Genomic DNA, 57,671 nt, shown 5'->3' on the forward strand with positions numbered 1-57,671 from the left:
AGACCGGCATCCGAATCGGTCTGACGCCAGGCGTATCGGGGCTCTCGAAGGCTGCGTTCGTGCTTAAAGATTCGGCGGGCGGCATCGTCGCCATCGAGGAGGCTTCGACAAACGATGGCGGCAACAGCTACTTGTTGAAGACGGTCCTTGAAGGCGGGAAGACGTATTCGCTTCAACTGGCCGCCGAAGGCTACGACTTCGGCTCCATGCTCAGCGCAAGCGTGCCGATTCCGATCAGCTTGTCGATAACCGATCCGAACGCCGACGGATTCGTTGTCGCCCTTGATGCGCCGGTTCCAGGCTTGACCGTATCGAATATCATCCTGCAGGACGGCGCGGGCGCGGCAGTTGCCGTAAGCAGCGTCAAGACGACGGATGGCGGCGCAACATACGCGGTAAAGGCTGAACTGACCGAAGGAGCGGCCTATAGCCTGATCGTCGTCCGCAGCGGTTACGACTTCGGTCGCGGTACGCCGGTCGATGTGCCGTTGCCGCCGCCGGAGCCTCCGGTCGCGATGACGGTCACTGAAACATACAGTGACAGATTCACGCTGCATCTAGGCGAGTCCGTTCGCGGCCTCACCGCAGCCAATCTCCAAATTACGGATGAGCTCGGGCAAGCGGTGACGCCGACCGATGTGAATGACCGATACGATACGGGAATCGACTATTGGATCTCGATGCCGATCGTAAGCGGCAAGGTATATACGGTGGAACTGATCGATTCCAATCGGGAATCGGAGGGGCCGGTCGAGGTGTACCTGGAGCTCAACGCGTACCCGGTACTGTTGGCCGCGACCCGCGACGGCATCACGCTGCGGCTCAGCAGTGTCGGGACGATCGACCTGCGTTTGAACGATATCGCGATCTATGCCGAGGACGGTTCGGAAGTTGCGGTTACGGGGCTGAAGCAGGGCCAGGCTGCAGGCACTTATACGATCCAGGCGTACTTGGCCGAAGGCAACGAGTACCGGTTCGAGCTGCAGGACCGCAAGGCGACGGTGTTCGACTGGCAATCGAACCCGAACGAGATTCTCGTTCCGATCAAGTCGACCGTGACGGCTGAGCGCGTGAACCTGAACGGGTTCGATCTCGCCTTCACCACGCCGGTGTCGGGACTGTCTGTTACGATTTACAATGGCAACAGTGTGTTCGGTTCTCAGCCCGATTCGGTCGTGTCGACGGATGGCGGCCGAACCTATCAAGTCCGCTTCTACTTCGCCTACAATTCGACTTACCGGGTTCGGATCGCAAGCGACGGGTACGATCTGGGCGAAGATATCAACGTCACGAATGTCAGCTTGCCGCCGGCGCTGCTCACGGCTGCGACCGATCCGGGCGGCAGGAAAGTCGTACTGGGCTTCGATATGGAGTTAAGCTCCGTCCCTGCGGATGCTCCGTTCTCCGTCAAGATCAACAACAAGTGGCAAAGCGGGGTGCAGGCAGCGCGCGTTGCCGGGGACTCGACGAAGGTGGAACTGACCTGGAGCGCTTCCGGAGCCGTCATCACGTCGGACTCGACCGTTCAAGTCGCCTATACCGGCATCCAGCGGGTTCAAGCGGTCAATACGGCTTATCTTGTATCGTTCGATGCCTTGGATGTGGCCAATGTTGCAACGACGGAAGGGTTCGTACGCAGCTTCCCGGCAGATCAGGATGCCGCCCCGGCCGCTTACGGACTGCATACGACCTATGGCCGGACAGCACTGGAGACGGCGAAGCTGCTTCGCGAAGCGGGCTTCGCCAGATGGAATTACGCAAGGGCGGTAAAGGCCGAATATGATCTCGACACGGCCGGCTTCATCGCCTTGATGTCCCAGATGAATGTCGATGCTTCCATGATGTTCGAAGCCTTGATCGATGTTGGGGGGGACGGCACATTCATGGACGCCCTCAGTCTGATGATCGCCGCAGGCTACACGGCTTCCGATCTCGCGCCGCTGCTGCGCGACAGAGGTTATCAGAGCAAGGAGATCGGCTTGCGAATGAAGCAAGCGGGAGTATCCGCAAGCGATGTCGCGGGCGTGTTGCGCGATACATTCAAGGCTTCCGCCAGCAGTGCGGCGGCGGTCCTTAAGGCTGTCGGCTATTCGCTCGCCGAGATCGGCGACACGGTGCAAGCCGCGTACAAGCTGACGAATGGGGAAGCGGCTCAGGCACTGAAGTCGGCCGGTTATTCCGCTTCGGACACGCTGGCGTTTATTCGCGAACGTTATGCGGCGGGCGGCACGAATTCCGTCTTGTGGCTCATCGGCGCCGGCTATACGGCGAATGAAGCGGGAACGGCGCTCGGCGCGAACAATCCGTTCGCTGATGCGGCGGAAGCTGCCGTCGCATTCGTTGGCGCGGAGCTGGCACCGAGCGACATCTATGTCCTCGTCAGACAGCTCTTCGGCGGCAATACCGCTGCAAGCGCCATGCTGGCCGCCGGCATCGAGGCTTCCGAGGTCGCCAGGGCGGTTCAGGCCGGGGGAGAGACCCCTGCCGTTGCCGTGTCCGCGCTTCTGACTGCCGGCGTCGGAGTCAAGCCAGCCGCAACGTATATCGCGGATGCCTGGGGGAACACGTCGGCCGCGCTCGCTTCCGCCATGAACGGTTTTGCGGCGAGCGGCATCGGCATCGTCGAGCGTGCGAGCCTTCTGCTGGGCGTATACGGCGCGGACATCGGCCCGGCGATCGCCGCTCTGAATCCGGCAGCGACAGCGGCGGAACGGGGCGCGATGATGTCAACGCTGGTCAGCGCCGGCTATGATCGGGTCGCCGTCACCGCGTATTACCTGAACAGCGTCTACAACGGACGCCGCGCCGATGCGCTCGGCTTGCTGGTGAGATCAGGCGTGTCGATCGACGAGAGTCTGAGCTTGATCCGCTCCGCTGTCGTCGCCTCGGGAGCCGCGTTCACTCTGCAGGATGCCGTGACCGTCTTCCGCGACAGCTATGACGGCTATACTGCGGACGAGGTGGTGAAGGCGCTCATGACAACCTTCGCCCAGGCTCAGGAAGATGGGATCAGCGCTCAAGCGATCGCGAAGGAGATGACGGATGCGAACCGCTGGGGCAAGCTCGATATTACCCGGTCGCTCATCGCGCGGATGGGCGTAACGCTCGCGGGTTGGGTCGAGCTTGAGCGGAGCGATGCCTTCTCCCGTTATGGCTGCCCTTGCAGCATCTCGACCATCGTGAACGAATCGAGATACTTGTTCAGCGGAGCGACGATCGAGCAAATCGCCGCCGCGATGAGTCAATCGGAGCTGTTCACGCTTGACGAACTGATCGATGGCTTGATCGGGTCTTACCAGATGTCCAGCTCGTATGCGGATGCACTGCCGCGTCTGACGGCAACCCTTAAAGATTCGGGTTATCCGTTCGTGGACATTGCCGCTGCCTTCGATGAGAGAGGCTGGAGCGACTGGATTATGGAATTCAGCCGGTACGGTATTGCCGCAAGCGAAGTCGTCGCTTATCTGAAGAGCATCTCCGTCTCCGACGCGGACATCGTGCAGCGTCTTGAGCCCTACGCGCTCGGGCACATCGTGCTTGCGCTACGCACCGAGCTGGGCAAGGACGAAGCGGAGGCAACTGCCCTGCTGACGTCCCGATACGACACGGAAGATGTCGCATACGCAGTAACGTTCGCCTACGGCGGAGATCCGGTCACGCTGTGGATCAAGACGCTGAGAAGCCAGAACGCGACGGCAATCTCCGTCATCAACACGATCTCCGCGCGATTCTCCAATTACCGGGACGCCGCTGTCGTCGGACCGGCGCTCATACGCGGAGGGTACGAGGTGAACGAGGTTATGGCCGGGCTGCTTCTTTATACGAAGAGCAACGGCAACCTGCAGGCAACCGTAAGCCTGCTGAAGACGCTGTATTCGGAAGAACAGGTCTCGATCTCGAACCTGCTGTCCGCCTCGGGCAGCGAGACACCGGAGAGTGGCATCACGTTCCTGAAGAACGCGGGCTTCGGAATCAGCTCCATCGCGCGCGGCTTGAAGGAATATTACGGACTGGCTTCCGGCAAGGCGTCGGCCCTGCTTATTGCTCGGTATCCGAACGACATCGGCAGCGTGCTGAATGCAATCGCTTGGGCTTACGACGCAAGCTTCGGGGAATCGGTCGAAGAGGCGCTTGCGGAGCAAGGCATTACGACGGTGGAAGAGGCAATTCCTTATCTGGGGAAAAGAGGCTTCTCATTCGAGGAAACCGTCGGCGCCGTCAAGGACGGGTTCGGCTTGTCTGCCGGCGAAGCTGCGAGCCGGTTCGCGGCGCTTAATCAAGCCTCGGTCAGCGTGCTCTTGAATACGATCTCCGTCGTCTATAACCAGTCGCCGCTGGTCATCTTGTACGAGTGGCAGGCGGCCGGCGGTACGGCGAGCTTCCAGGAAGCGGTCGGGCTCGGCTACAGCGCCGGGATCTCCTTAAGCGGACTTGTCGTTGTCGCAAGAGATTACTACAAGATCTCGTCTGGATCCGCATTCTATGCGTTAACGGAGTCGCATCGGTACAGCAACAGCCAGATTACCGCCGCCATTGCGTCGCTGTATCCGACGTCGGAGAAGATGACCGTTGCGGAATCGCTGCAATCCAAAGGACTGCTTACGCTCGGAGAGGCCGTCCCTTACTTGCGCACCAACCGCTTCGAGCTTCGGGACGTCGTGCGGGTCGGCCGAGATTATTACGGGCTGTCCGGCGCGGATACGGCGGTCGTACTCGACGGAACGGGGTTCTATACGCTAAGGCAGATCCAGAACGAGGTCGCTGCCGTCTATGAGGTGCCGCTCGAGCAGGCGGTCGCAGAATCGTTGATCGCGCTAGGCAAGACGAGCTTCGCCGAAGCCATTCCGACGTTCTGGGGAATGGACTACGAGCTGCCGGCGCTCGCAAGCATCGCCAAATTGTACTATCAACTGGATGAAGGCGCGGCGGTTGTTGCCTTGCAGCAATCGGGGTACTTCAGCCTGCCGGATATTGTAGAGGCTGTGACGCTGGAATACGGCAAGCCGACGGACGAGACGATCAGCGCGATGCTCACAGACGGAGGATATGCCACGTTCCCGGACGCGCTCCCATTCCTACTGAACAATCAGATCGAGCTCAGGAACATCATCCGGGCCGGCCGCAATCACTACGGATTAACCGGAGCCGCCGTGTCGGCGGCGCTGGTCGGCACGGGCTTCTATACGTTGTCTCAAGTCCAGACCGAGGTGGCCTATGTTTACGATCAGCCGCTCGATCAGGTCATTGTCGAATCGCTCGGAGGGCTCGGAATAGACAGCTTCGATCAAGCGATTCCGGAGCTTTGGAAGAAAGACTTGGAGCTGTTCAAGATCGCGAAGGTGGCCAAAGGGTATTACCATCTCAAAGCGAGCGAGGCGATTTATACCCTGCAGCAGTCGGGTCTCTACGGCTTGACGAACATAATTACCGCTGTTGCCGGCCAATTCGGCAAGCCGACGGAAGAGACCATGGCGGCCCTGCTAGCGGGCTCCGGGATCGACAAGCTTGAAGACGGCGTCTATCTCCTGCAGCAGATGGGGTACAGCGTTCAGGATATCGTAACGGCAGCCAAGGAGCAGTACGGCCTGTCCTCAGGCGATTCCGCCATCAAGCTGGCCGAGCTTGGCGTAGCCGGCACGGAGATTATTCAATGGGCCGTCTCAAGTGTGTACGAGCAAAGCGCAGGAGCGACGGCTATCGACTATATTCAGTCGGGCGGGATTCGGAGTGTCGCGGACGCAATTGTCTATATGTGCAATGCCGGCGTTACGCTGCTCGATATGACGAAGACGATCCAATCGTATTATGGAGAAACGCCGGTCAGACTGGGGAGCGCCTTGATCGAATCGGATCTGTTCCAGCTTCCGGTCATTCTGCAGAGCATTGACTCCGTATTTACCGACTCGACGGACTCGCTTGTTGCGATAATGACGTCGAACGGCTATACCGACTACGGCGACATGGTCGATAACCTTCGTCTTGCCGGCATTCGGATAGAGGAGATCGCGCGCGCGATGAAGCTGAGGTTCGGGGTGGAGCAATCCGAGCTGCGCCTCTTGCTCGAGAGGCACAATGCATACGACGAGAGCGCAATCGAGCAGGCGCTGGAAGCGGCTTATTCTGCCGAGAGGGAGAACGAGCGTCTGGCTACGGCGATGATGAAGGAAGTCATGACTCTGAACGACATTCAGACGGCGGAAGGCGCCATAGCGTTCATGAAGAACGCGGGGACTTCGCTAAGCAACATCGTGACTTATCTGAAGGAGCAGTACGGACTTACCGCTCCCGAGGCGACGACGATGCTGAAGCCGTACTATCGGCTCATCGAGATCGGGTTGGCAACGACCGAAGTGTATTTGGCCAACGGCAATCTGAAGTATATCTCCGGCATGATGGACCCGCTGGACGTGTCCGATTCGCCGATCAGCCTGGCCCGGTTCATGTACAAGAAATTCATCATGAGCGATATCATCGCCGCCTTGAAGTGGTTCTACGGGCTGGACGCCCAGCAGACGCTGCAAGCCTTCGCGGGTACGGACATTCCGAAGGACGAGTATACGAAGGCGGTCGTGGCGTATTACGGCGATGACGTGCTATTCGACTACCTGGCCTCGCTGAAGGCGGGCGGAGCGACTTCGGGAGCCATCGCCACCGAGTTGGACAATCGGAAGCTGCTGGAGACGGTCAACATCGTCTATCTGGCGAACTTGCTCAAGTCGCTCGGCTACGATCTCGAGTCGATTCTGAGTACGTCGTTCCACTACTTCTCGTCCGGCAAGGGGAGGCCTTCGACAGAAGAAGACCAAGCAGCGATGTTCGTCGCCCTCGGCTACACTCGTCCGCTCGACATTGTCGACGGACTTCGGAATTACGCAGGTTACGTGAATAGCGCAGCCTACGCATTCCGTGTCTTCACGACGGTCCACCTTGCGCTGCCGAACGCTTCGATGAGCGAGATCGCGACCGCCATGAAGAAGCTGGGCTACGACGGAACCGAGATTTTGAACGTGCTCGATCATTACGAGGTGCGCGACGACAGCATCGTTCCTTATCTGAAGTCGTTCGGCTACAACGCGCAAGATGCTTATCTGTTCTTGAACGGCCGCACGTTGGAGAACAAAATTTACTGGATGGTGAAGAACGGATACGCTCTGTACGACTATCTCAAGTACTTGAATTACTCAAGCACGAGCGCTATCTCCATCTTGCGGGCGAACGGCTTATCCGCGAACGAGATCGGCTATACGCTGGGCAGGTACTACGAGAATTCGTACTGGGTAGGGAAGTACTTGTACGATGGCGGCGTCACGAATCTGAAGGACCTCGCAGGCGCCATGCTGGCCTCCGGAAGTTATCCGTCATGGGTAATCGACGATCTGCAAAGCCTCGGCTATTGGCCGCTCAAGGAGATTGCGCAATCGATGCTCGATTCGGAGATGCTGTCGCTTGTCGAGCTTGTCTACGCGCTTCGGTATGCGACCAACGAGGATCTGACGCAGACGTACCAAATCGTTCGGGAAGTATCGAAGCAGGAACAGAAGGAGTTCTACAATTCCTTGTCGGACGCCGAGCGCAAAATTCTCGGCAACGACGAGATCGCTGTCCTCGTGACCTTGTCGGCCCTCCGCTCCGCCAATATCGGCGTGGAGAAGGCCGCGGAACAGATCCGATCGACGGAGCGGCTCGGCTTCGAGATGGGGGGCGTCCTGCTCACCGTGTCCGGATACGGCGTCGGCGATGTGCTCGAGGCGTTATGGAACGTATACCGCAACGAGATCGGCATTCTTATTCTCAAGACGATGATCGGTCAGACGATCTCCAAGGTGCTGACGGAGCTGCAGGATTATTACAAGCTTGGCAACCTGGTCTACAAGATCGTCAAGAAGACGACGAGCTGATCGATAACGACACGCGAAAGGGGCTGTCCTCCTCACGGGACAGCCCCTTCGTATTGCGCCGCCGGCGGGCGTCTCAGCCGAGCTTAAACAGCTTCGCTCCGTGCGGAGGGATCTGCGCGCCAAGCGAGCCGTCCGGGCCGAGCTCGCCCCAAGCCTCGCCGCTCCACAGCTCGACCGCCTGAACGCTGCCGTCCAGCTTCAGCGCTGCTCCGCCGACCGACACCTCGAGCTCCGCCTCGCCGGTGTTGAACAGCGCGACGTAGCGCTCTCCGCTCGCCGGATTCGCCGTCGCCCAGACGACGCGATCGCCTTCGCGCAAGACGAGGCGCGCGCCGTCCGTGTCCCGAAGCATCGCGAGCACCTCGCGATTGGTCAGCAGCGACAACGTCCATTCGTCATTGTCGCGCAATTCCCCGCCGAACATCAGCGGCGAGCGGAACAGCGACCACAGCGTCATCATCGTGACCTGCTCGTCCTTGGTGAAGCGGGTCCAGCGGTCGGAGCCGCCGCCGTCGACGGAGCGGATGCCGATGTGGCCGAGCGGCAGCATGTCGCAGTCCGGCCAGTTGCCCGGCTTCGCGCGGCCCTGCCAGCTCTCGCAGCGGTCGAACATGTCGAGCAGCAGCGACCAATGGTCCCAGAAGTCGTCCGTCATTCGCCACATGTTGGCGAGCCCGGCCAGCTCGTCGGCGTATTGTACCGGAGCGGGGCCGGGGGACAGGCTGAGCACCATCGGCCGGCCGCACTTGTCGATGGCGCGGCGGATCAGCTCGATCTCCGGCAGATGGGTGTCGTACAGCCGGGACGCGGCGATGTCGTCCACCTTCACGAAGTCGACGCCCCACTGCGCGTACAGCTCGAACAGGGAATCGTAGTACGCCTGCGCGCCTTCCGCGGAGGCGTCGACGCCGTACATGTCCGTGTTCCAGGGGCAGATGGAATTCGGGTGGGCGATGTCGCGGGCGGTTGCCAACGAGCCCTTGAGCGCGGTCGCGGCGTGGGCGGCCTGCCGCGGGATGCCGCGCATGATATGGATGCCGAACTTGAGCCCCAGGCTGTGCACATAGTCGGCGAGCGGCTTGAAGCCGACTCCTCCGGCGGCAGACGGGAAGCGGTTAACGGCCGGCATCAGGCGGGAATATTCGTCCATCTCGAGCGGGACGAACTTCCGGTAGTGCGACGAGACGGCGCCCGGCTCGTACCATTGGATGTCGACGACGACGTATTCCCAGCCGAAGTCCTTGAGGTGTTCGGCCATGTATTCGGCATTGCCGCGAATCTCGGCTTCGGTGACGGCGGCGCCGTAGCAGTCCCAACTGTTCCAGCCAAGCGGCGGCGTCGGAGCCGCGAGAAGATGACTCATGATAGGGGATCTCTCCTTATTCGCATAATTAGTAATGAGAATAAATTGCGGTATCCCACTTATCATAATCCTTGAACTACCGTTCATCCACCGTAATATCGTTTGCCATACAGCACAAAATTGCTTTTCGACAACCTATCCGTTCGCCTGTCAGCGGCCAAGCGCCACGAAGGCGGCCAGCGCCAGGAACACGATATTGATGCCGATGTCCTTGTACTCTTGACGCCGGATATGCAGCAAGGCTCCGAGCAGCGCGATGGCGGCGAGACAGGCGGCGGCTATCGGAGTCAAGGTCGGGGCAATGCCCGTCGCTTGGGGGACGATTGTCCCGACCGCCCCGAGCAGCTCGGCCAGCCCGATGAAGATGACGAGCCTCTGCGGAACTTCTCTTGCCCACGGCCAGGAGGCACGGGCTCGTTCGACCTGTACCTTCATCCATCCGGAGTAAAGAAATCCGACGGCGAGCAGCCCTTGGGCGATCCATAAAACGATGTTCATGCGAATGCTTCCTCCTTGATCCTGTCGTTTATCGATTGTCTCGAATATACCGATAGATGCATAATAATCGATAGGAAGTCGGCGAGGAAGAAGCCACTTCAACGAAACATAGGCACTTTAAAGTAACTATTCGCGACAATTCCGGGGGGAGGCAGGCGCGTGGCCAATTACTGCAAGTTCGAGAAAGCGCTGGAGATCTTCACGGGGAAGTGGAAGCCGGTTATTCTGCTGCGGCTGTTCGCGAACGGAACGATGAGGTTCGGCGAGCTGCAGAAGGCGATTCCTGACATTACGCAGAAGATGCTGACCCAACAATTAAGGGAGCTGGTGCATAACGATATCGTTCACCGCGAGGTGTATCCCGAAGTGCCTCCGAAGGTCGAGTATTCGATTACGGAATACGGCAAGGGGATGGCGAACGTGCTGCAGGTGTTGAACGATTGGGGCGAGTCCCATATGGCGCATATGGACGATTTATACGGAGAAGGGCGCAAGGAAGAGGGCGCTCCCGCTCAGCGCCCTTCCTAGTCGAAGAACAGCCGCCGGTAAGGCAGACGGTTGGCTCCGGAAGCCCGGAACGAGCCGGGGGTCTGCCCGGTCAGCTTCCGGAATATCTTGATAAAGTAGCTTCCGGTCGAATAGCCGACGACCGCGGCGATCCGGTCGAGCGGCCAGTCGGTGTCCTGCAGCAGCTCCATGGCCCGTTCGATCCGGATGCGCATCAGGTAGTCGTTCGGCGTCATTCCGGTATGGCGGGCGAACGTGCGCAGGAAGTGGTACTTGGACACGCCGAGCCTCCGGGCGAGCTGCTCTTGGTCCGACATGTCGGCATAGCGGCTCTTCATGTAGGCGACGGCTTGCTTCACGCTGTCCGGCCAAGCCGACTGGCGGGACCCCGGAGCGGCGGAGAAGCGGCCAAGTGCCATAGCGAACTGGTAGACGAAGGAGGAAGCGGCGTACGGGTCGGCGATGCGCCCGGCTTGCGCATCCTTCACGAGGCGGGCGAGCAGCTCGATCGGCTCGCTGTCCGCCGGCAGGGAAGCGATCTCCCCGAGCTTCGCCTTCGCGTCCTGCCAGACGGGGAGGACGAGGCGCGGGTTCATCAGGATAAAGAGGAACTCCCAATGGTCCCTGTCCTCGGGCAAGTAGTAGCGATGGCGGCCGGGAATCTCGACCAGCAGCGCTTGCCCTTCCTCGATGCGGCGGAAGCGCCCTTCGATCTCGGCAGCCCCGCCGCCGGACAGCGTGTATTGGAATAGCAGCAGGGGACCGTCGTTCCTTGTCATTCCGTCCCAATTGTAGGAGGAGCTCGCTTCGCGTTCGTGCCCGACGGCGAACAGCCCGCACAGCGGCAGCTCCGCCGATTCCCCGAACCGGAAGCCGTACGTGCCGAAGTCGCGTTTATCCGTCCTTTGTTCCATGCTGCTCGATGGCTCCCTTTTTCCCCCCGTATGGGTTGTCTCCTTCATGTTACGCGTTCCCGGGCTGAGACGCCAGCGCCGAAGCGAGAGAAATTTGCGCCGAAGGTGTTTGAACATTCTCGAATCGGGCCAAGAGAATTCTGAGAAGATCAAGAATTTACCAATGCGAACGGAGGGCGTCATTCATGAGAAAATTTATTGCGTTGTTCACGGTGCTGGGGATGCTGATCGGGCTGGTCGGATTTACGTCTTCCGCGGGGGCCGCGACACAGGAGACGGTGCCGGTGCATCTCAAAGTCGGCAAGTTCTACATTCTCTACACGAAGTACGGGGCGCCGATCGCGGACGACAAGGAACGGATTCTTATTCCGCTTCGCATGATCGAGGGCCTTCTGGGCGGTCAGGTGAACTACGTCAACAAGACGAAGACGGCGACGGTCCAATGGCTGGATCACGAGTTCGAATTGACGATTGCCTCCCGGACGGCCAAGGTCGACGGCGTGACGGTGATGATGGACACGGTGCCGATTCTGAAGAACGGGGCGATGTTCCTGCCGGTTCGGCTGTTCCTGGAGCCGCTGGGCATCAACTACTCATGGGATCAGGGGAACAAGCTGCTCAGCTTCAACGATGAGAGGGTAATTGTCGGCAAGCCGTTCAAGCTGTTTGACGGGCAAGACGGCAACGCGGACGGAACGGATAACAAGCTGATCTTGGACTCGTATAAGCTCGTCCGCTCGCAGACGGGATTGAAGGTGACCCTGCACGCGAAGAATCTGTCGGGCACGGCGATCCCGGAAGGAACGGCGGATATTAACCCGCTCTCCTACTTCGCGGACGGTTCGTTCTCGGTCGATTCCTACTCTCGCCCCACAAGCGCGCCGATCGGAGAGATCGCCGCCTATGGCTCGACCGAGATCACGCGGGCTTATGCCAGCAGCCTCGAATATTTGATCGCGGTGGCAAGAATTTAATTTGCTATTGGCTCGGCGCAAGGAGCATAGAAGAGGCGAAGCGCACGCGGATACGGCGCTCTCGCCTCTTTTTCTTGGGGGGCCGGATGCCCGAACGCCCGAACGCCCGAACCCCCGGATGCCTGTGGCTGCTGAGCACTGTCGAATTTTATGTGAAAAATCACATTGGCGCGGCTCGATAACGGGTGGTTTGGACGATTCTATGTGAAAAATCACATTCATGGAGCAATTTCCGGTCCACGGTGCTGGATATATGCGAAAAATCACATAAAACACCTCGATTGCCCCCCAATCTGCGCCGACGAATGTGAAAAATCATATAAAATCGCCAAAGTCGTCGGACTAGAGGGATCGCATGGGGAGGGGGAAGGAAGACTTCCGCAGCAGGGTTTATTCGTAAATGGATTTAATGGATTTAAAAACCATATTTTAAATTTAATGAGATTAATTGTCGCTCCGTTACCCCGCCGCATTGTGCGAATACAGGCGCAAGCAGCCGAAGAGAGTCAGCCGAGGCCAGGTTGCATTGTTCAAAATAATACCTCAAAGTTAATTAAACTGTTGACTATAACTTAATAAATGCGATATTATTCCAATGATAATGAGAATCGTTATCTTTATTTTTTGTTTATTTATTGATAATGATAATCATTAATATCATAAAAGGAGATCAAGAGATGAGAGGTTTGAAGCAGCTTGCACTTGTATTGGTTCTGGCCCTGTTCGTCAACGTTCTGCCTGCGTATGCGGCCGGCGCGTCCGATGAGGCCATTGATGCATTCGAAACGGCACTGGGCAATGCCCAAGCAGTAGGGACGAAGGATGAGGCGCTGACGACGGAGGTCGCTCTGGCCGAAGCGGCGGACCCGGCAGCATTGAGCGATTCCGAGCTCGCTGCCTACACGGCGCGTCTGAACGAGCTGGTCGCCGCGAACGATGAGGTTCTGGCGACGCTGGCAACGGCGACGGCGGATTACGTCAAGTCGACGGACTTCAATAACTCGTTCAACAGCAGCTTCAAGAACTTTCTGACCGATCCCAAGACGTACCGGATCGGCGACAAGAAGTTCTTGCGTATCCAGGTAAGCACGGTCTACAGCCTGAAGTTCACCGTCGACGGCCAGGAGGGCACGACGGTGAAGAAGATCGGCGAACCGGGAAGCGTTACGGCGGTCGTGTACGATTACGCGATTCCGAGCTTCGTCGAGCCGGTGCTTAGCGAAATTAGCTATGACACGGGCAACCGCATTATGACGCATGAGCAATACGTCGTCCTGAATCAGGATGCGACGGCGGACGACCGCGCGGAGTTGACGGCAGCGATCGCGACGGCCGAGGCTGTAGAGACGAAGGACCAGGCGCTGACGCAGGCGATTGCGGATGCGAAGGCGGCGAACAATCTGCTGTCGCGCAAGGCAACGTTGGCGGCGTACGTGACGCGCCTGAACGAGCTGGTCGCCGCGAACGACAAGATTCTGGGGACACTGGCGACGGCGACCGCGGATTACGTCAAGTCGACGGATCTCAATAACTCGTTCAACAGCAGCTTCAAGAACTTTTTGAGCAATGCCCAGACGTACCAGATCGACGACAAGAAGTATCTGCGTATCCAGGTGAGCACGGTCTACAGCCTGAAGTTCACCGTTGACGGGCAAGAAGGCACGCCGGTGAAGTATGTCGGCGAATCGGGAAGCGTGACGGCGGTTGTGTACGATTATGCGATTCCGAGCTTCGTCGAGCCGGTGCTTAGCGTAATTAGCTACAACACGGGCAGCCGTATCATGACGCACGAGCAATACGTCGTCCTGAACCAGGATGCGACGGAAGAAGCCCGCACGGCGCTGAAGAGCTCGATCGCGACCGCCGAGGCCATCGTCAATAAGAGCGACGCGTTGGGTCAAGCGCTGGCAGCGGCCAAGGATGCGGACAATCTGCTGTCTCGTCTGGCAACCTTGACGAGCGCGACGCAAGCCTTGAACAACGCCATCGCGGCCAACACGTCATCGACTCCGATCTCGACGACTCCGGTCGGCACCGACACGACCGGAACGGATACGGAGGACACGACGGGTACCGATACGGATACGCAAGAGAACACGACAACGCCGGCGAATCCGAACAACGGCGGCGGCTCGACGACTCCTGCCGGCCCTCTGAAGGACATTCAGGGCAACTGGGCGCAAGCTTCCATCGAGCGCGCGGTTAATCTTAATCTCGTAACGGGGTACACGGACGGCACGTTCAAGCCTAACGCGACGATCAACCGCGTCGAGTTCACGGCGATTATCGTTCGCGCCCTCGGCCTGCAGCCTGCCCAGAGCACGCTGGCGTTCGCGGACTCCGACAAGGTTCAGGCTTGGGCGAAGCAATACGTGCAGCAGGCGGTGGAAGCGGGGATCATTAACGGATTCGACGACCAGACCTTCCGTCCGTCGGCGAACATCTCGCGTGTGGAGCTGGCCGTTATGCTCGTTCGGGGATTGAAGCTGGAGCTCGAAGAAGGGGATCTCTCCTTCAAGGACGCTTCCGCCATTCCGGCATGGGCCAAAGCGTATGTAGCGACGGCGGTGAAGTACGGATTGCTCCAAGGAAGCACGGACGGCTCCTTCAATCCGGCCAAGGAAGCGACTCGCGCCGAAGCGATTACGGTCGCTCTGCGGGCTGTCGACTTCCTGGCAGAGAAGGCAGCCGCCAACAGCTAGGTTGACCTAGACACGGCAATAAAGAAGGGGTCGCCCCCAAGTCATTCGACTTGGGGGCGACCCCTTGCTCGTTGGCGCGTCCGCTTATGCCTTCGCCTCGAACCGCTTCGCCGTCTCGATGATGACGGCGACGGCCTTCTCCATCACGTCGACGGAGGCGTATTCGTAGCGGCCGTGGTAGTTCTCGCCGCCGGTGAAGATGTTCGGCGTCGGCAGCCCCATGTAGCTGAGCTGCGAGCCGTCCGTGCCGCCGCGGATCGGAACCTCGAGCGGAGCGATGCCGAGGCCGACCATGGCCTCGCGGGCGACGTCGACGACTTCGCGCACCGGCTCGATTCGCTCCCTCATGTTATAGTAGCGATCCTTCAGCTCCAGCGTCAGGCGGCCGTCGTGCTTCTCGTTCAGCTCGGCGGCCAGCTTCGCCATGAACGCCTTGCGCGCTTCGAACTTCGTCCGGTCGTGATCCCGGATCAGGTAACTGAGCGTCGCTTCCTCGACGTCCCCGCTCGCGGAGTTCAGGTGGAAGAAGCCTTCGTAGCCTTCGGTGAACTCCGGCGCTTCGTCCGCCGGCATGCGGTTCTGGAACTCGAGCGCGATCTTCAGCGCGTTCACCATCTTGTTCTTGGCGGAGCCGGGGTGGACGTTCTTGCCCTTCACCGTCAGCTTGGCGCCGCAAGCGTTAAAGCTCTCGTACTGCAGCTCGCCGAGCGGGCCGCCGTCCATCGTGTAGGCGAACTTCGCGCCGAACGCCGCGACGTCGAACCGTTCCGGACCGCGGCCGATCTCCTCGTCCGGCGTGAAGGCGACGCGGAGCTTGCCGTGCTTGATCTCCGGATGGCGGATCAAGTGCTCCATCGCCGTCATGATCTCGGCGATGCCTGCCTTGTCGTCGGCGCCGAGCAAGGTCGTGCCGTCGGTCGTGATCAGCGTGTGGCCCTTGTAGCCGGCCAGCTCCGGGAACTCGCGAGGCGACAGAACGACGCCGAGCGCTTCGTTCAGCACGATATCCCCGCCGTCGTAGCTGTCCACGACTTGGGGCTTCACGTCCTTGCCGGTCATGTCGGTCGCCGTGTCGACGTGGGCGAGGAAGCCGATGACCGGCACGTCCGCCTTGTCCGTGTTGGCCGGCAGGGTCGCCATCAGGTAGCCGTTCCCGTCGAGCGTCACGTCCGACAGGCCGATCTCCTTCAGCTCGGTCTCCAGCAGCCGCAGCAGATCCCACTGGCCCGGCGTGGACGGGCACGTCTCGCTGCTCTCGTCCGATTGCGTATCGATCGTCGCATAGGTCGTCAACCGCCGGATAAGGTCATCCTTTATCCTGATGAGGTTATCCTTCATCGTATCTCCAACTCCTCCAGTCGCTCTTTCCTCTCTATTGTAGCTTTTCCGTCCGGCCAAGACAAAATCGTTATCCCCTCGCTAGTCCCGCTCTATTCCCTTGCGTTCCGCTCCCGATATTGCCCCGGCGTCATGCCCTCCTGCTTCCGGAACGAGCGGATGAAGTTCTGCGGATTGTTGTAGCGCAGGCGCGCCGCGATGTCCTTGATCGGCATGTCGGTGTCGGCCAGCCACTTCTTCGCCATGTTGAAGCGGTAGGCGGCCAGGTACTCGCTGAACGAGACGTTCGTCTCCTTGCGGAAAACACTGCTCAAATAGTTCCCGTTGTAATTAAGCCGGGACGCGCACTCCTCGAGCGACAGGTCGGTGTCGTAGTGCTTCTGGACGAGGTCGATGATCTTCTCCGAGATGTTCTGGTACTGCGACGATTGCCGGTCCGCGAACACGCGCAGCATCGGCTGGATCGCGCTGTGCCAGAACCAGCCCTCGATGTCCGGCACGGTGCCGAGGCCGATCATCTCCTCGTAGAGCGTTCCCTGCCCTTGGCTTAGCTTGCCGATGCCGATGCCGGACTCCTGCGTGACCATGATCAGGCTGTTGAGCAGGCGGGCCAGCGGGATCTGATATTCCTGCGGCGTCATCTCCTCGGCGAACACCTTGCTCATGAAGACGCCGAGCGCTTCGCGGGCCTTGTCCGCGTCCGCCAGCTTGATGGCGTCGATCAGCTCGCTCTCCGAGTGGGCCGGATAGTTGATTCGCACGTAGTGCTTGCCGGAGTTGAGCTGCTCGTATTGGACAACGATGCCTTCGCCGAGCTTCAGCCGGTGCTTCAAGGCGTCGAGCCCTTCCCGGTAGGCGATCGGAAGCTGCTTGATCGACTCGAACGGCAGGCTCATGCCGATGCTGACGGACAGGCCGAGGAAGCTGCGGATCTGGCTCTGAAGATGCTCGGTGACGCTGTACAGCTCGGCGTTAAACGATCCGCGCTCGGCGTCCGGGCTGCCGTACAGCAGCACGACCGTCTGGTCGATCGCGACGGGATCGAACCGGCGGTCCGGCGGAAGCAACTCTTCGATCATGTTGTGCACGGCGAACAGAAGCAGATCGACGTCCCTGCGTTCGTAGCGGGTCTGCTCGAGCGAATCGAGCTGCAGCGTCATGACCGCCATCTGCCGCCACTCGCCGAGCCGGTCGCCGCACCCGAACCCGGAGAGCCGCGCGGTCAGCTCGCTCAGCTTCGTCTGCCCCTGGTAGGCGCGAACGAGGTAGAACGTCCGGGCTTGCTTCAGGTGTTGGCGGGCCTGATCCTCGAGCAGCGAGTTGGATTGGAAAAGCCGGCTGAACTGCTCTCCGATCATCTGGAACTCGTCTGCTCTCCTCCGCTTCGTCTCCGGCAGGCGCTCGTTGATCATCCGGAGCAGCTTCTCGATTGGCGAGTACATTCTCCGAGAACCGAACCAGGCGAGCAGCGTCGTGAGCAGCAGAATAAACAGGCAGACGCCGAGCGTGTACAAGCCGATCTTGTTCGACTCGCGGGTCAGGCTGGAGATCGAGGTGAGCGACAGGTACGTCCAGCCGTTGTAGGGCGACTTGTAATAGCTCACCGCGTAGGAACGGTCGTTCACCCGGGCCTGGAACTGGCCGGAAGGGGACGACAGGCGGGCCGTGTCGTCGAACCCTGCGGCAGCGGCCGGCTGCCCGATCAGCTCGCGGCTCGGATGCAGCAGAATGCGGTAGCTCTCGTCGAGCACCATGATTGTGTCCGAGGCGTTCGATTCCGCCTGCTCGTTCCGTTCCAGTTGAAGCTGCGCCTGCAGGCTGCAGGCCGGAATGTTCGCCATGACGAGGCCGTACGGCGTAAGACCGGTGATCGGAAGCTTCTTCACCAGGCTGATGCTGTACGGGCAGATCGCGCCGCTTGCGCTCTCCTCGCTGTAGAACCAGACGGAAGGGTTCAGCGTCCAGGATGCCCCCTCCGGCTCATGAATGATCGTGGACAACTGCTCGTTATACTCGTAATCGCTGAAGCGGTAGACACCGGAATTTTTGACCAGCCAATCGTTCTTCTCGTTCACGAGCACGACATCCTCAAGCTTCGTATCGAACGTCTGCATGTGCCTCAGCTCGTTGCGCAGATTGTCAACCAACTTGAAATCGCTTACAGTTAAGGGGCTATTCAGCGCACTCTTGAGTACCGTCGAATTGATGACCTGGTTAAGCGTATGATTGACAGTCGTCAGAATTTGCTCTACATTGGCATTTATCTGAGATAGAAGCTGTAATTTCCCTTGGTTTACATGTTTTTGAATTTCTCTCGAGGATGTCGCGTAGGAGAAGTACCCGATGAACAGAACCGGCAGCATGCTGAGCAGACATCCGAAGATGGTCATCTTGGTCAGATAACTGAGAGAGCGCATGGACATCTACCACCTTGGCTTGCGAATGGGATTGCGAAGATTCTCCTATTGTAGGCCAGAGGCGGGCACAGGGACAATAATCATCACGCGAATCGATAATCATTTTAACAGATTCAAGGGGGCAGAAGCGGCATGAGAGGACGTACGGTTCGCATGGCGTGGGCGTTGGTTGGGTTCGGGGCGATGCTGATGGCGCTGTCGGCTTGCTCCTCCGCCTCGACCGCGAAGCAGGGGCAGGAGGAGAACGCGCGGCCGGTTCTGACGGTGATGGCCCCGCTGCACTTCCCCAATACGCCGGACGCCGGGCTCGTCGACAAGCTGGAGGAGCTGACCGGGACGACGCTGTCGATCGAATGGGTGCGGGACGAGATCTATACGGACAAGATGAACACGGCGCTGACGACGAATTCGCTCAAGAAGGCGACGTTCGCGAAGTATACGGACTATATTCTGATGAAAAACTCGATTCGTTCCGGGGCGTTCTGGGAGATCGGCCCGTATCTGGACGATTATCCGAACTTGAAGCGGCTGGACGAGGACATTCTGAAGCAGACGGCGGTGGACGGCAAGATTTACGGCCTCTACACGGAGCGGCCGTCCTCGCGGCAAGGAATCATCCTGCGCGAGGATTGGCTGGATGCGCTCGGGCTGAAGAAGCCGGAGACGATCGACGGCCTGTACGAGGTGCTGCGGCAATTCACGAACGGGGACCCGGACGGCAACGGCCTCAGCGACACGATCGGGCTGACCGATCGGGACGATCTCGTGTTCGGCGCGTTCAAGACGCTCAGCTCGTACTTCGGGACACCGAACGATTGGGCTGTGGAGGGGCGCCGCTTCGTGCCGGAGTTCGAGACGCAAGGCTATATGGACACGATGAACTTCATGCGGAAGCTGTACGACGAGAAGCTGATCAACGCCGACTTCGCGATTACGAGCAAGGACGTGCAGCGCAACCTGCTCATTCGCGGCAAGGCGGGGGCGTATATCGGCAGCATGTCCGACGTGGCCCGGCTCGCATCGGAGGCGAGGCGGATCAACCCGGACGCAAGGTTCACGCTGGTGAACCGAATCGAAGGGACGGACGGCTACAAGGTGTGGTCGATCCCGAACTTCAACGGGCTGTACCTGTTCTCGAAGACGGCAATCCGCACGGAGGAGGAGCTGCGCGAGATTCTGGCGTTCTTCGACCGGACGATGGATGCCGACGTCGCCAATCTGATGCGCTACGGAATCGAAGGGCGGCATTACGAGCTGGAGGGGGGCGAGATTTATTTGCCCGAGGAGAGCTCGCAGCTTCGCGTCGACGAGGTGGCCTCGCTCTATACGCTGATGATCGCCGACCTCAGCAACCCTAACGTGATGAAGGTGGCCGAGCAGGAGGAGCTGTCGGAGCTGGCCGACCGGCTCATCGAGGACAACGAGAAGTTCATCGTTCGCGACCCGACTGTCGGGCTGGAGTCTCCGTACTACGACCAGTACGGCGTCGAGCTGTCCAAGATCGTCACCGACGCGACGTACAACTATATTCTCGGCCGCCTGGACGAGGACGGCTTCCGCAAGGAGATCGCCAAGTGGCGCGCGAACGGCGGCGACAAAATCATCGCCGAGTACGAGGCGGCCTACTTCGGGTAGGAGGCTGCTGCCGGCCAAGCGGCCTCGCCCCGTCAGGGAAGTGACCTGACGGGGCGGCTCGTCGCGACGCTGCTCGCGCCTCCGGCCCGCCGGATTTTGCGATTTTATGTGATTTTTCACATTCATCGGCCGGAATGAGCGGGAATCGGGGCGTTTTATGTGATTTATCGCATATATGCGGCAACTCGAGCCGGAAATTTCTCCATGTATGCTATTTTTCACATAGAATCGCCCAACCTGCCCATTATCGCGCTGCACGAATGTGAAATTTCGCATAAATTCCTGATAGCTGGCGGGGTGGGGGTGGCTTGGGCGGCGGTATCCTTTAAATAGGGCAGCCCCCCTATCCTTCCCGCTGTTCCCCCACCGAACCGTTATCCCTTCCAATCAGAACGGGCCGTCGTTGGCCCAATCTGAGGCGCGGGGATAACGGTCTCATTGGCATTAGTATTAGTGTCCGCCGCCGATTGGTCGCCCATGTGCGCAGTTTGGTTACTCATCTACCTCCATCATGCCCGCTCGGACGCCCGCACTTGAGTAACCACCACGACTCATCTCGGTCCCTCTGCCCGCCAATCGCCGCTTCGGTTGAGTCGTGGTGACTCATCTCAGTCCCTCCGCCCGCCAATCGCCGCTTTGGTTGAGTCGTGGTGACTCATCTCAGTCCCTCCGCCCGCCCAATGCCGCTTCGGTTGGGTCGTGGTTACTCTTTTGGTCGTGTTCGCTCCGATGTTGGCCAATGTGCGCACCCAGACTACCTTCTTCGATGATACGGCGGCGGATGGCGGACATGCAGGCGGTTTGGTTGCTCTCTTGGCCCATGTCGAGGAGCCTCTCCATTCATGACGCCTACGATCCACCTACGCTTATAATCCCCCTACGCCTACGATCCGCGCCCGCCTATCATCCGCCCCTGCGAATAATCATCTTCTCACATCCCGCCGGAGACGGCCCTATTCTAACGCAATGATTGTATCGGTAACTCGCGACGCGGCGTATTGTGGATTCCGTAGCAACCAATCCAACCGTAAAGATGGAGGTCACCGGTATGAAGGGTAAGGGCAAGGTACCAACGATCGCGCTCAGCATGGCTTTGGTGGCGGGGGCGCTCGCAGGCTGCGGGAGCAACAACAACGATAAAGAGGCAACCTCGCCGTCCGCCAGCCAGTCGCCGTCCGCCAGCGGAAGCGCGAGCCAGGCTCCCGCGTCGGAGACGCCCAAGGAGACGAAGCCGACGGAGATCACGATTATGCTTCCGCTGAACACGTCGGAGACGCCGCCCGACACGATCAAGAACGAAGTCGAGAAGCTGACGAACACGAAGCTGACCTATCAGTTCTTCCCGGCGGATACGTACGAGGAGAAGCTGAACGCATCGCTCGCAACCGGATCGCTGCCGGAGGTGACGTACCTGAAGAATCAGGCGACCTTCATTCAGATGAAGGGAGCGATCCGCGACGGCCAGTTCTGGGAGATCGGGCCGTATCTGAAGGACTTCCCGAGCCTGAGCAAGCTGAAGGAGCAGATTCTGAACAACACGAAGGTCGACGGCAAGCTGTACTCGCTTTACATCGGAAGGCCGCTCGCCCGCCAAGGGCTTATCTACCGCAAGGATTGGGCGGACAAGCTCGGACTCTCCGCTCCGCAGACGGTCGCCGATGTCGTCGCCATGGCGAAGGCGTTCACCGAGAACGACCCGGACGGCGACGGCCAAGCGAACACGATCGGCCTGGCGGACCGCAACGATCTCGTCTACGGGGCGTTCAAGACGCTTGCGTCCTGGCTCGGAACGCCGAACAACTGGGGCGAGCAGGACGGCCAGCTTCTGCCCGAATTCATGTTCCCGCAGTACATCGCTTCGATGGACGTCATGAAGGAGATTCGCGACGCCAAGGCGATGAACCAGGACTTCGCCGCAACGAGCAAAACCGATCAGGTCAAGCTGTTCACGAGCGGCCAAGCCGGCCTCTACATCGGCTCGATGGCCGACGTCGATTCGCTGAACAAGGACCTCGTCAAGAACGTGCCAACCGCCGTCGTCGAGACGCAAGCTCTGATCAAGGGGCCGAACGGCGAGCTGTCCACCTGGGCGATTCCCGGCTACAACAATGTCATCCTGTTCCCGAAGAGCGCGATCAAGGACGAAGCGGAGCTTAAGGGCGTGCTCGCCTTCTTCGACCAGATGATGACGCCGGAGGTCGCGAACGTCATGTATTGGGGAATCGAAGGCACCCACTACACCGTCGTCGACGGCAAGGCGAAGGCTTCCGACAACAAGGAGCTGACGGAGCGCGAGGTGAAGGGCTTCAAGGACAGCGTCATCGGCGAATCCGACACGAACGGCATGTACGAAGGCTACTACACGCTCGAAGCCCGCATTCACGCCGAACAGTTCACGCTCGAGAACGAGAAGATCGCGATCAACGACCCGGCGGCCGCACTGGATTCGGCTACCTACAACGAGAAGGGCACCGAGCTCGCGAGCATCATCACCGATGCCACCTACAAGTATATCTACGGCAAGCTCGACAAGGCCGGCTTCGAGAAGGAGATCGACACCTGGAAGAGCCGCGGCGGGGACAAGATCATCGAAGAGATCAACGCAGCGAACCACCAATAAGATAACGCGTTCAACCGGAGAGCCGCCGTCGCCGGGCCCGTCCTGCGGGCCCAAGCAAGGAGGCGGCTTCTCCGGCCCGCGCGGCGCGGAGAGGGAGAGATAGACGATGCAGCAAGCGATCGCACGGCCGGAGCCGGCGCTCCGGAGCGAGAGCCGCTTATCCCGCAGGCTCGTACGCAACAAGTGGCTGTACCTGATGATTGTGCCGGGTCTGCTGTACTTCGCGATCTTCAAGTACATTCCGATGTACGGCCTCATTATCGCCTTCAAGGACTACAAGCCGTTCGCCGGCATCAACGGCAGCGAATGGGTCGGCTTCAAGCACTTCCATCGGCTGTTCTTCGAATCCGACTTCGGCTCCATTCTGGGCAATACGCTTATCCTGTTCGGCCTGAACCTGGTGTTCTTTTTCCCGATTCCGATTATCCTCTCCCTGATGCTTAACGAGCTTCGCGGAAGTTTTTTTAAACGGCTGTTCCAGACGCTTATCTACCTGCCGCACTTCATGTCGTGGGTCATCATCGTCTCGATCGGCTACGTCATGCTGACGATGGACGGCGGCATCATCAACGAATTCATCGCGAGTCTCGGCTTCGACAAGATCAACTTCCTGCTCAGTCCCGAGTGGTTCCGGCCGACGTACATCGTTCAGGTCATCTGGCGGGAAGCAGGCTGGGGTACGATCATTTATTTGGCGGCCATCGCGGCCATCGATCCGCAATTGTACGAAGCGGCGCGCATGGACGGAGCGGGACGGCTTCGCCAGATTTGGCATATTACGCTGCCGGCGATCCGGAGCGTCATCATCGTGCTGCTCATTCTGAAGATCGGCGACGTTCTGGAGCTTGGCTTCGAGCATGTGTATCTGCTGCTCAACTCGATGAACCGCGACGTGGCGGAGATCATCGATACGTATGTGTACACCGCGGGCCTGCGGCAAGGGCAGTTCAGCTACAGCACGGCGGTCGGCTTCTTCAAGTCGATCATCGGTCTTGTTATGGTTATGCTGGCGAATCGGCTGGCGAAAAAAATGGGTGAGGAAGGCGTCTACTGAGGCACTTTAGAGGAGGCAGTTAAGGATGGTAGAGGATCGCACGCTGGCGGGCCGGCTGTTCGCCGCCGTGAACTTCGCGCTGCTGACGCTGATCGCGCTCGTGACGGTGCTGCCGTTCATCCACGTGGTGGCGGGCTCCTTCACGACAAGCGCCGAGATGGCCGTCAAGAAGTTCGTGCTTATTCCGACGGACTGGAGCATCGACGCTTACAAGTTTATTTTCTCCACGAATACGATCTTCCGGTCGCTGGCCGTCTCCATCGGGATCACCGCCTGCGGAACGCTGTTCAGCATGCTGATCTCGTCGATGATGGCATACGGGCTGGCGCGCCGGGACCTCGACGGCAGACGGGTGTTCATGTTCTTCGTCGTGTTCACGATGCTGTTCAACGGCGGCCTCATTCCGACGTTCCTGGTGGTGAAGGAGCTCGGCCTCATCGACCACTACGCGGCGCTTGTGCTGCCGATCTCGATCAATGCGTTTAACCTTATCATTCTGAAAAACTTCTTCCAGAACATCCCCGACGGGCTGGAGGAATCGGCGAAGATCGACGGCTGCAACGACTTCGGTATCCTGTTCCGGATCGTGCTACCGCTGTCGATGCCGGTTATCGCGACGATCTCGCTGTTCTACGCGGTGACGTATTGGAACACGTACCTGAATGCGATCATGTACCTGAACGAGAGCCGGATGTGGCCGATCCAGGTGCTGCTCCGCCAGATCGTCGTGCTCGCGAGCGGGCTCGACTACAGCTCGGACCTCGATTCCGCCGTTCCTCCGCCGGACCAGGCGGTCAAGATGGCGGTCATCGTGGTGGCGACGCTCCCGATTCTGCTCGTGTATCCGTTCCTGCAGAAGCACTTCGCCAAGGGAGCTCTGCTTGGATCGGTCAAGGGATAGACTGCGGCAAAAGGATTCGAAGCTTAAGGGGCCGGGAAGCCGGGGTACTTCACAACCGGCCATTTCTCCTTGCGAAGGGAGCGCATGAGCTCGCCCGTGGCGTTCACGTTGGGTTTCACAAGCTCCGGAGGCGTGAGCGCCATCCATTGGTTCAGGGAGATGTCCGCGAACCGGTCGCTCTGGAACATCTCGAGGAACCAGAGGCTCTCGGTGCCCGTGTTCTGAATATAATGCCCGTAAGCGAAGGGCACATAACCGACGCTGCCCGCCCGGACGTTAAACGTTCGGGCGGTTCCTTGCGCCGCGAATGCGGTCATCCTTCCCTGGCCGGTCAGGAAGTATTGCCATTCGTCGTTGTTCGGATGCCAGTGCATCTCCCGCATTCCTCCGGGGCAGATCTCGACCAGCGCGGCCGCGATCGCCTGCGACACGGGGAAGTTCCGCGAGTCGACGATGCGGACGGTGCCTCCCGATGTGCGGATCGGCTCCTGCGCAAGCAGCCGATGGGTGAAGCTCTGCGGAACACCGCCCTGCGGGTCCGGCACGGCTTGGCTCTCGATCGGGCCCGGCACGTTGGACTGATAGATGTAGATCTGTTCCGTCGGGCGCCCGGCGAAGGCGGTCTCGGGAATGCCGAAGTTGCCGCTGAGCACGTCGGCCGGCGTGTGCGCGAACCAATCCGAGATCGAGAACGTGTCGATGTCGGAGAAGGCGCCGTCGTTGAACACGAGCAGGAATTCGCAGCCTTCCTCCAATCCTTGAAGGGAATGAGGAATCCCGGGGGGAAAATACCACAGGTCGCCCGGCCCGACGTCCGCGATAAAGTTGCGGCCGTCCTGGTCGACGGCGGTGACGCGGCATCTGCCCCACAGCATGAACGACCACTCCGCCTGCTTGTGCCAGTGCAGCTCGCGGACGCCGCCGGGAGTCAGCCTCATGTTGACGCCGGCGAGCGTCGTGGCGATCGGCAGCTCGCGAATCGTCACCTCGCGGGACCAGCCCCCGTGATTGAGCTGCATATGGGTATCCGAGAAGGAGAACACGAGGTTCGGCACCGTCCCGGCGTCCGTCTTCGGAGGGACGAGCAGATCGGGATTCTGCCGATCCCGCATGATGTCCCGGGGACCGGGATCGGTCGCTCCGGCGCCGTCCGGCCGCATCGGCTGGGGGATGGCGTATTCGCTTCGCAGATGCTCTCCGTTGTTCATGCTCGCAGCACGCTCCTCGGGATCGTTTTTTGTGGGAATGGTGTTTTTATCCAATATAGATAAGGTATGGTGGAATCTCCTCGCGCATGACATTTGACTTAGCTGAGCGATCGGGATAGGAGCAAGGAACGATTGTTTCGCATGTATGCGCTTGCAAATCAAAGAAATCTCATGAAGATCGAAGCTATCGGAAGATTGGGCGGCGATATTGGCGGAAGATGTCGAAAATTCGGTTTTTATAAGTTGTCAGAATATTTGATTAAATAAAGCGATTCGGCTATACTGTAGCCATCAACAAGGAAAGGGGATAGTCCAATGGGTTAGGTAAGCGAAGCATATCCGAGGCCAGAACAAGTGAAATTATAAAGGCAAGGGCAAAGCCAACCGCAACCGCAAGGGCAAGATCAATCGCAAGGGCAAGATCAATTGAAACGGCAAGATCAATCGCAAGCGCAAGATTAATCGTAAGCGCAAGATTAAACGAAAGGGCAACGGCAATGACAACCGCGAGTGCAAGGCTAAGCGGAAGGGCAACCGCAAGCGTAATCCAAAGCGTACGTGCAAGGGCCAACTGGCCGTGGCCGCCGGAACGAAGACAGCCGCTCGGAAGACGGAAGCGGCGACGGATATGCGGGATACCAGGACGTCTGCCGGACAATCTCTTATTCGTGAAGACGGGAGTGTAATCACACAATTGAATAGTTCGTGTCCAGCAAGCTAGGGCGCTCGGTTATCAGCGGTTAACCGGGCGTCCTATTGTGCGCTTTACGGGAGGTATCCGGCTCCTCTATTATTAAGGAATGGATACAAAACAAGCAGTTCGAACAGGACGAACGCGGCGCGGAGCCGCATTGTGGTGGATCGGGGCCGGGGTTCTGCTGCTTCTGCTGATCGGAGGAGGGGCCTTCCTGTTCCGAGGGGGAGACGGGGGAAGCGGCATTCCGCCGGTCGTTCCCGAGCCGAGGCATTATACATATGCAAGCGCGGTCGCGTCGAACGGGATGGAGCTTCATGTCTTGAAGACGCGGCCTTCGAATATTACGCTGCGGACCGTTCAGGGGAATGTGGCGGTGGCTCCTTATTACGGAATCAACGGCGGCTTCTTCTACCAGCAGGCGCTGGTCAGCATGGCGGTCGTCGACGATAAGCCCGCGAACGGCGGGCAAGGGGCGTACGGCTCCGGCGGGGAAAATATCAAGTACGCCAGAGGGACGCTCGTCTGGGACGGAGCGACCGATTCGCTTGGCGTTCAGGTGGTGCGGCTTGCGGCGGAGCTGCGGGTGACGGATCGTTCGGACTATTGGGCGCAAGGCGGCATCAGCATGGGCCTCGACCTGGGGGACGGCTGGGCGGAGCAGGCGTTTGCGGAGAATGCGCCCTACCCGGACGAGCCGAGGCTGCGATCGGCGGCCGCTTACGACGGGGAGGGGAACGTGATCTTGATCGTAAGCGCGACGGCGGGGACGCTGGCGGACTTCCGGGCGGCGATTATAGAGACGGTCGGGGCCGTCGGCCTGGTCAACGGGATTTTCCTCGATGGGGACGGGTCTTCGCAGATGAGGACTCGGGAGATGAGCCTGCAGGGAGACGGCAGGCCGGTCGTGCAGATGATTCAGCTCGTGGAATAGAGGCGGCCGCCAAGCGTTCGCCTCGTCAGTATGCGTAACCGATTGCGCAAGGAAGGGAGACTTTCTCTTGAAACTTAAGGAAATCGCGGCCAAGGCGAACGTCTCCATCAGCACCGTCTCCCGCATCATCAACAATCAAGGAAGCTTCAGCGAAGAGACGCGGCGCAAGGTCATGGACATCGCGCAGGAGTATCTGAAGCCCGGCCTTACTCCGTCCAAGGTCGGCGGGCTCTCGTACGCCATTGCGGTCTTCGTGCCGGAAGCTCACGACTTCGTCGGCAACGACCCCGCCTCCTCGGCGGACTTGAGCCACTTGAAGGAAGAGTTCGAGGCTTCCGGGCACCGCTTCCTGCTCGCGACCCATTCGCGCGGCGCGATGACGGCTGGTCCCGGCTATAAGCTGCTGACCGACCATAAGATCGATGCCGCGATCGTCTTCGATTCCTTCGTCGACGACCGGCTCGTCGACGAATTGACAGACAGGGGAATTCCCTATCTGGTGACGAACGGAAGGCGGTACGACCGCGCCCAGAACTATGTCGACTACGACAACCGCAAGGGCGCTTACGAGGTCATCCGTTACCTGCACGGCCTCGGCCACCGCGCGATCGGGCTCATCGCGGGGCCGGAGGATCATCTCGTCAGCCGGAACCGGTTGGACGGCTGCAGGGACGCCTTCCGGGAGCTCGGTCTCGAATGGCGAGAGGACAACGTCCGCGCGGGGGCGTTCGACCCTTCGCACGGCTATCAGGCCGCCAAGCAACTGATCGGGCGGCGGAGCGGAGGCGGACGGATTACCGCGCTGTTCGCCTTTAACGACATGATGGCGTTCGGCGCGATGAAGGCCTTGTCCGAATTGAAGCGGAGCATTCCGCAGGATGTCTCCTTGGTCGGGTTCGACGACTTGAAGCTGTCCGAATACATGACGCCGCCCCTGACGACCGTGCGAAGGTTCCGTTACGACATCAGCGGCTTGATCGTCAAGATGCTGATGGAGCTCATCGCGAACCGGACGATAGCGGAAGTCCACGTCAGCTTGAAGACGGAGCTGATCGAGCGCGAGTCCTGCGCTCCGGCTCGTGCGGAAGGAGAAGCCTGATGTCGATCAGGAGCCCAGAAGGAGAATCGTCCTCTTGGGAAGCTTAAGCTCCCTCCAGCTTCCCTTCCTCATCCCGTTCCTCTCATCCAGCCGAACGCTATCTTCTCCCCTTACGAGTGGGCGCTATCCCCCTCCGGGCGGCCGTCGTGCGTTCGGCGCGGCCCCGACCTTCTCCCCTTACGCGTGGACCCTATCCCCCTCCTTCTGGACGCTTATGTCTCTTCTCCCTCTGGCTCAGGAATCTCAGGAATCTCCTCTTGCGGCTCATGCATCCTTCGTTAAAGTCCGCGAAACCGGATGGCTGTCGATTTTATGCGAAAAATCGTATTGGCGCAGCTTCCGTGGCTATGAAAGCCTACTGTGAAGAGGCTGGGGGCGGAGTTAGTGGAGGAAGTCCGATCCTTCGAGCGCGGAGAGGCGAAGGAGGGGCGCTAGTGGAGAAATCCGCACAACGCCGCTCCGCAGAGAAGGTTGGAGAGGATTATGTGACGACTCATCTCGGTCCCTCCGCGCGCCTACCGCTGCTCCAGTTGAGTCGTGGTGACTCATCTGCCCCCACCATGCCTGCACGAACGCTCTCACTTGAGTAATGGCGACTCATCTCGGTCTCTCCGCGTGCCTACCGCTGCTCCAGTTGAGTCGTGGTTACTCATCTGCACCCACCATGCCTGCTCGAACGCCTGCACTTGAGTAATGGTGACTCATCTCGGTCTCTCCACGTGCCTACCACTGCTCCAGTTGAGTCGTGGTGACTCATCTGCACCCACCATGCCTGCACGAACGCTCTCACTTGAGTAATGGCGACTCATCTCGGTCTCTCCGCGCGCCTACCGCTGCTCCAGTTTGACCCGTGTCTAGGGACAATGTGCCGGGAACCCGCACAACGACGCTCCGAAGAGACGGTTGGAGGGGGAGGTACAGACCGCTATTAAGCAAGCTTAATTTTCGTATTAAATCACATAACACGCCGCGATTACCCCTCCATTCAGGTCGATGAATGTGAAAAATCATATAAAATCACAAAAGATGCGGGCCCCGGCCGCCGCCGGGTGTTCCCGGCGCATTCCTCTCCTGAACGAGCGGGAGAAGAGGCGTAATGCCGGCAAAGGGCAGAGGGCAGATGGGAGAGGGCAGAGGGCGAAGGGCGAAGGGCAAAGGGCAAAGGGGGCCGCGCCTTAAAAAGTTGGCGTATATCTTAAATTCTCGGCCTCGCGAGTCGTTCCCCCGCATGACACAATGGGAGAGAAACGAACGAATAAGCGGAGGAGGAGAACGATGAGGATAAGAAAAGCAGGACCGCTGTTGTTGGCGACGGCGCTGTCCGCATTCGCGTGGTACGGAGGAGGGAGCGGATCGGGCAACGAGGCGCATGCCGCGGTCGGGCCGATTACGGTCAACCTGACGGAGTCGACCGAAGCGTTCAAGAATCCGATCATGGGGTTCCGGCCGTCGCGGTACATCAACGACAGCGGGTTCGCCGATCGGGAGTATGCGACCATCTTCAAGCACTACATCAAGTACACGGATCTTGAGAATTACGCCTCGGATTCGGTGCAGAAGATCAAGGATTGGAGCAACGCCGCTTGGGCGGGAATCGAGAGCAAGAACGTCAAGGTCGTTCCCCGCGTCGTCATCGTCTATCCCGGGACCGGCGAATTCTGGCCGGACGGCGTCTCCCATACGGACCCGGTGAACCAGTGGCTGTCGGAGACGCTGAAGACCCGGCTGGTCGCGTTCATCGGCAAGCTCGGGCAAGCCTGGAACGACGATCCCCGGGTTGCCTTCATCGAGCTGGGCCTGTACGGCAACTGGGGCGAGAACCACATCTACCCGAACAAGTTCGCCGACGGGACGGACCGCATTCCGCTCAGCTTCCAGACGGCTCTGGGGGACGCGTATACGGCGGCCTTCCCCGATAAGAAGGTTCTCGTGCGCTATCCCGAGACGTTCACCTCCTACGACTTCGGCATCCAGTGGGATTCGTTCGCGCTGCCCGACGACGTCGCTGGCGGCAACGGGGAGATCGCCCGCGACACTTGGCGGACGCAGATCAACAGCGGCGAGGTCGCTTACGATTGGGGCGATCAGTCCAACCTGGGAGGCAGTCCCGACGGCACGCTTGGAAGCGCATCCAATACGAACTATGTCATCGATTGGATCATGAAGACGCATACGTCAAGCTTAGGCTGGATAGCGGACTATACGGAGAGCAACTCCTCCGTCGCGGCGGGAGCGGCCGCCATGCAGAAGGTGCTGGGCTACCGCTTCGTGCTGAACCAGGCGACGTTCACCGGCAACGTGACGCCGGGAGGAACGATGAACGTCTCGTTCAACGTCACGAACAAAGGCTCCTCGCCGTTCTATTATAATTGGCCCGTCGAGGCCAGCCTGCTGAAGAGCGACGGAACCGTCGCTTGGAAGGGACTGTTCCAGGCCGATATCCGGAATTGGCTGCCCGGGACGAATTGGAACAGTACGACCCGCGTCTACGCCGCGGCTCCGGCGACGAATACGGTGAGCGGCGCGTTCACGATCCCGTCCACGGTGCCGAACGGCACCTACACGCTGGCGCTGTCGATTCTCGATCCGGCGGGCTGGAAGCCGAGCGTGCGGTTCGCCAACACGAACTATTACGCGGGCGGCCGCACGCCGATTGGCAAAGTCGGCGTCGGCACGGACCCGGCCGACCAGAACCTCGGCACGTTCGTCAGCCTGAAGGCGGACAGCACGCTCGGCTACAGCCTGCAGAGCGGCGCTTACGACGGCGGGGCAAGCGGAGGCGGCGGAGGGAACGAAGGGAGCGGCGGAACCGTCGCCAGCTACGAAGCGGAAGCCTCCGGCAACACGCTTGCGGGCGGAGCGGCAACGTCGGCTTGCTCCACTTGCTCCGGAGGCTCCAAGGTGGGCTATGTCGGCAACAACGCCGGCACCTTGCAATTCAACGGCGTCAGCGCTTCGGCCGCGGGAACGTATACGCTGACGATCTCCTATCTGAACGGAGACGCGGCGAGATCGGCGCAGATGAGCGTCAATGGCGGCGCCGCGACCGCGATCAGCTTCCCGAACACGGGAGGGTGGAGCACGGTGGGGACGGTAGAGACTTCCGTTCAACTGAACGCCGGGAACAACACGATCAAGTGGTCGAACACCGGCGGGTGGGCGCCGGACTTCGACCGGATTCAACTGAGCGCCGGCGGCAGCGGAGGCGGGGAAGATACGCAGGCGCCGACCGCTCCGGCCAACGTCGCGGCGACGTCCGTCACGGCGAGCAGCATCTCCCTGAGCTGGAGCGCTTCGACCGATAACGTGGGCGTTGCGGGCTATGACGTGTACCGCAACGGCACTTATGTCGGAACGACGGCGTCAACGGCGTATACCGACACCGGACTCTCCGCCGGCACGACGTACAGCTATACCGTGAAGGCCAAGGACGCGGCGGGCAACGTATCGGCGGCCAGCGGCGCGGCCTCCGGCACGACGAGCGCATCCGGAGGAGGAGCGTCGCTTCTGCTGGACAACTTCGACAATTCTCCGACATGGCCGGGCGGCAACGATCTGGGCAAGTGGGCCGGAGCCAACGGGTTCGTGAACAACGCCGGCGTGATCGAGAGCGGCGCCTTGAAGCTGCAATACAGCAACGGAGGCTGGTTCGGCAGCGACGTTGCGCAGAGCATCGCCGGGTACAGCAAGCTGATCATCCGGATCAAAGGTGCGGCGGGAGGCGAGGAGAGCCAGTTCCATCTCATTCTCGGCGGAGTGGAGAAGACGCTGGGGGCGTTCAGCGGGAACACGATAACGACTTCCTATAAGGATATCTCGATCGACTTGGCGGCGAACGGCGTCGACCGGTCATCGCCGGGGCAGTTGCAGCTGACGTTCTGGCACGGCAGCACCGGGACGGTCTGGATCGACGAGCTTCGATTCGAATAGCGAAGGAAGCCGATGCCCGGCAGGGCGGAAGCTTATTCTGCCGTCCATTCCAATATTGTCGCCTCCGGCCCCTTCCTGCGGGCCGGAGGTTCAATTATTTCTCAAGCCGTGGTATGTTGAAGGTGTTTATCGGCAATCGGGGAGGCAGCACGGGATGAACGGGATGAACGGAGCCAGACGCATCTCTGCGTTATTGGCCTTATGCGCGGTCGTCGCGCTGGCTGCGCTGGTGTCCGCCTGCAAGGGCGCGACCGGCGAGCACGCCCCGGGAGGCGGGAGCGCCGAGGGCGTTCCTCAGCCATATGTGACGTTAAGAATGATTATGCCGGGCGACGAATCGGCGCGCATGCGGGAATTCGTCGACAACGAGCTGAACGAGCGCCTGAAGCGGGAACTGAACATGAAGCTGGAATTGACCTATATCCCCTGGTCGGACTACCAGTCCAAGATCGAGCTCGCGCTGTCCACCGGGGAGAATTACGACCTGTTCTGGTACGGCACGCCGTTCGTGGCGGAATACAAGGCGAAGGGCTATATCCAGCCGCTCGACGCCCTGCTTCAAGAATACGGGAACGATCTGACGGCGAACATCCCGGCGGATAACTTCAAGCTGGATACGATCGACGGCAAGCTGTGGGCCATTCCTTCCCAGGCGTTCACGTCCGCGGGCAAGTTCACGTCGGTTATGGTCCGCCAGGACCTGCTCGAATCGGTCGGCATGATCGGCATTCGGACGATTGCCGATCTGGAAGCGTTCTACACGAAGATGCGGGCGAAGGACCCGAGCTACTACGGGTATCTGGAGACCGACCGCGGCCAGGACGTGCTGTGGCGGGAGCTGTCGGACCGGCCGCTCTCCTTCCTGGACGAGAATCAGATGTTCGCCGTCGACGAGGACAGCGGCGAGCTTGTGGATTACCTGGAATCCGATCTGTACAAGGAAGTCGCGCAGGTGCGGAAGCGCTGGGTCGACACGGGGCTGATCGATAAGCAATTCATCGGCTACAAGGCCGCGAACATCGATCAGGAAGACGCGGGCAAGCTGTTGTTCCGCGTCGGCGCCGTCTCCCGGGCGATGGAGAATCTGCAGACGGTGCAGAACGCGGACCCCGATGCCAAGCTCAGAGAATATTACTTGTCCCCGGACAAGCCGAAATATATCGTGGCCCCTTCCAACGAGGCCTACATGATCCCGGCGAAGGCTTCTCATCCCGCGAGAGCGATGCAGTTCATGAACTGGATTCTGCAGAGCAAGGAGCATTACAACTTCATCATCTACGGCGTGGAAGGCAAGGACTATCGCATCGAGAACGGCAAGATCAAGCTGCTGACGAACGACCAATTCCTGTACGAGTGGATGTGGCGGAACAAAAATTACTTCATGCCGACGACGAGCGTCGACGATTCCGTCGTGCAGGACATGCTGCATAACGACGACAACGCGAGAGTCTCGCGCATCTTCGGGTTCCACTTCAACCAGGAGCCGGTCAAGAACGAGTATGCCAACGTGCTTGCGGTTTACAACGAGAAGTTCGTGCCGATCAACCTCGGTATCGTCGACTACGAAGAACACTTTTCCGCCGCGATGGACGCCTTGAAGAAAGCCGGCTACGACCAAGTCTGGGACGAGCTTCAGAGACAGTATGCGAGCTTCCGCTCCGGGCAGACCTCCCTCTCGGGCAGGGAGGAATCCGAGTGAAATCCAGTATTTTCACGAACATGGTCATTGCCTTGCTGCTCCTGCTGACGCCGATTATTGCGCTGTATGCGTACTCGAATCATACGAGCTCCAGCGTGCTGACGGAAGAGCTTGTGAAGGCGAAGCGCACGCAGGTCGAGACGTTCGTCGGCCAGCTCGGGCAGTTGTTCGCGCAATACGACTCCTACCAGAAGATGCTGTACGAGAGCACGGAGGTTCGCAATCTGGCCTATCCGGACCTGCTGAGCGACGATCTGCTCCGCTATCGCACCTTGAAGACGGTGTCCGAGGAGATCTACCGACTGGCGGGGTACGGGGCGTGGAAGGGCATCATCGCCGTCGTTTACCCGAAGACGGGGATGATCATCAAGAGCAGCTCCAGCCTGGACGCCCTTCCCTCCGCGTTTCCGGACAAGGACGGGTTCTGGAGCTATCAGACGAATTCGCAGGGAGCCGCTTATTTTATCGAATCGATCTCAAGTCCCGCCAAGAACGCCAAGGGAGACGAGACGGATCTGACGGTCATCGCCAAGGTCGACGAGGGAGAGATCAAGAGCGACCTGTCCGAGATGAAGGCCAACGGTCTGGAGGACCCTTTCCTATACAAGCCGGGCTTCACCCCGATCTACAACTATACGGCGAATCAGGCGCTGATTCGGGAGATGCTGCCCGGGATGAAGCTTGACGGAGCCGAGGGCAATCTCGAGCCGCTGCTCCTCCGCACGAGCGAAGGCGACTTCCAGGTGCATATGGAGATGGTACAGCCGCTCGGCTGGTATCTGGTCGACTACGTGCCGATCGGCACCATCATGGCGCCGATTCACCGCAACCAGACGATGTTCTACGCGATCAGCGGCATGATGCTGTTCATGGCATGCATCCTCGGGTTTATCCTGTACCGGAGCATCCGTATTCCGTTCCGCAAGCTGATGCAGGGCATGAACTTCATCGAGAAGGGCATCTATACGAGCCGGATGAAGGACCCTCCGAAGGGGGAATTCCGGTATGTGTACCACAAGTTCAACTCGATGGCGGCGAGAATCGAGGAGCTGATCGAGGACGTTCTGAAGGAGCAGCTTCGGGCGAAGGAAGCGAACGTCAAGCAGCTGCAGTCGCAGATCAACCCGCACTTCCTCTACAACACGCTGGCGTACATCAAGAGCATGGTGGAGTTGGAGGAGAAGGAGGCGGCCGTGTCGATGACGATGAACCTGAGCAAGTATTACCGGTATACGACCAAGCTCAGCAGCAGCTTCGCAACCGTGCAGGAGGAGCTGGATCTGGTCGCCAATTATTTGGACATCCACCGCATGCTGACGGACGACTTCGAGTACGAGCTCGATATCGATCCGGCGATGCTGGCGATGGAGCTTCCCCGGCTGACGCTGCAGCCGCTGGTCGAGAACGTCATCGTTCACGCATTCCGCAAGCCGGTGCAGTACGGCGCCGTTCGCATTCGGGGAGTGCTGGAGGCATCCGGCATGGCCCGCCTCTCGGTCGAGGACAACGGGCCGGGGCTGGAGCCGGCGCAACTGGAGGGGCTGCAGGCGAAGCTTCGCAACTCCAACAGCGATCGGATCGATTCCGGCTTGCAGAACGTCCACCAGCGGCTGATGCTGCTGTTCGGGAAGGGATCGGGGCTCTCCGTCGGCGTATCCGAATGGGGCGGCCTGTGCGCGGAGCTGATATGGCAAGTGCCGGACAACGAATCGTAATGGGGGAAAAGGGAGGCGCGGAGCGTGTACGAAATTCTGATTGTGGACGATCATACGCATCTGGTGGACAGCATGGCCGGCGCCCTGCCGTGGGAGCAGATGGGCATCTCGGCCGTGCACAAGGCGTACTCCGGCGAAGAGGCGCTGGAGCTGCTGAATTATCACGGCATCGACCTGATCGTCACGGACATCCAGATGACGGGGATCAGCGGGCTGGAGCTGGCGTCCGTCGTGAAGCGGAAGTGGGCCCGAATCAAGACGGTTATTCTGACCGGGCACGACGAGTTCCAGTACGCGCAGGAAGCGATTCGCCAAAGCATCTGCAGCTATCTGCTGAAGCCCGTCTCGAACGAAGAGCTGGAGAGCACGATTCGCGGCTTGATCGACGAGCTGCAGGCGGAAGGGGAGCTGCTCGTCAATCAGCAGAAGCTGTCGTACTTGTTCCGGGACAGCTTGCCGAAGCTGAGGGAATCGCTGCTGCGGGAGCTGCTGGCGGGCAAGCTGCCGCCGCTGCCCCGGCTCCGCGACAGGCTGAGGCTGTATGAGCTGCCGTTCGACGGGGCGGCCCCGTTCCTCATGCTTGGCATGCGCATCGAAGAAGACTTCGCCGGAACGGACCTCTACAGCGTCTCTCTCCTGGAGTATGCCGTCACGAACATTGCGGAGGAGATTTTCTCCCCGCGGTATCATCTCTGGCATTGCAAGGACGATCACGATTACGTCGTGTTCCTGATCGGTCCGAAGCAGCCGTCCGAAGGCTCCGAGCCGGAATGGACGGAGGAGGCGGAACGGCTGGCGCGGCTCGTGCAGCATCAGATCAAGCGATTCCTGAAGCTCAAGTCGTCGCTGGTCATGAGCAACTGGAGCTCGTTCCCGCAGGATGTGCCCGCCGTTTATCATAACGTGCTGTCCTTGTTCACGGACTATATCGGCTTCCAGACGGAGAGCTTCTTCCATGATGTGCAGGAGCGGAGCGTGGAGGAGATCCGGCCGTTGTCCGAGCTCTACGCGAGCCCTTCGTTTATGCAACTGCTGGAGGTCGAGCAGTGGGGCGCGGCGGAGGAGAAGATGAAGCGGGTGTTCGAGGAGCTGGAGCGGCCGGAGAACAAGACGAGAGAGCACGTCTTCGAGGCGTACATTACGATCATGCAGGCGTTCTCCTATTACGCGCACAAGAAGGGGAAGCGGTTCTCCGACATCTACGGCCGCGAAGCCGAGAAGATGCTGAAGCTCGATGCCGGCTGGAGCATCGAGCCTCTGCGGGAATGGTCGTTCCAGACGCTGCGGCAGTTGCAGAGCTACAGCGGCAGCCTGTCCAACAGCTTCCGCAACGATCTGATCAACCGCATCCTCCGTTACGTCAACGAGCAGGTCAAGGACGTGACGCTGCAATCGGCGGCGGACCACGTCCATCTGCACCCGGTCTACGTCTCGAATCTGTTCAAGACGGAGACCGGGGACAACTTCTCGAATTATGTCCTGCAGGCGAGAATGGATCGGGCGCTGCAATTGCTGAAGCAGAAGGACGTCAAGATCAATTGGATTGCCCAGGAGGTCGGCTACCAGAAGCCGCAATACTTCATCAAGCTGTTCAAGACCCACTTCGGCATGACGCCTCAGGAATACAAGAACGGCCTTCCGTAATGTAACCCGTAAAGATCGGGATCAGAAGCGGAATCAGAACCCGCCGGCCGCAGCCAATGCCGAACGGAAGGTGCGCAGGTCGACGACCTCGCCCTGGCGCAAGCGGGAGTTCTCCGCCGCGAAGGCCATCAGATGGCTCTCGAGCGAAGCTTCCGCCGACGTCAGCGAGCCGGCGAACCGTTCCTCGCGCAGGTCGGACAGGAATTGGCGCAGGATGCCGGCGTCTCCTCCGTGGTGGCCTCCGTCTTCGCTTGGCGTGCGGAACACGGTGCGCTTGCCCCCGTTGAATTCGAACAGATCGATCTCTTCTCGCAGCAAGTCCCCGCGAATCTCCCCTTTGGTTCCCATAATCTGCACGATGCGATTGGTGTCGCGGGTGAACCCGCACATGCTGAACATGGCCGTCGCGCCGTTCGCGAACTCCATATTGACCACCTGATGATCGACGACATCGTTGTCCGTTCGGTACACGCACTTGCCGTACGGTCCCTTCCGAATGGCTTCCATCCGGTTCGGCAGCGTCGGCGGATCGGCGATGAGCCCCGCATAAGGGTTCGTCTCCAGATCCAGCGAATAGAACCGCTTGGCGGAATAAGGGCAACTCGCTTCCGCCGCGCACCCGTCCGTGCACCGGTCGGCGGCGCCCTCCGGCGCGTTCTCCGGGCGGAAGTGGGTCAGCGAGCCGAACGAGCTGACGCGCTCGCAGTCCGAGTCGATAAGCCAGCGGATCAGGTCCATGTCGTGGCAGGACTTGGCCAGAATCATCGGACTGGATTGGGTGGCGTTCCGCCAATTGCCCCTAACGAAGCTGTGGGCGTAGTGCAGGTAGCCGACGTTCTCGTTATGCTGAATCGACACGACGTCGCCGATGGCTCCTTCCGCCAGGAGCGCCTTGAGCCGCTTCCAGAACGGGATATAGCGGGAGACATGGCAGATCGTCAGCAGGAGGCCGGATTGCCGCGCCATGTCGGTCATCTCGACGCATTCCGCCGGATCATTGGACATCGGCTTCTCCAGCAAGACGTGGTACCCCTTCCGCAGCGCGGCCATGACAGGCTCGAAGTGCATCCGGTCCTGGGTGCTGATGAGCAGCGCGTCGCACAGGCGGGGCTGCTCCAGCAGTTGTTCCCACGACGCGAAGACGCGATCGGCAGGCAGGCCGAATTGGTCGGCGAACGCGGTTCTTCTCGCTTCGTTCGGTTCGGCGACGGCCGCGATCTCCGCCTCCTCCGGATGTTGGCTGAAGTACGGCGCATAGCTGATAAGTCCCCTCGCGCCTGCTCCGACGACGGCGAGCGACGGTTTGCTATTCATGGACAGCCCTCTCCTCTTTCCTGCAAATTAACGCAAAAATTTGCGTTCCTACATCTTCGCATAGGCTCAAAAACATTATGGAGGCTCGAATGAGCGCTTGAAAAGCCGATCTTAAGTTTCGGGCTTCAATCTTAAGAATGAGGCATATCGCCCCCAATTCCCGTGCTTTATGATGAAATCACAAGGGACACCTTGCAGGACAGGAACGGAAAAAATGTGCGCAAATTTTTTCTGATCCATGTCATCTTCACCACATAACGAGGGGGAAACAAAATTGGCTATTCGCAAAAAAGCTCTGATGTCCGCCATGAGTCTGACCGTCGTCTCCGCCATGGCGCTGACCGGCTGCGGCAACAACAATGACAATTCGGCAAGCGGCAATTCGGCAAGCCCGGCGTCCAGCTCCAATTCTTCGGATACGAAGGCAGCCGATTCTTCGAAGAAAGACGTTACCTTGACGTATACGATCTGGGACCAGCTCCAGCAGCCGGCCATGGAAGCGATCGCCAAAGAATTCACCGCGGAGAACCCGAACATCAAGGTCAAGGTCGAAGTTATCCCGTGGGGCGATTATTGGACGAAGATGTCCGCGGCGGCTCCGGCCGGCACGTTGCCGGACGTGTTCTGGATGCACAGCGGCCAGTTCGTGAAGTACGCTTCGGGCAACTTCCTCGAGCCGATCACCGACAAGGTGGAGTCCGGAGAGATCGACATGAACAACTATGCGGCGGGCACCGGCTCCATCTATGTGCTTGACGGACAGAACTATGCGGTTCCGAAGGACTTCGATACGATCGGGCTTGCCTACAACAAGGAATTGTTCGATCAAGCGGGCATTCCGTACCCGGACGATACGTGGGATTACGCGAAGCTGGCGGAGGTGGCCAAGCAGCTCAGCCAGCCGGACAAGGGCATCTACGGCTTCGCGGCCAAGATGGATACGCAAGGCGGCTATTGGAACGACATGCTCGCGAACGGCGGCTATATCGTGTCGGAGGACGGCACGAAGTCGGGCTACGACGATCCGGCGTCCATCGAAGCGCTGAAGGCCCGTTATCAGATGATTCTGGACGGCGCTTCCCCTACCCATCAACAGATGACGGATACGGACTCCACGGAGATGTTCAAGTCCGGCAAGCTCGCGATGATCTTCGAAGGCGACTGGAGAACGGCCGACATCGACGGCAGCGACATCATCCACGGCAAGTGGAACTGGGCGCCGCTGCCGAAGGGCACGGCGAAGCGCGGCAACATCATCAACGGCCTCGGCAACACGATGTCGGCATCCGGCAAGCATAAGGATGAAGCCTGGCAGTTCCTGAAGTTCCTTGGCTCCAAGCGCGCGGCGGAGATCACCGCGGAGATGGGCGCAGCGATCCCGGCCTACAAGGATACGCAGTCGGCATGGGTGAAGTCGAAGCCGGAACTGAACCTGCAGGTGTTCATCGATCAGACCGTAGACGCAACGGCATACCCGGCCGGCTCGAAGGCTTATCCGGTCTGGTTCCCGAAGGAATCGGAGATCATGGCTCAGGCATGGGGCGGCAACATCTCCATCGAAGAAGGCGCGAAGCAAGTGGCGGCCATGATGAATCAAGCGATCGCGGACAACAAGTAAGAGGATTGCGATCATCAGGGAAGGAGTCGAAGGCATTCCGGGATCGGAATGCCTTCGATGAATAAGGGGAGGTAGGCCATGAATTCGAGAAGCAGGTATGTATGGGCATATGTTATGATCGCACCTACCTTGCTCGGTACGGTTTTGTTCTGGAGCTGGCCGGCTGTCTATTCCATCTATCTTAGCTTTCTTAAATCCGAGAACTTCGGGCTGATCAACCATTGGGTCGGCTTCGCCAACTACGAGAAGCTGTTCCACGACAGAGAGTTCTGGCAGAATCTGCGCAACACGCTGTATTACACCGTCTTGTTCGTGCCGCTGACGCTTGTGTTCTCCACGTTCTTCGCGGTGCTGCTCAATTCGAAAATTCGCGGATTATCCGCTTATCGCGTCATCTTCTTCCTGCCTCAGGTGACGATGCCCGCGGCGGCGGCCATGGTATGGGTCGTGCTGTTCGCCCGCGATTACGGGTTCATCAACTACTTGCTCGGGACGCATGTGGCGTGGATATCCGATTCGCGGTTCGCGATGTTCGCGCTCGTCATCGTCGGAGTGTGGGGCGCGATCGGCCTCAACATGCTGCTCATTCTCGCCGGTCTGCAGGGCATCCCGAGATCGCTGTACGAGGCGGCCGAGCTCGACGGAGCCGTCGGGTTCCGCAAGTTCAGGTACATCACCTTGCCGCTGCTCACGCCGACGCTGTTCTTCACGACCGTCGTGCTCATGATCGGCGCCACGCAGATCTTCGATTCGATTTACCTCTTGATCGGCAAGACGAACGTTGCGCTGCCGTCCGTGCGCTCGCTCGTGTACGCGTACTACCAGAATTCCTTCGTCTATTACGATCAGAACTACGGCGCGGCGATCGTGGACATTCTGCTTGTGATCAACCTGATCCTGACGGGCATTCAATTCGCATTCCAGAAAAAATGGGTCAACTACGACTAAGGGGGGATAGAGGATGGCGAAGAGTCAAGCCGTTGCGGCGAGGAGCAGATCCAATTGGATTATTCATCTTGTGCTGATCGCGGCATCCGTCGTCATGATCGTTCCCTTCATCTGGATGATCCTGACTTCATTCAAGACGGTCACGGAAGCGACGCAGATTCCGGTCAAGATTTTCCCGGCCAACCCGGATTGGAGCAGCTATGCCAAAGCGTTCGAGAAATCGGACTTCGGCCACTATTACTTGAACACGATCTTCGCGGCCTTCATGAAGACGCTGTTCCCCGTCATCTTCAGCTCGATGGCCGCCTATGCCTTCGCGCGAATCAAGTTCCCGGGGCGCACGCTGCTGTTCTTCATTATCATCTCGGTCATGATGGTGCCGAATCCGGTCTTCTACACGCCGCAATACCTGCTCATGAGCAACTGGGGCTTGGTCAACACGGTGACGGCGCTCTGGATCTGCTCGCTCGTCAGCCCGTTCGCGACCTTCCTGCTGCGGCAATTCTTTATCGGCATCTCCCAAGAGCTGGAGGAAGCCGCCATTCTTGACGGCTGCAACCCGTTCCAGACGTTCCGGTATATCATGCTGCCGCTGGTCAAGTCCGCTCTGGTCGCGATCGTCATCATCCAGCTATTGTGGTCCTGGAACGAGTTGCAATGGCCGCTTATTATCAACAGTTCGCCGGATAAGCTTACGCTGTCGTCCGGTCTATCGACGCTGGTATCCATGTTCAGCACCAATTATCCGATTCTGATGGCGGGCGCGATCATGGCGGTTATTCCGATGATCGTCCTGTTCTTCCTCTTCCAGAAGCGGTTCATCGAAGGTGTGGCCTTCAGTGCGCACAAGGGATAATGGCATCAGACTCGACTGCGGCGTCCGAAGATGAGGCCGATGACGAACAGGACGATGAAGACGAAGAACAGAACCTTGGCGATGCCGGCTGCGGCGGCGACGATGCCCCCGAATCCGAAGACGGCGGCGACGATAGCGATCAACAGAAACACGAATGCCCAATATAACATAAGCGATTCCCTCCTTGGAATGTAGGTTGCGGTCTTGCATGCCCCTCCTTACCACACGCTCCGATAGGCGAAACGCTCCCGCTTCTTGTTTAAGCGGCCCGGATTCAGGGTAACATCCTCACAAGCATCCCATTCGCCTCAGGGAGAAGAAAGGATGATTATCCATGGCGATCGAACATCGCAATCTGGGAGTCGAGGAGCGAATCATCGAGAAGCGGTCCGACTCCAGCAAAGTCGCAACGACCCTGATCAAGTATTCGGCTTATCTGATTATTTTTTTCGGCATTCTGTATTTCCTGGTTCATTATCTTCTTCCGCGGTTCTGAGCGGAGGGGATTCGGATCGGAATGAATTCTGATCGGAAAAGATTCTGAGCGGAAGAAACGGGACAGAGCCGGGTTCCTCTAACGAAGAGGAGCCCGGCTCTGTTCGCGGTTGCTTGGCAGCGACCCGGTTATAACGGCAACAGCCGGCCGTCTTCGATGCGAAGCTGCCGGTCGGCCTGCGCGGCGATCGCCGGATCGTGCGTGATGAGCACGATCGTGCGGCCCTCATCGCGCAACTGCAGGAACAGCCGCAGGATGTCCTTGCCGGTGCGCGAGTCGAGCGCGCCCGTCGGCTCATCTGCCAGCAGCAGCGGCGGATTGCCGGCCAAGGCGCGGGCGATCGCCGTGCGCTGCTGCTGGCCGCCGGACAATTCGCCGGGCCGATGCTTCCGGCGGTCCGTCAGCCCGACCTGCTCCAGGCCGTGCGCGACGGCTTGCCGTCGTTCTTCCTTGGCCATTCCGCGGTAAATAAGCGGCAGCTCGACGTTCTGGGACACGTTCAGCTTCGGCAGCAGGTTGAACTGCTGGAAGACGAAGCCGATCGTGCGGTTGCGCAGCTTCGCGAGTTTGTTCGCTCCGAGCGAGGCGACGTCGCTTCCGTCCAGCACATAAGAGCCGCGATCCAGAACGTCCAGGCAGCCGATAATGTTCATGAGCGTCGACTTCCCCGAGCCGGAAGGGCCGACGATGGCGACGAACTCGCCCTGCTCGATCGTCATCGTGATTCCGTCCAGCGCTTCGACGGCCTGGGTTCCCGTCGAGTAGATCTTGCAAGCGTTCTCCAACTGAATGAGACTCATGGCGCCACCCCCTATCCATCTATGCGCGCAAGCTTGTCGATTATGCCGCATATAGTGAAGGAATCCCCCGTGCCTCTCGTACCGAACGGAAGGGGGAGGGAGGGCGAGCGCATGGACAACAAGAAGCAAGTCGGCGTCATTCAAGTTGCCTTCGGGCTCGGAGGCTGCCGGGAAGGGGCGGAGCTGGGGCCTCGCGGAATTATGGAAGCCGGTCTGCTGACGGAATTGGAACGGCTCGGGTATGAAGCGACGGAAGTGCGCGAGGCCGTGGTGCCGGGGAAGCCGCAGCTCATTGAATCACCCGCCCCTGGGAAAATGAAATACGAGGACGAGGTCAGCCGCATGAGCGAATCGGTGAGCGGGGAGGTGGCGTCCGTCATCGGCCGGGGACGCTTGCCGATTGTGCTAGGAGGCGATCACAGCGTGGCGATCGGGTCGCTCTTCGGCATCGCGGAGGCGCGCCGCAACCTGGGTGTCATCTGGATCGACGCGCACAGCGACCTGAACACGGAAGCGTCGAGCCCGTCCGGCAACGCGCACGGCATGCCGCTGGCGGTCGCGCTCGGGCTTGCGGCGTTCAAGCCGCAGGGGCGGAAGGCTCCCGCGATCCGGAAGGAGAAGCTTGTGCTCGTCGCGGCGAGGGACCTCGATCCGGGAGAGAAGGCGTTGATCCGCGCGGAAGGGATCGCGTGCTTCACGATGCACGATATCGACAAGCTGGGCATGAAGGCGGTAATGGAGCGGGCGCTGGCGATCGCCGGCGAGGGGACGGACGGGCTGCACGTCAGCCTGGACATGGACTCGCTCGATCCGTCGGAGGCGCCGGGAGTGGGCACGCCTGTCCCGGGAGGCCTGAGCTTCCGCGAGGCGCATCTGGCGATGGAGCTGCTCGCGGAATCGGGCAAGATCGCTTCGCTCGACATCGTGGAGGTGAACCCGACGTTGGACCGGGAGGGGAAGACGGCCCGGCTAGCCGTTGGGCTGTGCGCATCGTTGCTTGGCAAGACTATCTTGTAGGGAAGCTCGGCGAGCTGCGGACTCCGGTCGTTTGACTGGAGTCCTTCTCTTGCAGTACAAAGATAGAGAGAGTTTACAGAGAGAAGCGGAGAGCGGAGATGACCTTATGAAGAAGTTTAGGGAGCAGGAGAATCGCAGGAGCGGGAGGGGGTGGAAGCGAAGGGCGTTGCTGACCGCGCTGCTTCTGGCTTGTACGGTGGCGTTGACCTCCTGTGTGAAGGGGGAGGCTCACCTGACGATCAACATGAACGCGACCGCCGATCTGGCCCTCAATCTGGCCGTCTCGAACAAGGCGCTCGACCTGATCGGCCGGCCCGAGCTGTTGCAGGAGCTCGCGGGACGAATCGCGGGAGACCGGATGACGTTCCAATCGTACGAGAAGGACGGGCAGCACGTATTGGAGGGAACGCGCCATCTCGACCTGAAGGAGATGAAGAGCGAGCCGATCGATCTGCCGGAAGGGATTGAGGTCGAGCATCGTTCGGTGCAGCATTTTTTATATACCACTTATGAGGTTGAACTGACGGTCGATACCGACAAGCTGATGGGCGGAGCCGGAAGCGGCGGGAGCGCTGCGGAGTCGGGGGAAGGCGAGGGGAAGGCAGAGACGGATGAGGGAGCGGGAGAGGACGATGCCGGGAGCTTGGCGGACAAGCTCTCTTCGCTTTCGCCGCTCGTGAAGAAGCTCGTGCTGAGTCAGCTCGACTTCGATCTCAAGGTGACGTTCCCGCTCAAGCCGGGAGCGAACAACGCCCCTCGCACGGAAGAAGGCGGCCGCACGCTTGTCTGGCCGTTCTCCTTCTCCGAGCCGAATCGCTTCGAGCTTAGCTTAAGCGTGCCGAATATCCGCAATGTGCTGCTTGTCGGCGTTCCCGTGCTGTTCGTCGCAATAGGAGGAGGCACCGCGCTGATCGTTCGCGCCCGCAAGCGGAGAAGAAGCGGGAAGTGAGCCCGGGGAGCATAAGCCGCGCCGCGCCCGACATATAGTCAGGTAGGACGGCGTGCGGAACGCTGCCCGGGAGGAGGCGAAGGGATGGCGATCCAATCGCCCGCGCTGCGGAGGGGAGACACAATCGGAATAGTGACGCTCGGAAGTCCGCTCGATGCCGACGTCATTCGCGAACGAATCCGGTATGTGGAAGGCATGGGCTTCAAGACGGTTGTCGGCAGGCATGTGTTCGACCAGAACGGCTTCCTGGCGGGGAGCGAGCGGGAGCGCGCCGGGGATTTGATGGCGATGTTCGCCGATCCGCGGGTGCGCCTCATTCTGCCGTCGCGCGGCGGAGTCGGCGTCGAGGGCATTCTCCCGTATCTGGACTTCGGCCTCATTCGCCGATGCCCGAAGCTGCTCAGCGGCTACAGCGACATCACGGTGCTGCTGAACGCCATCGCCCAATACTCCGGTCTCATCACGCTCCACAGCCTGCTGCTGATCGACTTCAAGCCGGACACCCCGGCTTATAATTTCGAACAATTTTTTGCCGCTGCGTCTTCCCCGTCCGTCCCGCGCCCCATCCTGAATCCCCCGGAGATGCCCCCGCTGAAGGGACGAGTGCCCGGCATCGCGTTCGGTCCGCTCGTCGGCGGCAACCTTACCTCGTTGGTCGGCTCGCTCGGCACACCCTACGAGATCGACACCTGCGGCAAGGTGCTGCTGCTCGAGGAGACGCATGAGCCGATCAACACGGCCTACCGCTACCTGGAGCAGCTCAAGCTGGCCGGCAAGTTCCGCGATGTGGCGGGCATCGTCATGGGCGAATGCACGAACTGCACGGACGCGTACGGGAAGACATACGACGACCTGATCGAGGAGTTCATGGTCCCGCTGCGCAAGCCGCTCGTCACCGGCATCGCGTCCGGCCACGGAATCTACAAAGCGGCGCTGCCCATCGGCGCGTTCGTCCACCTGGACGCCTCGGCCGGGCGCTTGACTCTTCTCGAGTCGGCGGTTTGTTGAGGGCGTGCGGCGGAGTGGGGGAAAGGGGGGACGTGGGGACGCAGAGGACGGGGAGCAGGGCGAGTATGGCGGGATGGGGATGGGGATGGGGATGGGGGATGTGGCGGGTGTGGCGGGCCGGGACTAGGCGGCAACTGCCAAATCGCCTGCATTCGCCGTGCGCCGCGTGCGATACGCTCGATGTGCTCGATGCCGCCCGCTGGCTGATTGTATCTCGCGCGATCTCGCGGCCCGGAGCTGTCCCCGGTGCCCGGTTGACCGATTTTATGCTAAAAACCACATACAATTACCGCGCAGACCCGCTTGCGGCCCATTTTATGCTAAAAACCACATATATTCGCCGCTTGCCCGCCTCCGCCAACCGTTTTTATGCTAAAAATCACATACATTCCGCGAAAAAGGGCCGCTGGCGCCGATTGTATATGAAAAACCACATATATTGCGCGAGGCTCGCCGGGTCGAGCGAGTTCGAAGCCCCCCTTCATCTCGCTGGCAGATCACGAATATGAAAAACCACATTCAATCCCTCGGCAAACGGCTCCCAATGACCGTTTTATGCTAAAAACCACATATATTCGCCGCTTGTCCACCCCCGCCGACTATTTTTATGCTAAAAACCACATACATTCCGCCAAAAAGGGCCTACAGCAGGGATTGTATATGAAAAACCACATATAATTCGTGAGAGTGAGATCAAGTTATCCTCGCTGATAGTCCATAGAAGTTCCTGATTCGACTTATTTGATGGTGCGAATGGGAAGCTCACATGATTTTCCCGGGGGATTCGCACCTCGGAATGATGCTGGAAATGATTGTTTAGTATTGAATATGTGTGGTAATCTGTGGATGAGTGTTTGAATAGTCGCGATTAGTGGTCATGTGTGGAGAAAAGTTACTCCTTGCGGCCTCGAATCGCTGTCGTATCCCGTGAGGGGTGCGTGGATTGAAATCAATTACGCGAGGGAGAACTTCTAGCAGTCCAAGTCGCATCCCGTGAGGGGTGCGTGGATTGAAATTACCCTCCGGCGATGGAATGTCCTCGCCGATATGGTCGCATCCCGTGAGGGGTGCGTGGATTGAAATCGGATCTTGCCGGTGAAGGACTTCAGGATCGAACGTCGCATCCCGTGAGGGGTGCGTGGATTGAAATGAAGATCGCGAAACTCGAGAAGGGAGAGAACATCTCGTCGCATCCCGTGAGGGGTGCGTGGATTGAAATCACGTGAAACAATCCGTAGGAATTGCTCAGGACTGGTCGCATCCCGTGAGGGGTGCGTGGATTGAAATCATTCGAGCTGTTGGGCCTTGCTGTAAGGGATACCGTCGCATCCCGTGAGGGGTGCGTGGATTGAAATCGGTTACGGACGTGATCTTGACTGGGGTTGGTCGTCGCATCCCGTGAGGGGTGCGTGGATTGAAATCGCGTGGTAGACGAGGCTGTCGAGTCGGCGGACCGTCGCATCCCGTGAGGGGTGCGTGGATTGAAATGGGAGATGCTCTCCAGGATGCGGAACTTGTTGGAGTCGCATCCCGTGAGGGGTGCGTGGATTGAAATGATTTTCGGGATAATGCTTACTTCGAGAGCTTCGCAAGTCGCATCCCGTGAGGGGTGCGTGGATTGAAATTCTATCCTTGGATCGTTAGGCATGATCGGCCTCGTCGCATCCCGTGAGGGGTGCGTGGATTGAAATGGCCTCGGAGTCGTCCGGGCAATCAAAGTCTCGGGTCGCATCCCGTGAGGGGTGCGTGGATTGAAATTCCTTTTCTAGCTTCTCTTGCAGCTGTTCGTTCTGTCGCATCCCGTGAGGGGTGCGTGGATTGAAATCAATCTTCTTCGGCAGCATGCCGTGGCGTAGCGCGTCGCATCCCGTGAGGGGTGCGTGGATTGAAATGTGGGTGTCCCAGTTGAGCTCTCCAAGCACCGCCGTCGCATCCCATGAGGGGTGCGTGGACTGAGTTGAGATCAGGGGGAAGGAGGCGATGTGATGCATGAAAAGTTCGCACCAACTCTGATTGATTCCGCGTGAATGAGGTGATTCCAATATGCTTAAAGACGATGTTAAGCAAATGATTGATAAGCTTCCTGAGGATTGTTCAATTGAAGATATCCAGTATACTCTTTATGTACGATCTAAAATTGAAAAGGGGCAAAAAGATATTGAGGAAGGGCACTTGCTGATGAATGATGAAGTTAAAGCGAGGATGGACAAGTGGCTGAAAAAGAACAATCAATAATATGGACAGTAACAGCTTATAGAGATTTGCAGAGCATTGTTGAATTTATCTCGCAAGATTCGATTTATTATGGCATGGTATTTTACGATGATATTATGAATAAAGTCGATATCCTTCTTGAATTCCCGCATTGAGGCAGAATTGTTCCAGAGATGGGCGATCCTAATTTGCGGGAAGTTTTTGTTCATAGGTAAAGGCTGATGTATCAGATACATAACGATAATATGATAATAAAGACAATAGTCCATGGGGCAAGAGAGTTAAGGAATGAGAAATAAAACAATATTTCTTTATGCATTGCGCCTTTTACTTTTGGAAGAGGGCACATTTTCATTCCAAGTATCCCAAGGTACGAATGGGAAGTTCACATAATTCTCCCGGGGAATTCGCACCTCGGAAGGCTGCTAGAAATGGCTGTTTATTATTGAATGTCTGTGACAGTCTGCAATTGGGTTTTGAATATTTGCGATTAATGGCCTAGAGAGGCGAATCAGGCTCCGTGTGGCTTCGAATTGCTGTCGCATCCCACGAGGGTGCGTGGATTGAAATGCGTTGTATGCGATGGCGCCGCTGATCCTGGTCAAGTCGCATCCCACGAGGGTGCGTGGATTGAAATGCCTATTTGCAGGACGACAAAGACGTTCTCAAGGTCGCATCCCGTGAGGGGGAAGTTGGTTGAAATCTATCGAGGGCTTGTCTGGGACGCCTATAGACACTAACAGCTTATAGAGACTTGCAGGACATTGTTGGATCTATCTCGCAAGATTTGATTTATTATGGGCTGGCACTTTACGATGAACTATGAATAAAGGTAGGCACCCTTCTTGGCTTCCCGTATCGGGGTAGAATTGAGATGAACGATCCTAATATGCAGGAAGTTTTTGTTAGTAGATGCAGACTAAAGTCGAGATTGTTTGCGCATTGTGCTGCTTCCTTCTCTTTGGAAGAAAAGTGGGGATTTTTTACTCTGAACATCCAATGGTTAATAAACTTGGGTCGATTTATGGTGCTATATTCAATTAGAAACGGCGAGGGAAATACGGAACTTTTTGGTGCGAATGGGAAGCTCACATGATTTCCCTGGGAGATTCGCACCTTAAAATGATTATGGAAATGATTGTTTGGTATTGAATGCTTGTGGTAATCTGTGATTGAGTGCTTGAATATTTGTGATTAGTCGCTTAGAGAAGGAAAGTAGCCTTCTTCCGGCTTCAAATCGCTGTCGCATTCCTCGTGAATGCGTGGATTGAAATCTGTGTGACTTTCAATCTCTCTACGACAACGGTAGTCGCATTCCTCGTGAATGCGTGGATTGAAATTCTTATTGCCTACGGCTTCGGCAAGCTCGGAGAGGTCGCATTCCTCGTGAATGCGTGGATTGAAATTCGGATGGGTGGGCAGCTTTTTCACCAACTTGTTCGTCGCATTCCTCGTGAATGCGTGGATTGAAATTGCCAATACTGCTCCAGGAAGTCAATTAAGGATTGTCGCATTCCTCGTGAATGCGTGGATTGAAATTCGAGTCTCGCCTTCGCTGCCGCGAAGAGTGTTTCCGGTCGCATTCCTCGTGAATGCGTGGATTGAAATTCTACGCGTCTCACACACGCGATGAGAGATCAAGTCGCATTCCTCGTGAATGCGTGGATTGAAATTTGATCAGATCGTCGATCATGAGGATCGTCGCGCCGTCGCATTCCTCGTGAATGTGTGGATTGAAATCTTCAACGTCTGCGCAACCAACGCTATCATCGCGTCGCATTCCTCGTGAATGCGTGGATTGAAATCACAATGAGCACGTCCAGCCGGAGCTCAGAAAGAGTCGCATTCCTCGTGAATGCGTGGATTGAAATTGTTAAACCGTTATTTTAGATGTCGACCTCTCGACGTCGCATTCCTCGTGAATGCGTGGATTGAAATATTTTGTTTCACACTCCATTACATAATGTATCTTGTCGCATTCCTCGTGAATGCGTGGATTGAAATTTTTCCCTGATCAGTCCCACGGCATCTCCCTCAGTCGCATTCCTCGTGAATGCGTGGATTGAAATGCCAAGAAGCTGACCGGCGTGGACAATCTGAACGTCGCATTCCTCGTGAATGCGTGGATTGAAATCTGTGACTCCTTGGGCGTACCTGCCTGCGCCGTAGTCGCATTCCTCGTGAATGCGTGGATTGAAATAATTGGCTGTCCATGAGATCGTATCTCGCTCGAGTCGCATTCCTCGTGAATGCGTGGATTGAAATTTCGGCGGCTTCGAAGACTCGCGGAAGAATCTCGGTCGCATTCCTCGTGAATGCGTGGATTGAAATTGCTGGAAGAGGTGTTTGAGGCTAACGGGGTCATCGTCGCATTCCTCGTGAATGCGTGGATTGAAATGTCGCGTTGAGTGCCCACGAAGAGGATTCGTCGTCGCATTCCTCGTGAATGCGTGGATTGAAATTCCATCGAACTCGTCGGAGCCGAATGGCTCGCAGTCGCATTCCTCGTGAATGCGTGGATTGAAATCTGCAAGAATGCGCGGATATCCTCAGCAATCAGGCGCGTCGCATTCCTCGTGAATGCGTGGATTGAAATGGCTTCGGCCGCCGTGAGGACACTCCCCGACCCGGTCGCATTCCTCGTGAATGCGTGGATTGAAATCCCATCCGGCGGGGTCGACGGGGATATCTGGATGTCGCATTCCTCGTGAATGCGTGGATTGAAATTATCCCAATCCACGCACCCGGATAACCGGGGCGAATAGTCGCATTCCTCGTGAATGCGTGGATTGAAATAAACATCAACTTGAGTCACTTCATCAAGTGGCTGGTCGCATTCCTCGTGAATGCGTGGATTGAAATATAAAAATGTTAATTTTTGTCTCAGTTATCTCAGTCGCATTCCTCGTGAATGCGTGGATTGAAATAATAAATGCAAAGGTCTAGTTTTTCCGATATCCCGTCGCATTCCTCGTGAATGCGTGGATTGAAATATATCCGTGGCTGGCACAGCGCCCATCAAGACAGTCGCATTCCTCGTGAATGCGTGGATTGAAATTCGACTGTCGCGATTTTTGACTCCATGATGACGAGTCGCATTCCTCGTGAATGCGTGGATTGAAATGAGGTGAACTCGACGCCGTTGCGACGAATGCGTAGTCGCATTCCTCGTGAATGCGTGGATTGAAATAAAATGCGCCCCGTTGCGTCGCCCATGTAGAAGTCGTCGCATTCCTCGTGAATGCGTGGATTGAAATGCTGACGCTCAACGACAGCCGCCTGGACGGATCGGTCGCATTCCTCGTGAATGCGTGGATTGAAATTGGACAGTCAGCGTAGCAAAGGTCAGGCAACCGGTCGCATTCCCCGCGAATGCGCGCATTGAAATAGGGAAGTGGCCGACAGTGGCCGACATTCAGACGGCGGCGATGCTCGTCGTATCCCTCGTGGGCACATGGAATAGAATCGAGAAGTTCTATCCTGGAGGGGGCTTTTCGTCGCGTCCGCTTGCGCGTCGCATCCAAAGGATGTGGTTTGAAGTTGATGGCGGGCTGAGGTAACTTGCATCACCTTTCTTGGTTTTACGCATTGCGCCTCCTTCTTCGGAAGAGAGGCGCAAATTTTTTTGCTCCGAACATCCATTCGCTGACAACCTTGTGCCGATTTGGGGTGTTATATTAAGTAGAAACGTCGACAAGGAGGTCGAAAATGGTCTACATAGCACACATAAGAGAGAGCGACGGGGGAGAGCAGACGGTTAAGGAACATTCGCTGGGCGTTAAGCGTCTGGCTGAGCGATCGGGCAGCAAGCTGGGCATTCCGCATGTCACCGGTCTCGCCGGTCTGCTCCACGATCTGGGCAAGTATTCGGACGAGTTTCAAGAGTATTTGCATGAAGCGGTAAGGAATCCCGATTCGCCTCCCAAGCGGGGAAGTGTCGACCATTCAACGGCCGGCGGGGTGCTGCTCTACAAGAGGTATCATGGGAAGCTGGGACCGAAGTATGTGCTGGCCGAGATCGTCGGCAATGCGATCATCTCGCACCACTCTCCGAGCCTGCAAGACTACGTGGATGAAAGATCGGAGACTCCTTACTTGAGACGGGTAAGAGACAAGGCAGAGGATCTTCCGGGTCTTGAACAAGCGATACAACGATTCCATGAGGACATCATGAGTGATGAGGAACTCGACCGTTACGTGGAAAAGGCGGCATCCGAGCTGGATCGTTTCTTAGCGCTGCCTTCGACACAGAACAAATTGACGAGAACGATGTTCCTGAGCAGGTTCATCTACAGCGCTCTTATTGATGCGGATCGGACGGACACGAGACGGTTCGAGGACAACGTTGTCGAGGAGGAGGAGGCACGCGAAGCGAATAAGGAATCGAATCGCGAGGCTCTCTTCTCGTCCTACTACGACAAGCTGATGGCCAGACTCGACTCCTACCGTAACTCAGAGGACTCCGGTTCGCGGATCAACCTTCTTCGTCGCGAGATGTCAGACCGCTGCGAGCAGGTCGCCGAGAGTCCGTCCGGCATCTGCTTGTTGTCCATTCCGACCGGCGGCGGCAAAACGTTGGCGAGTCTTCGCTATGGTCTCCGCCATGCGATCCAATACAAGAAGAAGAGAATCGTCTACGTGGTGCCATTCACGCGAGCCTTTGACAGAAGTTGAAGCTGGCGAAGGATAGCTGGGATAGCCCGATTATTTTCACAACGATGGTTCAATTCCTGAATGTGTTCTACGCCAAGGGGAGCCGCAACGCCCGAAGAATGCACAATCTGAGCGAAGCGGTCATCGTCTTCGACGAGGTGCAGAAGGTTCCGGTGTCGTGCGTGTCGCTGTTCAATCAGGCTCTCAACTTCTTGAGCGGCTTCGCCCATTCCAGTCTCATTCTGTGCACGGCGACGCAGCCCGCGCTGGACTTCGTCGAGCAGAAGCTGGACATTCCGAAGGAAGCCGAGATTGTCGAGAATCTGGATCAGGTGACAGAAGCGTTCAAGCGGGTGGAGATGATTGACCGAGCCTCCGGCGAGAGGTTCAGTACGGACAAGCTTGCGGCATTCGTCGAGGAGGATGAGACAGAGGCCTCCCATGAGGGAAGCCTCTGTCGACTCTAATGCATCTAATTAACTATGTTTTTCAATCCACGCTCTCTGCAACACGCAGTTGTCGCAAGAGCGAATTTCATTATAGCACAACCAAGGAATAGGCAGTAGAGACGAAAGAAGGAGCGTAGTGGGCCTTAGGGGGAACAGGAAAATAGAAGAGCTATTAATTAAAGTTCACATAATTAATATATGTATTGAACAAATTTAATTTATGTTATAAAATGTTAACTGAGGATCAGATAGGAATATGAGGGATTAAAGACTGGTTGGCAAGGAGGGCCAAATCATGTTCGCACATGTCGTTAGATCCGCTGAAGGCAGTTGGGCTTCTCCTCATGATTTATTGAAACATTTGGTTGATACGGGAGATTTGGCGGAGCGCTTCGCATCCAAGTTCGATTCTGGGGAATGGGGTAACGCGATCGGATTGGCTCATGATGCGGGCAAAGGAAGAGCATTATGGCAAAAGTACCTTATTACGAAAAGTGGGTATGATGAAGAAGCGCATATGGAAGGCAAATTGGGCAAGATTCCTCATGCAATTCATGGTGCCGAACTGGTTGAGAACTTATTTGGCAAAGGGATAGGGAGAATGATGGCTTATTGCATTGCCGGTCATCATGCAGGGTTGCCTGATTGGTCCATCGCTGCGGGACAGGCCTCCCTTCAGTTCAGGAAGAGCCAGGTAAAGGACTTGGACCAGATCGATAGTAAGGTGATCGATTGTGTGCGTGGTACAAAGCCTTTACGTCCGCCATGGAAGTTCAAAGATGGGTTGGATTTATCCCTATGGATTAGAATGTTGTTCTCTTGCTTGGTGGATGCGGACTTCTTGGATACGGAGCGTTACATGAATCCATCGAAAGCATTGGTCAGGGGAGGATATAGTTCGATATCCAAGTTGCTCGAACGATTCTATCTATACATGACCGAACTGGACGAGCAATCGGAGAAGACAAAGGTAAACGAGATACGTAATCAAATCAGGCAGCAATGTATGTTGATGTCGAAAGAAAAGCAGGGGATTTTCTCCCTTACAGTTCCAACAGGAGGGGGCAAAACGTTATCCAGTCTGGCCTTTGCCCTCCAGCATGCCAAGCTCCATGAACTAGAGCGTATTATCTACGTTATTCCGTACACCAGTATCGTTGAGCAAACGGCGAATGTGTTCCGTAAGGCTGTAGGAGATGATCAAGTCGTTGAGCATCATTCGAATATTGCTGACGATATTGCAACGGTTCAATCCCGGCTGGCGGCTGAAAATTACGATGCCCCGCTAATTGTGACCACTTCCGTACAGTTCTTCGAGTCTCTATTCGCGTCGAAGCCTAGCCGTTGCCGTAAGCTGCACAATCTCGCCAAATCCGTTATTGTCCTGGACGAGGCACAGTTGGTTCCGGTTGAATATCTGGCTCCAATTCTTGAAGCGATTCAACTATTGGTCGACCGTTATCAAGTCAGCTTTGTCATATCCACCGCGACGCAGCCTGCTTTTAAGGAACGAACGGTCGACGGGAAGCTGTTCAAAGGACTGCAAGAAATCAAGGAGATCATGGGAACGGAGGAGGATGTCCGTAGACTTTTCCAATCACCAGCATTTGATCGGAACCGCGTTCAGCTTCCCGTTGATGTGCATAAAGAATCGACCTGGGACGAGATTGCCGTAGAACTAAAGCAGGATGAGCAAGTTCTATGTATTGTATCCGATCGCAAGAGCTGCCGTGAACTGCACGCTCTCATGCCGGAAGGGACTTACCATCTATCGGCATTGATGTGCGGGCAGCACCGAAGCGACGTTATCGATGAAGTGAAACGGAAGCTGAAGCCGAAGGACCGTTCAACAGTGCGCGTAATTAGTACACAATTAGTCGAAGCGGGAGTGGACCTGGATTTTCCAGTCGTCTATCGTGCTCTTGCCGGACTGGACTCTATCGAACAAGCCGCTGGTCGCTGCAATAGAGAAGGGGAACACTTAGAGAGAGGCAGAGTGGTCGTCTTTAATCCGCCTCGGCAAGCTCCGTCAGGAATCCTGCGCAAAGCGGCGGAGATTACCAAAAGCATGATTGGCGGTCTCAGCGATGGTTCCTATGAAGCTCAAAGGCATTCTTCGTTTACTGCCTTCTACGAACAGCTTTACTGGAGAGCTAATTCGCTTGACCGAGAAGGCATTGCCGCTTTATTGAATCCGAGTTGCAATGACTCGCCAGAATGCAGTATATCCTTCAGAACCGCAGCCGGTAAATTCAAACTTATCGATGATTCCAAGCAAAGGTCGATCCTGATTCGGTATAAAGAGGGCAATCAGCTCATTGATAAGTTAGTCGCCAAAGGTCCTAATCGATCGCTACTAAGGAAGCTACAGCGTTATACGGTCAGTGTCTACGAGGATCAGTTTCACGCTCTTCTACAGCGAGGCGCTATTCAAGAAGTGTATCCGCAGATTTATGCGGTGTCTTCAACAAGAGGCTATTCCAAGCAAATCGGTCTGCTTCTTGAATAAGTACGAATGGAAAGGAGTGATAAGGATGAACAGTTGGTGTTTGGAAGTATGGGGGGATTATGCTTGCTTTACACGTCCAGAGATGAAAGTGGAACGGGTTAGTTATGATGTGATTACCCCATCGGCGGCAAGAGCAATATTTGAATCAATCTTGTGGAAGCCGGCCATTCGGTGGCACATTACGCAAATCGAGGTACTGAATCCGATTCGATGGATAAGCGTGCGCAGGAACGAAGTAGGTAAAGTTGCATCGGCTCCGACAGCCAGACAGATGGCAGGGTTGCCCGGAGAGCCAATGGGGTTATCGATAGAAGATGAACGTTTGCAGCGCGCCGGACTTTTCTTAAGGGATGTCCGATATCGTCTGTATGGCTACTTCGATTTTATTCCTCCTAACGAGCGAAAAGGCATTCGTTCGACTGGAGATGAGCGTTGGGCGGACGAGCAGGAACGCAGCGAAGCTATTCGAATGGATGAGAATCCATCCAAATACGCAGCGATGTTCGAGAGAAGAGCATCGAAGGGACAATGCTTCCATCGGCCGTATTTAGGTTGTCGGGAATTTGCTTGCGACTTTCGACTTGTTAAACAACCCGACGAAGATACAGCCAGTCCGATAAGTGAAACACGGGATTTAGGCTTCATGCTGTATGATATGGATTTTGACAGGGATGCGGACAATCCGACGGCGATGTTCTTCCGAGCGCAAATGAACCAAGGGACGATCCGCACGAACCGTCATGAGATTGAGGTGAGGGGATGATATTACTTGGCTTGAACGAGTATTACGATCGGAAACTTGCTGAGGGCTCCATCGCAGGCGACGGTTGGATCGAGGGAGGAATCGACTTTTTACTCGAGCTGGACCTGGAAGGACGTTTATGCAGCATTGCCGACCTGCGGGAAAGATCAGGCAACAAGGCAATTTCCCATCCTTTTCGACTGCCGAATATCGGTAATCAAGCGTTGAAGCATTCGAATAGCGGTTCAGATGCGAACCTCCTATGGGACAATGCGGCATTTGTGTTTGGGTTAGGGAATAAAGGAGCCTTAAAGCTGGAGAGTATGATTCGAACAATCGATCAATGGCTCGGAA

At 57.9% G+C, this 57,671-nt stretch carries 36 protein-coding genes, 1 pseudogene and 1 CRISPR repeat array (2 of these 38 only partly in view); of the genes and pseudogenes, 26 read left to right on the forward strand and 11 right to left on the reverse strand.

Going from position 1 to position 57,671, the window contains the following annotated elements:
- Positions 1 to 7,898, forward strand: the 3' portion of a protein-coding gene (locus E6C55_RS04800; protein ID WP_168735462.1) for an S-layer homology domain-containing protein. It extends 6,289 nt beyond the left edge of the window; 7,898 of the gene's 14,187 nt are visible here — the last part of the coding sequence; its start codon lies beyond the left edge, outside the window; it ends in the stop codon at positions 7,896 to 7,898.
- 73 nt (positions 7,899 to 7,971) lie between these two features.
- Here the strand turns inward: E6C55_RS04800 and E6C55_RS04805 are convergent, their stop codons facing one another.
- Together E6C55_RS04805 and E6C55_RS04810 are read right to left on the reverse strand one after the other, a co-directional pair.
- Positions 7,972 to 9,261 (reverse strand): glycoside hydrolase family 27 protein, encoded by a 1,290-nt coding sequence (locus E6C55_RS04805; RefSeq protein ID WP_136368639.1) that lies wholly within the window; start codon positions 9,259 to 9,261, stop codon positions 7,972 to 7,974.
- A 150-nt stretch (positions 9,262 to 9,411) separates the two neighbouring features.
- Complete coding sequence (locus E6C55_RS04810) at positions 9,412 to 9,759, reverse strand: DoxX family protein (RefSeq protein WP_136368640.1); 348 nt, start codon at positions 9,757 to 9,759, stop codon at positions 9,412 to 9,414.
- Between the two features lie 159 nt (positions 9,760 to 9,918).
- Here E6C55_RS04810 and E6C55_RS04815 point away from each other — a divergent pair, with 159 nt between their 5' ends.
- Positions 9,919 to 10,287: a winged helix-turn-helix transcriptional regulator gene (locus E6C55_RS04815; RefSeq protein ID WP_136368641.1), complete on the forward strand. Its 369-nt coding sequence runs from the start codon at positions 9,919 to 9,921 to the stop codon at positions 10,285 to 10,287.
- On the opposite strand, the gene E6C55_RS04820 is transcribed toward E6C55_RS04815, so the two are convergent.
- Positions 10,284 to 11,180, reverse strand: a complete 897-nt coding sequence (locus E6C55_RS04820; protein ID WP_136368642.1) for a helix-turn-helix domain-containing protein — start codon at positions 11,178 to 11,180, stop codon at positions 10,284 to 10,286. The genes E6C55_RS04815 and E6C55_RS04820 overlap by 4 nt on opposite strands.
- Before the next feature lie 185 nt (positions 11,181 to 11,365).
- On the opposite strand from E6C55_RS04820, the gene E6C55_RS04825 reads away from it, so the two are divergent.
- Both E6C55_RS04825 and E6C55_RS04830 read left to right on the forward strand, forming a co-directional pair.
- On the forward strand, positions 11,366 to 12,154 hold the full coding sequence (locus E6C55_RS04825) for a copper amine oxidase N-terminal domain-containing protein (RefSeq protein WP_136368643.1): 789 nt from the start codon (positions 11,366 to 11,368) through the stop codon (positions 12,152 to 12,154).
- A gap of 677 nt (positions 12,155 to 12,831) precedes the next feature.
- Positions 12,832 to 14,856 (forward strand): S-layer homology domain-containing protein, encoded by a 2,025-nt coding sequence (locus E6C55_RS04830; RefSeq protein ID WP_168735463.1) that lies wholly within the window; start codon positions 12,832 to 12,834, stop codon positions 14,854 to 14,856.
- Between the two features lie 84 nt (positions 14,857 to 14,940).
- Here E6C55_RS04830 and pepT read toward each other — a convergent pair whose 3' ends face one another.
- Together pepT and E6C55_RS04840 are read right to left on the reverse strand one after the other, a co-directional pair.
- Positions 14,941 to 16,173, reverse strand: coding sequence for a peptidase T (gene pepT, locus E6C55_RS04835; RefSeq protein ID WP_136368699.1), 1,233 nt, complete (start codon positions 16,171 to 16,173; stop codon positions 14,941 to 14,943).
- Positions 16,174 to 16,286: 113 nt separating this feature from the next.
- Positions 16,287 to 18,611, reverse strand: a complete 2,325-nt coding sequence (locus E6C55_RS04840) for a helix-turn-helix domain-containing protein (RefSeq protein WP_136368645.1) — start codon at positions 18,609 to 18,611, stop codon at positions 16,287 to 16,289.
- A gap of 132 nt (positions 18,612 to 18,743) precedes the next feature.
- Here E6C55_RS04840 and E6C55_RS04845 point away from each other — a divergent pair, with 132 nt between their 5' ends.
- From E6C55_RS04845 to E6C55_RS04860, 4 genes are all read left to right on the forward strand, one after another.
- Positions 18,744 to 20,246, forward strand: a complete 1,503-nt coding sequence (locus tag E6C55_RS04845; RefSeq protein WP_230986537.1) for an extracellular solute-binding protein — start codon at positions 18,744 to 18,746, stop codon at positions 20,244 to 20,246.
- A gap of 1,048 nt (positions 20,247 to 21,294) precedes the next feature.
- Positions 21,295 to 22,866: an extracellular solute-binding protein gene (locus E6C55_RS04850; protein WP_136368646.1), complete on the forward strand. Its 1,572-nt coding sequence runs from the start codon at positions 21,295 to 21,297 to the stop codon at positions 22,864 to 22,866.
- A 106-nt stretch (positions 22,867 to 22,972) separates the two neighbouring features.
- Complete coding sequence (locus E6C55_RS04855; RefSeq protein ID WP_136368647.1) at positions 22,973 to 23,920, forward strand: ABC transporter permease; 948 nt, start codon at positions 22,973 to 22,975, stop codon at positions 23,918 to 23,920.
- 25 nt (positions 23,921 to 23,945) lie between these two features.
- A complete protein-coding gene (locus tag E6C55_RS04860) occupies positions 23,946 to 24,821 on the forward strand; it encodes a carbohydrate ABC transporter permease (protein WP_136368648.1) in 876 nt (291 codons plus the stop codon).
- A gap of 23 nt (positions 24,822 to 24,844) precedes the next feature.
- Here E6C55_RS04860 and E6C55_RS04865 read toward each other — a convergent pair whose 3' ends face one another.
- Positions 24,845 to 26,029 (reverse strand): oxalate decarboxylase family bicupin, encoded by a 1,185-nt coding sequence (locus tag E6C55_RS04865; protein ID WP_136368649.1) that lies wholly within the window; start codon positions 26,027 to 26,029, stop codon positions 24,845 to 24,847.
- A gap of 277 nt (positions 26,030 to 26,306) precedes the next feature.
- Positions 26,307 to 26,600, reverse strand: a complete 294-nt coding sequence (locus E6C55_RS04870; protein ID WP_136368650.1) for a hypothetical protein — start codon at positions 26,598 to 26,600, stop codon at positions 26,307 to 26,309.
- Positions 26,601 to 26,880: 280 nt separating this feature from the next.
- Between E6C55_RS04870 and E6C55_RS04875 the strand changes: the two genes are divergently transcribed.
- From E6C55_RS04875 to E6C55_RS04900, 6 genes are all read left to right on the forward strand, one after another.
- Complete coding sequence (locus E6C55_RS04875; RefSeq protein WP_230986538.1) at positions 26,881 to 27,657, forward strand: phosphodiester glycosidase family protein; 777 nt, start codon at positions 26,881 to 26,883, stop codon at positions 27,655 to 27,657.
- A gap of 67 nt (positions 27,658 to 27,724) precedes the next feature.
- The gene (locus E6C55_RS04880; protein ID WP_136368652.1) at positions 27,725 to 28,756 is read left to right on the forward strand and encodes a LacI family DNA-binding transcriptional regulator; all 1,032 of its coding nucleotides are present in this window, start codon (positions 27,725 to 27,727) and stop codon (positions 28,754 to 28,756) included.
- Between the two features lie 1,275 nt (positions 28,757 to 30,031).
- The gene (locus E6C55_RS34540; RefSeq protein WP_168735464.1) at positions 30,032 to 32,686 is read left to right on the forward strand and encodes a DUF4832 domain-containing protein; all 2,655 of its coding nucleotides are present in this window, start codon (positions 30,032 to 30,034) and stop codon (positions 32,684 to 32,686) included.
- Positions 32,687 to 32,840: 154 nt separating this feature from the next.
- Positions 32,841 to 34,385: an extracellular solute-binding protein gene (locus E6C55_RS04890; protein ID WP_136368654.1), complete on the forward strand. Its 1,545-nt coding sequence runs from the start codon at positions 32,841 to 32,843 to the stop codon at positions 34,383 to 34,385.
- Positions 34,382 to 36,100, forward strand: a complete 1,719-nt coding sequence (locus E6C55_RS04895) for a sensor histidine kinase (RefSeq protein ID WP_136368655.1) — start codon at positions 34,382 to 34,384, stop codon at positions 36,098 to 36,100. Before E6C55_RS04890 ends, E6C55_RS04895 begins: the two co-directional genes overlap by 4 nt.
- 24 nt (positions 36,101 to 36,124) lie before the next feature.
- Complete coding sequence (locus tag E6C55_RS04900; protein WP_136368656.1) at positions 36,125 to 37,744, forward strand: response regulator transcription factor; 1,620 nt, start codon at positions 36,125 to 36,127, stop codon at positions 37,742 to 37,744.
- Positions 37,745 to 37,777: 33 nt separating this feature from the next.
- On the opposite strand, the gene E6C55_RS04905 is transcribed toward E6C55_RS04900, so the two are convergent.
- Complete coding sequence (locus E6C55_RS04905; RefSeq protein WP_136368657.1) at positions 37,778 to 39,058, reverse strand: Gfo/Idh/MocA family protein; 1,281 nt, start codon at positions 39,056 to 39,058, stop codon at positions 37,778 to 37,780.
- Between the two features lie 274 nt (positions 39,059 to 39,332).
- On the opposite strand from E6C55_RS04905, the gene E6C55_RS04910 reads away from it, so the two are divergent.
- The 3 genes from E6C55_RS04910 to E6C55_RS04920 all read left to right on the forward strand — a co-directional run bounded on the left by E6C55_RS04910 (position 39,333) and on the right by E6C55_RS04920 (position 42,480).
- Complete coding sequence (locus tag E6C55_RS04910) at positions 39,333 to 40,676, forward strand: ABC transporter substrate-binding protein (protein WP_230986539.1); 1,344 nt, start codon at positions 39,333 to 39,335, stop codon at positions 40,674 to 40,676.
- Between the two features lie 78 nt (positions 40,677 to 40,754).
- A complete protein-coding gene (locus E6C55_RS04915; protein WP_136368659.1) occupies positions 40,755 to 41,624 on the forward strand; it encodes a carbohydrate ABC transporter permease in 870 nt (289 codons plus the stop codon).
- A gap of 13 nt (positions 41,625 to 41,637) precedes the next feature.
- Complete coding sequence (locus tag E6C55_RS04920; protein ID WP_136368660.1) at positions 41,638 to 42,480, forward strand: carbohydrate ABC transporter permease; 843 nt, start codon at positions 41,638 to 41,640, stop codon at positions 42,478 to 42,480.
- 5 nt (positions 42,481 to 42,485) lie between these two features.
- On the opposite strand, the gene E6C55_RS04925 is transcribed toward E6C55_RS04920, so the two are convergent.
- Positions 42,486 to 42,650: a DUF1328 domain-containing protein gene (locus tag E6C55_RS04925; RefSeq protein WP_136368661.1), complete on the reverse strand. Its 165-nt coding sequence runs from the start codon at positions 42,648 to 42,650 to the stop codon at positions 42,486 to 42,488.
- Positions 42,651 to 42,814: 164 nt separating this feature from the next.
- On the opposite strand from E6C55_RS04925, the gene E6C55_RS33635 reads away from it, so the two are divergent.
- Positions 42,815 to 42,976, forward strand: coding sequence for a hypothetical protein (locus E6C55_RS33635; RefSeq protein WP_168735465.1), 162 nt, complete (start codon positions 42,815 to 42,817; stop codon positions 42,974 to 42,976).
- 128 nt (positions 42,977 to 43,104) lie between these two features.
- Here the strand turns inward: E6C55_RS33635 and E6C55_RS04930 are convergent, their stop codons facing one another.
- Positions 43,105 to 43,776, reverse strand: a complete 672-nt coding sequence (locus tag E6C55_RS04930; protein WP_136368662.1) for an ABC transporter ATP-binding protein — start codon at positions 43,774 to 43,776, stop codon at positions 43,105 to 43,107.
- A gap of 111 nt (positions 43,777 to 43,887) precedes the next feature.
- Between E6C55_RS04930 and rocF the strand changes: the two genes are divergently transcribed.
- From rocF to E6C55_RS04945, 3 genes are all read left to right on the forward strand, one after another.
- Positions 43,888 to 44,793, forward strand: a complete 906-nt coding sequence (gene rocF / locus E6C55_RS04935; protein WP_136368663.1) for an arginase — start codon at positions 43,888 to 43,890, stop codon at positions 44,791 to 44,793.
- A 106-nt stretch (positions 44,794 to 44,899) separates the two neighbouring features.
- Complete coding sequence (locus E6C55_RS04940) at positions 44,900 to 45,742, forward strand: hypothetical protein (RefSeq protein ID WP_136368664.1); 843 nt, start codon at positions 44,900 to 44,902, stop codon at positions 45,740 to 45,742.
- A gap of 84 nt (positions 45,743 to 45,826) precedes the next feature.
- Positions 45,827 to 46,750: a S66 peptidase family protein gene (locus tag E6C55_RS04945; RefSeq protein ID WP_136368665.1), complete on the forward strand. Its 924-nt coding sequence runs from the start codon at positions 45,827 to 45,829 to the stop codon at positions 46,748 to 46,750.
- A gap of 1,640 nt (positions 46,751 to 48,390) precedes the next feature.
- On the opposite strand, the gene E6C55_RS35315 is transcribed toward E6C55_RS04945, so the two are convergent.
- Positions 48,391 to 48,741, reverse strand: coding sequence for a hypothetical protein (locus E6C55_RS35315; RefSeq protein ID WP_407923686.1), 351 nt, complete (start codon positions 48,739 to 48,741; stop codon positions 48,391 to 48,393).
- Between the two features lie 52 nt (positions 48,742 to 48,793).
- On the opposite strand from E6C55_RS35315, the gene E6C55_RS04950 reads away from it, so the two are divergent.
- The 5 genes and pseudogenes from E6C55_RS04950 to cas8c form a co-directional block, all read left to right on the forward strand.
- A complete protein-coding gene (locus E6C55_RS04950; protein ID WP_136368666.1) occupies positions 48,794 to 48,985 on the forward strand; it encodes a hypothetical protein in 192 nt (63 codons plus the stop codon).
- A gap of 1,221 nt (positions 48,986 to 50,206) precedes the next feature.
- Positions 50,207 to 52,352: a CRISPR direct-repeat array (repeat unit 32 nt; unit sequence GTCGCATTCCTCGTGAATGCGTGGATTGAAAT).
- 320 nt (positions 52,353 to 52,672) lie between these two features.
- Positions 52,673 to 54,036, forward strand: a pseudogene (locus E6C55_RS04955) (CRISPR-associated endonuclease Cas3''); the annotation flags it as partial.
- A gap of 325 nt (positions 54,037 to 54,361) precedes the next feature.
- Entirely contained in the window at positions 54,362 to 56,575 is a 2,214-nt protein-coding gene (gene cas3 / locus E6C55_RS04960; protein ID WP_136368667.1) for a CRISPR-associated helicase Cas3', read from the forward strand.
- A 25-nt stretch (positions 56,576 to 56,600) separates the two neighbouring features.
- The gene (gene cas5c / locus E6C55_RS04965) at positions 56,601 to 57,338 is read left to right on the forward strand and encodes a type I-C CRISPR-associated protein Cas5c (RefSeq protein WP_136368668.1); all 738 of its coding nucleotides are present in this window, start codon (positions 56,601 to 56,603) and stop codon (positions 57,336 to 57,338) included.
- Between the two features lie 11 nt (positions 57,339 to 57,349).
- Positions 57,350 to 57,671, forward strand: partial view of a type I-C CRISPR-associated protein Cas8c/Csd1 gene (gene cas8c, locus E6C55_RS04970; protein WP_211093523.1) — the 5' portion only. Its footprint extends 1,448 nt past the window's final position; only the first 322 of its 1,770 coding nucleotides appear in the window; the start codon lies at positions 57,350 to 57,352; the stop codon falls past the right edge of the window.

The organism is Cohnella fermenti, from assembly GCF_004801405.1.
Taxonomy (GTDB): Bacteria; Bacillota; Bacilli; order Paenibacillales; family Paenibacillaceae; genus Cohnella; species Cohnella fermenti.

What these genes read in the sequence shown, in the direction of transcription:
- E6C55_RS04805 (WP_136368639.1), bottom strand. Translation starts at nt 9,261, where the DNA reads ATGAGTCATCTTCTCGCGGCTCCGACGCCGCCGCTTGGCTGGAACAGT.
- E6C55_RS04810 (WP_136368640.1), bottom strand. Translation starts at nt 9,759, where the DNA reads ATGAACATCGTTTTATGGATCGCCCAAGGGCTGCTCGCCGTCGGATTT.
- E6C55_RS04820 (WP_136368642.1), bottom strand. Translation starts at nt 11,180, where the DNA reads ATGGAACAAAGGACGGATAAACGCGACTTCGGCACGTACGGCTTCCGG.
- E6C55_RS04825 (WP_136368643.1), top strand. Translation starts at nt 11,366, where the DNA reads ATGAGAAAATTTATTGCGTTGTTCACGGTGCTGGGGATGCTGATCGGG.
- E6C55_RS04830 (WP_168735463.1), top strand. Translation starts at nt 12,832, where the DNA reads ATGAGAGGTTTGAAGCAGCTTGCACTTGTATTGGTTCTGGCCCTGTTC.
- E6C55_RS04840 (WP_136368645.1), bottom strand. Translation starts at nt 18,611, where the DNA reads ATGCGCTCTCTCAGTTATCTGACCAAGATGACCATCTTCGGATGTCTG.
- E6C55_RS04845 (WP_230986537.1), top strand. Translation starts at nt 18,744, where the DNA reads ATGAGAGGACGTACGGTTCGCATGGCGTGGGCGTTGGTTGGGTTCGGG.
- E6C55_RS04850 (WP_136368646.1), top strand. Translation starts at nt 21,295, where the DNA reads ATGAAGGGTAAGGGCAAGGTACCAACGATCGCGCTCAGCATGGCTTTG.
- E6C55_RS04855 (WP_136368647.1), top strand. Translation starts at nt 22,973, where the DNA reads ATGCAGCAAGCGATCGCACGGCCGGAGCCGGCGCTCCGGAGCGAGAGC.
- E6C55_RS04860 (WP_136368648.1), top strand. Translation starts at nt 23,946, where the DNA reads ATGGTAGAGGATCGCACGCTGGCGGGCCGGCTGTTCGCCGCCGTGAAC.
- E6C55_RS04865 (WP_136368649.1), bottom strand. Translation starts at nt 26,029, where the DNA reads ATGAACAACGGAGAGCATCTGCGAAGCGAATACGCCATCCCCCAGCCG.
- E6C55_RS34540 (WP_168735464.1), top strand. Translation starts at nt 30,032, where the DNA reads ATGAGGATAAGAAAAGCAGGACCGCTGTTGTTGGCGACGGCGCTGTCC.
- E6C55_RS04890 (WP_136368654.1), top strand. Translation starts at nt 32,841, where the DNA reads ATGAACGGGATGAACGGAGCCAGACGCATCTCTGCGTTATTGGCCTTA.
- E6C55_RS04905 (WP_136368657.1), bottom strand. Translation starts at nt 39,058, where the DNA reads ATGAATAGCAAACCGTCGCTCGCCGTCGTCGGAGCAGGCGCGAGGGGA.
- E6C55_RS04915 (WP_136368659.1), top strand. Translation starts at nt 40,755, where the DNA reads ATGAATTCGAGAAGCAGGTATGTATGGGCATATGTTATGATCGCACCT.
- E6C55_RS04920 (WP_136368660.1), top strand. Translation starts at nt 41,638, where the DNA reads ATGGCGAAGAGTCAAGCCGTTGCGGCGAGGAGCAGATCCAATTGGATT.
- E6C55_RS04925 (WP_136368661.1), bottom strand. Translation starts at nt 42,650, where the DNA reads ATGTTATATTGGGCATTCGTGTTTCTGTTGATCGCTATCGTCGCCGCC.
- E6C55_RS33635 (WP_168735465.1), top strand. Translation starts at nt 42,815, where the DNA reads ATGGCGATCGAACATCGCAATCTGGGAGTCGAGGAGCGAATCATCGAG.
- E6C55_RS04930 (WP_136368662.1), bottom strand. Translation starts at nt 43,776, where the DNA reads ATGAGTCTCATTCAGTTGGAGAACGCTTGCAAGATCTACTCGACGGGA.
- rocF (WP_136368663.1), top strand. Translation starts at nt 43,888, where the DNA reads ATGGACAACAAGAAGCAAGTCGGCGTCATTCAAGTTGCCTTCGGGCTC.
- E6C55_RS04940 (WP_136368664.1), top strand. Translation starts at nt 44,900, where the DNA reads ATGAAGAAGTTTAGGGAGCAGGAGAATCGCAGGAGCGGGAGGGGGTGG.
- E6C55_RS04945 (WP_136368665.1), top strand. Translation starts at nt 45,827, where the DNA reads ATGGCGATCCAATCGCCCGCGCTGCGGAGGGGAGACACAATCGGAATA.
- E6C55_RS35315 (WP_407923686.1), bottom strand. Translation starts at nt 48,741, where the DNA reads ATGCATCACATCGCCTCCTTCCCCCTGATCTCAACTCAGTCCACGCAC.
- E6C55_RS04950 (WP_136368666.1), top strand. Translation starts at nt 48,794, where the DNA reads ATGCTTAAAGACGATGTTAAGCAAATGATTGATAAGCTTCCTGAGGAT.
- cas3 (WP_136368667.1), top strand. Translation starts at nt 54,362, where the DNA reads ATGTTCGCACATGTCGTTAGATCCGCTGAAGGCAGTTGGGCTTCTCCT.
- cas5c (WP_136368668.1), top strand. Translation starts at nt 56,601, where the DNA reads ATGAACAGTTGGTGTTTGGAAGTATGGGGGGATTATGCTTGCTTTACA.